Genomic DNA, 57,671 nt, shown 5'->3' with positions numbered 1-57,671 from the left:
ATATGGAAAGTCTTCTTTTTGTATTAGAATTGGCTAGGGAATTCAATCTAGATAAAATTTATTGGCCTTCTTCTATTGCTGTATTTGGACCCAATACTCCAAAGATCAATACACCTCAATATTGTGTAAAAGAACCCAATACTGTCTATGGTATTTCAAAGCAGGCCGGAGAAAGATGGTGCGAATATTACTTCCAAAAATATGGAGTAGACGTTAGAAGCTTGAGATATCCTGGACTCATTGGATACAAGGCACTACCCGGAGGAGGCACGACTGACTACGCAGTGGATATATACCACAAAGCCTTAAATGGAGAGAAATTTACATGCTTTTTAAGGGAAGACTCCATGCTGCCGATGATGTACATGCCTGATGCCATCAAAGCCACCATAGACCTCATGGAAGCACCAATTGAAAATGTCAAAATACGGTCAAGCTACAATTTGGCAGGGATGAGCTTTTCGCCAAAGGATATCTATGAAAGTATATTGGAGCACCACCCTGATTTCAAAATCAACTATGAGCCTGATTTCCGTCAGCAGATTGCTGATGGCTGGCCAGATAGCATCGATGACCATTTTGCCAGAGATCACTGGGGCTGGAAACCAACCTACGGTCTGAAAGAAATGACAAAAGATATTTTAGAGAACTTACCGAAATTTTTTCCAATCAAACTCTAACCTCAGAATCAGAAAAGAATAAAATTGCCTCCAAAATATTATGCGCATCAGCCTTCTGCATAATATTAGCTCGATGCCTTTCAACAGTTCGCTTTGATAAGCCAAGGTTTTGCGCGATCTCTTTAAGTGGTAGACCTTTGGATGAAAGGTCTAAAACCTGCCTTTCCCTTTTTGTAAGCTTTTCATAATCATTTGAAAAGCCATTGTTGTTATGTTCCTGGTAGTTCTCGTTTGTTAAAAGATAAAGGTCCTTGAAAGACTCTTTTTGAGGCTTTGATACCGGATGAATTTCAGCAATAAATCTGGAAGATCTATTAGAAACACTAATGGTTCGAATATGGAATAACTCATTGTTTTGACGCAATCTCACATTTAAGAATTCGACCGACTTTACTAACTGGTGTTCAAACCGTTGCATATTTAAAGAATTCGACTCGTCTGATTCGAAATCAAAAAGTTTAAAGAATTCTTTTCCGATAATACTTTTCTCATTTAGTAAGCTGGCACTTTTAAAAAAAGCATGATTTGCACGCTCTACAACACCTCTTTTTACAAACATTTTGGGATTACTCGAATTATCAAAAAATAGTTTATAATCTTTAGAATTATAAAAACTAAAAAACTTTTTTTTATCTTGAGAATTCTTGAGCTTATTTATTGCACTACTTAAATCCAAGGGTAGAAATAAGATATTTTCCACTCCCGCCTCGAGAGCAATATAAATTTCTTCCTTGCCACAGGTTTTTCCTAGAACCAGAAAAAAAGAAACATTATTTTCTAAAAATACAGGTTTAAGCTTACGATGGAATTTAAGCCACTCCCGCTTACAGCTATGATCGTCAAAAAAAATAAAATCAAATTTTTCAAAATACTCATAGGAAGGTAAGGCTTCATCCAAAATTATTTTATCTAAAATAAATTTGGACGAAATCTCATCAAGAACCTGAATCAAATTTGATTCTAGAATCGGGTTTTTACCAATAAGTAGAGCCCTCAACACCATTCAATAATTATTTATTGATCACCAGTAGCAAAAGTCCAAGTAGGGCTATTTGCTACATTCCTTCCTTCATACTTTGCAACCACATACCAGAAGTAGGTAGTATTTGGTTTCAAACCTGTGACATTGGCCTCATTAGTAGGCAAGTTCTCACCCACCAAATCCTGTACAGTACTATTTGATTCAAAAATGAATACTGAATAAGCCAATGGAATACCTGGATTCTCCTGATCCACATTCCAAGAGAAAGTAAAACTCAGATCTTGATTGACAGCTCCATTTCCTGGAACTGGATCAGAGAGTATTACACTTCCTACATTATTTTCATCCTCTAAAAGAAAAAAGGTGACCGCAGTATTCTCTTCCTCATAAACAGCGACGTTAATCGTTCCATTTAGAAAATCTTTTTTTCTGGCAGTAATGACAACATCACCATCCTTAATCTTTTCTAATTGAAAGGTCCCACCTTCGTCAGTCAATACGGCATTGCTAGATGGAGTAGTCGTAATAAGCACTCCTTGCAATGGCTCGTAAGTATCACCATCCACGACTATCCCAGATATGGATCCGAAACGCTCAATGTCAAAAGTTTCTTCTTCACATGCTGTAGTAAAGATCAGAAAGACAACGAGCAAAAAGCCCCCTATTTTTTTATTTTGCATTATTTCCTATATAAAATCGTAATCCTAAATTCACTCCCCATATCAAATCATTAAAGCTTCCTGACTCAATGCCATCATATTGATCATTTAGCATTTGGTTTAGAAAAAGCTTACCAGTGAGTGCTGTGCCCCCTGATAACATATACTCCAATCCTCCACCATATTTTACATATGGTAAGTAGGTATTTTGAGAAAAACCTACCTGATCAGTGAAATCAAAAAAGGAGCCCGCTCCTACAGATACAAAAGGCGATAGCTTACCAGTCGAATTAGCCATATACAAAAGGCTTAAATCACCGTGGTAATCAACCGATCTAAACAATTCAGGCACCTCTATTTGATGAAAACCAAAGCCTCCCTCCATATAAAGTGAATTAGATAACTTGAATGCTAAAGAACCCGTAAAACCTGGTCTGAATGCCGTTCTAGAGTAATCTCCTACGTAAGTTTGGAAATTTCCACTTAGGGATAAAAATATATTGGATCGGTCCACCCCTTGGTGTAGTCTTCCTATATAATCAGTTTTTTGATTCTCCTCTTTTTCTAACTGATAAGCCTGCATGACTTGGGCAGTGGTATCATTTTCTGATTTAAAATTCCACAAACCGTCCACAACTCCCTCTAAAATCATACTATGAACGGCCTTTTCTACAGCCTCTGTAATAGCCATTTCAGTGGGTTCGTTGTAAGTATATCCGGTTTCAGCCTCTAAGAGTCTTTTAAATTTAACATACCGGAAAAACCCAGCTGAAACTTCTTGGGAAAGGATAGATTTAGTTGTGTAAACAGTCTTCAAAATCTTTCCATTATTGGTGGAGACAGCTCTTAGATAAATACTAACCCGATCCTCTCGGTATTGAGATGATGCATCTGCTCCAAAATATCGAACACCCGCACCTCCGGTGAAAATATTCGTTTCATAAGAAATAATTCCTCCTTCTAATAGTACTCCTGCAAAAAGGAGTGGCGGCAGAAGAATGTTTGTAGTACCTTCATATTGTTCCCTACTGGAACGAATAATTTTACGCTCATTCAAAAGATTTGAAATATTCTCCCGCTCGATTGGAACAAACCAACCAGATTCTTCCAAAGCCCGAATTAAGATATTGGTAGCTCCCTGGGTGACTGCCGTTGACCAGTTTGCACCCACGTTTGACTCCTTATATTGTCCTGTTTGATCTCGAAACTTGTAGACTGCTACAAAAATAGGCTCAGCAGGCTCAGGCAAACCAAGCAATTCCGATTTGAAAGGTGTCTCAGGACCTAAACGAGCATCTCTATCATTAAAAGGTTGATAAAAAGATGGAGCACAGCCGTATCCGAAACATAGAACTAACAATAAAACTACAAAAATAAACCTTTTGTAGCCGTGAATAGATTTGAGTTGCATTTAACTTTTTTGGTTAAAAAAATGGAACCTCAATTACTGAGGTGGCTCCTGTTACATTATCAATAATGGTGACAATGAGTCCTGAACCTGAATTTGAAATATCGATTTGATAGTCTCCTAAATTATAAGTCCCTGACTCTAATGACTCTTCTCCAAATTGCCTATCAATAATCTCTCTGGAAAGTCTACTTAAAATTTGTCGGTTTAAACTTTCTGAGAAATCGTTTAAAGGGTCCTGTCCAAAACCAAACCGATCCTCCCTACTAGCGGGATCTTCAAAAGTATCCTGAGCTTGAGCTGAGCTCAACAACCACTGATAATTAAATGTATTTCCTCCAAATGCAGGGTTTTGGGGAGTATAGACTAATCGTTGGGCGAATAAATCTGATAACCCAACCAAAGAAAATACAAAAGCGAATAATATGACTTTTTTCATTTGGTAGTGTATTTAAAATATTCCTGTTCCTTTTCTTTCTTCTCCATCCAATTGCCTAACTAACTCTTCGTATTGAATCAAATACTGCTGAGTGATCCCAATCGATTGCTTAGCTAACTCTTCTACAACATCTGCTCTTGGCTGTAGAAAGGATTGAAAAACCGTAATATCATTTATCAGTATTTCTACTGTTGTAGTATTAAGTCTGAATGGCTTTTCGACAATGAAAATCGAATAATTACTGGCCTCTGGAGGAGCAACCCAATCTCGGTAAAAGAAATCATAAAAGTCTCTTCCACTTTTCGTCTTTGTATCATCGATCAAAAGACCATCAATTTCAAGAACTACATCTGTACTCTTTTTCTGCGTCTCCTGCTTTTTTATTGATTCCAAGAGAGTTTGAAGTTCTTGTATGGTGGCCTCCTTCTTAGCAGTATCCAAGGCAATCCTAGTAGTATCTGACTGAGCCCAAGAATAACTCGTCGAAAAACAGAAAATAAAAATAGAAAAACTTAAATTAATCCAAAGCCTTTTCATTTATACGCCTTTATTAAAATTTAAAATAAATAAATCAATTAAAAGCGACTTTTCCAACAATTATTGTCTCATTGGAAAATTAAAGGTAGTAGTGGAAATATTAAGAGTCATACCAGCACCTCCTATCCCAGAAGTTTGAGTTACTGATACTGGAGATTGAAAAGGATCTATGAGTGCAGTTAAACTTGAACCATTACCAATTTGAGTTGCTTCAAAAGTTTGATTACCAGAACCAATGAATCCATTACCAAGTAGAGCAACATCAATCTGGTTATTGTTCCCCAGTTGATTGAGGATTGCAATTCGTGCCCCTATACCATCATTCTCAATGTACGCATTGATGTTATTATTATTTCCTGCCTGATTTGTATTTAAAGTTATATTTTGGCCAATGGTCCAAAGACCGGCGTCATTTGAATTGCCCAATTGTGTTAATATCGCACGGTTTTGGCCACCAGATTGTTCAATATAACCGATATTATTATTTCCATTTTGACTCAACATGACCAAGTTTTGACCTTGCTGAAAAACAGATGAATTATTCCGATTACCCACTTGTATCACAGAAGCACTATTACTTTGCAACATGACTTCAGGTGAAATGATCTGATTTGAAACCAATTCTTCCTCCCGTTCACCTTGACTTTCTTGCGAGAATGCAGAAAGCGAAACAGACAAAAAGATAATTACCGCGATAAAAAAACAATTGGGCTTATTCATAAAATTTTAAATTAGTTCTGTGTTGTTAACGAAGAATTGCCAAATCCGGTTTGAGTAGAAATGGCAGTATTTCCAATACCTGTTTGCTCAATAACCGAAGAATTCAATAGACCTCTTTGAATAATGATCCCTGAATTGAAGTCCCCGGTCTGAAAAAGATCTGCTAAATTTTCTTCTCCACGCTGAAATGCCTCTCCATTGTTATCATTACCTAAAGCGTCTTGAAAAGATTCGTTATCAAAACCTCTTTGAGTCGTTAAATGAGTATTTCTAAGACCATCCTGAATAAGTGATACAAAATTATTATCACCTCGTTGAATGATACCTACATCTGCACGGAAATTAGAGCCTGCAAAGTTTCTTCTGCCATATTGCAAAACATCAATTTCATTTCCCTCACCAATTTGACGAGTACCTAAAGAATTTCTATTTCCGTCTTGTAATGAAGTTAGGAGATTGTCATCCCCTAATTGAAGGGTTCTAGCAATATTCCGGTTACCTATTTGAGTTTGAAATGCTTCATTGGAGAAATCACTTGGAGTCAAGTTTGAAGACTGAATAGAATTTGGTGCAATCACTTGACCTCCATTAAAACTATCCTGAACGATTCGTGCACGGTTGCGATTACCATCTTGATCTTGTGAAGCTAGATTAAACCCTGCACCAAACTGACCAATCCGAGCGGTATTTCTATTACCTAACGAAAGCTGATCTGCGACATTCATTCCAAACCCAAGCTGACGAACTGCAGCAAGGTTCTGATTACCTTCTTGAACCTGGAAGGCCGCGTTGGAAAACCCTTGCTGACGAAGTCTCGCTGTATTTTCGTTCCCTAACTGAACTACGTCAGAAACATTCTCTACTCCAGTTTGATTTTGAGTAGACCTGTTCCTATCTCCTTCTTGATCAGAGGTAGCTACATTGCCAAAGCCCTGTGCAAACAGAACAGAGCTAAAAAGGGAAAAGACAACTACTAAGGTAAATTTTTTCATAAGGAAAAAACTTGGCTAGGAAAACCTAGCCAAGTATTTAAAAGATCTAAGATTAATTTTGAACTACAACTGAAACGTTTCCATTTCCAGCTTGAATTTGCTCAGAGAAGTTAAAGCTACCTGTCTGAGTTAGCTGAGTGAAATTGTTGTTACCGTCAATGAATACAAAGGCATCATTGAAAGACCCATCCTGAAGAAGGATAGATTCATTATCATTACCAATTTGATCCATAAAGAAGAAGTTACCATCCCCTAGCTGATTAATATCCACTGCAAGGTTTCTGTTACCTACTTGGATGAAATCAGCGATATTACCATCACCTCTCTGGTATGTTTTACCCTGATTTTCATTTCCATCCTGACCGATGAAAGCAATATTGTTACTTGCTCCTAGTTGATCAACTTCAGCCATGTTATCATTTCCTAATTGTTGGATAACTAACAAATGTGCACTAGATGATTGACTTCCGTCAGCATTGTTTCTATTCCCCACCTGAAGAACAAATCCCTCATTACCTCCATTGAAGGTTCTTAGTCTAGCATAGTTCTCTTTTCCGTCTTGAATGATCTCATGATAGCTTGCGGCAGTCCCACCTGGAAAACCTTGTCTTTGCTGGATCAGTGCCTCATTATCATTGCCTATTTGATTCATAAAGGCTTCAGCATTATTGGACTGAGTTCCTCCTCCACCAAATCCTCCCTGCTGTACTGTACCCATATTTCTGTTACCGTCCTGAAGGAGGGTAGAAATATTATCATTACCTAGCTGATCAACAGTAGCTGTGTTGTTATTCCCTGTTTGATCAGTTGTTGAGCTGTTTCCAACGCCAGTTTGAGCAAAGGAAACAGAAGCTGTAAAAGCTAATGCACCGAAGAATAAAATTGATTTTTTCATGATTTGAAATAGTTAATTGTTAGAAATAGATTAATTAAAGTTATAGTCTTATTGTTCAGATTATGAAGTGCTGAGAAAATTTGAACAGTTTTATGCTTTTCAGAATATATTTTTTGTATTTCATTTCAAAAGTAGCGTTTAAAAGTAGTTGTGTCAATGGGTAATTTCCGCCAGTTTATAAAATAAGTTAATGGGTAATTTTACTCAAAAATTCAGTTTATAATGTTCAAAAAAAATTTTAATCAATTACAATCAACCCCTTTTCATGTACAAAAATCTGATTATCCGAAATGATAAATACGCCTAAGTTCTCGTGTTATAAAGGCTGAAATAAGGGTCCATATGAGATTAAAAAGTCATCAAGAGTCCCATCAATCTATTCTAGGATGGGTTGTGTCATGACAACTCCTGAAAATAATTTTAAAGAAGCTGCTCGAAACTCGACTGATTTCCAGCCTATCACAGTCAAAAATTAAAGGGAATAAAAAAAGAGGCCGAAGCCTCTTTCCTAAATTTTCCCTGAAATCAAATCAGGATCAAACCCTAAAGTAATACTATCATCCGGATATAAAATGATGGGTCTTTTGATCATACTGGAATTATCTATGAGAATGGGAATGGCGAATTCTTTCTTTTCCAAGCTTTTCTTCTGACCCTCGTCCATTTTACGATAAGTCAATCCCTTTCTATTTATCACAGCATCCAATCCTGCCTTCTCAATGAAGCTTGTAAGGAGTTCCTCAGAAGGCTTTTGCTTTTTGTAATCGATGAATTCATATTCAACTCCCTTGCTTTCCAGGAAGTCAAAGGTCTTCTTCATCGTGTTACAATTCTTGATTCCATATACTTTCAAACTCATAGTCATTTACTGGTTTTTGTGAATTTCAATCATACTCTCTCGATGGGCTTTTAGAATCTTATCTATCAGCTGATCCGTCAGAGCTGTTGACAAGAATAAACTTTCAAATTGAGAAGGTGCAAGATAAACACCACGCTGTAACATGGCTTGAAAGTATTTTCCAAACAAACCTGTATCTGCCTTTTTGGCGGATTCAAAATCTGTAACGGGCTGATCCGTGAAAAACAAGGAATACATACTTCCTACGTGATTCACAGTATAATCATAGCCTAGTTCCAGGTTAATCTTCTTGATCCCTTCACTGACTTTTCTACCAATATTCAGCAATTGACCATAAGTCTCCGGGTGAATCTGGAGATATTTCAGCATGGCCAAGCCTGCTGCCATAGCTATTGGATTTCCCGAGAGGGTTCCTGCTTGATATACCGGACCAGAAGGTGACACAAAGTCCATGATCTCCTTTCGGCCTCCATAAGCTCCTACAGGCATACCGCCGCCGATTATTTTTCCAAGCGTGGTCATATCCGGAGTGACTCCATAAAGCTCCTGTGCACCGCCTGGCGCTAACCTGAAGCCAGTCATCACTTCGTCGAAGATTAAGACAATACCTTCTCGGTTACAAATCTCACGTAACCCTTCCAAATACCCAGGCATTGGAATAGCTAGCCCCATGTTTCCGGGCACGGGCTCGAGAATCAATGCTGCAATTTCACCTTTATTCAATCGCACTAACTCTTCAATTGATTCCAAGTCGTTATAAGGTGCTAAAAGCGTATCCTTGGCTGTACCAGCAGTCACACCTGGCGAATCCGGCTGCCCCATAGTCATCGCACCTGATCCTGCTGCAATTAAAAATGAGTCACCATGACCATGGTAATGACCGATCATTTTGATGATTTTATCCTTTCCTGTATAGCCTCTGGCCACCCGAATTGCTGACATCGTAGCCTCGGTACCGGAGTTTACCATCCTGACCTTTTCTACAGAGGGCACCATGGAAATGATTAATTCAGCAATTTCAATCTCCCGAGCTGTTGGAGCCCCAAAGGAAGTGCCTGACTCCATAGCCTCAATTACCGATTCCCGAATAATGGGATGATTGTGCCCTAAAATCATGGGACCCCAGCTATTGATCATTTCGATGTAGGCATTATCATTTTCATCGTAAATGAAAGCACCTGAGGCCTTTTTGATGAAAATCGGATCTCCGCCTACTGCACGGAATGCGCGTACAGGGGAGTTTACTCCACCGGGAATAAAATTTTGGGCTTTCGCAAAAAGCCGCTTACTTTCTGAAATATTCATTAATAATTTAAAGGTTTCAATTCACCTGCTGATAGAGAAAATACAGGCACATATCGATTGGAATTACTGTTTTGGAAGTTGAATCCCCATGTCAACTTTCCCGGAGCAAAAACCCGCTGATCCAAACTGGCACGGAAATCATAATCTAAATCAGGACGGGCATTCATCGCCACCCAGTATACTAACTCAAAACCGAGGATAGCGTTTAGGCTAGGAAGCGTAGAGTGCGTTTGATAGTATTCGTTCCGGAATAGTTTCATTGTCTCGGATTCGTAATTGGGGGTGTTATTAGCGATAAAATAGTAATTCTCATGAGGAAGCATTTCATAATTAGCGAAATTGAAGCTAAGCCATGAGTCCAAGACTAAAATTGGAATTTCTGTCGCTACTGATTCTGAAAAAGATAAAATCGGGCTTGCAATATTCGGATCATCGGAAAGAATAATAACCTGATCTACATCCGCCTCTACACTGTCGAGCGTGGGTCTGATACCTAAATCTGTCAAAAAAGAAGCGGCATTTCTGGGGTTCAGTTCTTTAAAATCAACCAATTGAAATCCATCTGATTCAATACGTTCTTTTAATTCGTTGGCACTTCGTAGGTCTTTAGAGCTTCCTCCATAGCCGATTGCAATTCGACTTCCCCAACTTTGACCTTTGATCGCTCTAAAAACTCCATCGGATATATTCTCAGCAGAAGGCCGGAAAAGGAAACTATAATTCTTATCCTCAAATCGATCCCCCAAGTTGGAAAGTGGGTGAATAAAAGGAATCTGTGTGGATTCGGCGAAGGCACTAACTAAATCTGCTTCTTCTGGGTAAATCGGACCAATAATCACATCGGCAGATTTCACTTTTTCATCCGAAAGAATAGACCGGAGATTATCAACTGACCGCTTTGAATTGAATGTACTGATACTGACACGCATTCCCTCTGACTTCAATTGATCGATACCCAATAGAATACCCTCATATAATTCAAAAACAAAACTTTCCGGATCCGGAGCTTGTGTACCTGAAGAAAAAGGTAAAATCACCACAAAGTCTAAATTGTCATTTTTAACGGTATTCCCGGTTGACCAATTTTCTCCCTGACCTCGAAGCTCGTAGTAGAGCGATTTTTCATCTGCTGAAAGAACAGTTTTCTTATTCAGTACAGTGCTGGTTGCGGCAGTGTAAGCCGGAAAATCCTGATACTCCTTTAAATTTCTCACCAAAAAATCAGGACTCTGCTTGACCAAGTACTCATAAGCTAGATCATTAGCCTGTTCTTCATAGGATTGGGGTAATGCTTGAAGCAAGTCCAATCCTTCCGTAATATTCTTATTAAATAAAAAAGCTTCTGCCAGTAGCATTATTGTTTCATTCTGATTGTCCCAAGTTCTATCAGCCAAAGGCCTCAAAATCCCAATGGCAGTTTCTGCTTGGTTGGCTTTCAAAGCTGATTCTCCGGCATGGTAAGAAGCATACAAAGCCAATTTTCCATATTTCGACTCATCAGTGAAAGCCCGAAAGCTATTCATCGCATCCCAATAAGAACCTGAAGCCAATTGTCTTTTGGCTTGTAAATAACCCTCAGGTACGTTTTGGGCATTTACGGTAAATACTAAAAAAAGAAGGGCTGAAAAAAGAAGTGATTTTTGCATTCCGATCAGTTAGATAAGCTTATGGACAAATTTAAATCATTATTTCCAAACCCAAAGTTTAGGCCGAAAACCCATTCCAAAAGAAAACCCGAAGGAAACACTCCGGGTTTTTAAGATTTTTAAGAAAGCTATCGACTAAAACATCAACAAATGAATTCCAACCAGTATTTTGTTTTAAGCATTCTTCAAGCTTCTCTCCCCCAACTTCCAAACGTATAATTAGGAAATTCAAGGTAAAGGGACATATTTCAATCAATTGCCTTTCAATCTATTCCCACTCAATAGTTGCCGGTGGTTTGGAGGAAATATCATAAACCACTCGGTTTACACCTTTCACGCGATTGATGATTTCATTTGACATTTTACCAAGAAACTCATAAGGTAAATGAATCCAATCAGCCGTCATTCCATCTACGGATCCTACCGCTCTCAAAGCTACAACCCGCTCATAGGTACGCTCATCACCCATGACTCCTACCGACTGAATGGGAAGCAAAATGGCTCCTGCCTGCCATACTTGGTCATAAAGTCCGTGATTTTTCAATCCTTGGATAAAAATATGATCTACTTCCTGTAGTGTCTGTACTTTCTCTGGTGTAATATCTCCCAAAATCCGAATTGCCAAACCCGGACCCGGGAATGGATGACGACCAATAATGGTCTCAGGAATCTCCAATGCACGTCCTACTTCACGTACCTCGTCTTTGAACAAAGTATTTAAAGGCTCGACCACTGAAAGCTTCATAAAATCAGGCAAGCCTCCTACGTTATGGTGGGATTTGATGGTGGCTGAAGGACCTTTTACAGAAACTGATTCAATCACATCGGGATAAATAGTCCCTTGACCCAGCCATTTTACGCCATCTATTTTATGCGCCTCATCATCAAATACTTCGATAAAGACTCGCCCTATTGCCTTTCTTTTAGCTTCAGGATCTGAGATTCCAGCCAAGGCATCATAGAATCGCTGCTTGGAATCTACTCCAATTACATTCAGCCCCATGTCCTTGTAGGAATGAAGTACTTCCTCAAATTCATTTTTGCGAAGCAACCCATTATCCACGAAAACGCAGGTCAACTGATCTCCAATGGCACGGTGAATCAAAGTAGCAGCTACCGAAGAATCCACTCCACCTGAAAGTCCCATGACTACCTTATCCGAACCGATTTTTTCTTTCAGCTCAGCTACGGTCGCATCGATAAAGACGTCGGATGTCCAATCCTGAGCACAGCCACAAATCGTGACTACAAAGTTTCTGAGAAGATTTTTACCCTCGGTAGAATGGGTAACCTCTGGATGGAATTGGATTCCGTAAGTCTTTTCTCCCTCGACTTTGAAGGCGGCAACTTCCACCGAGGAAGTACTCGCAATCACCTCAAAACCTTCGGGTAATTGTTTGATGGTATCACCATGGGACATCCAAACTTGGGATCCATGGGTCATTTCTTTTAGTAGGTCATGATGCAGATCGATGTGATCCAAATTAGCACGACCATACTCTCTGATCGTAGACGGCAAAACCTCTCCCCCATACTTCTGAGCAAGAAGCTGTGAACCATAGCAAACGCCCAAAATTGGAAGCTTTCCGCGAAGACTATCCAAGTCAAGGTCAGGAGCCCCTTCATCCCGGACACTACAGGGTGATCCAGAAAGGATTACACCTTTGATGTCGGGGGTGATTTCAGGAAGGTTATTGAAAGGATGGATTTCGCAATAAACGTTCAGTTCTCTGACTCTTCGAGCGATGAGTTGGGTGTACTGAGAACCGAAATCAAGGATGAGGATTTGTTCTGCCATGCGCAAAGGTAAGCAGGCTAGACGGCTTACTAAAATGTGACAAAGAAAATTTGGAAAACACCCATTAAAATTTTTCTTTTTAAATTTTAACAAATGTTTAGTTAAAGAATATCAAGAATTTTCTGTTACTGATTTTTACTTCGGATGTTTGGTTTGTTAAATCTCAAATCCAAATCTCATGAAAGCAAATCGACTTTTTCTAATTCTATTCCTTTTCATTGGAGTCCAGGTATTTTCATTTGGACAAGTCCAACCTAAACTCCAATACAGTATCGGTGCCGGAGGCTCCCATGACGGCAATAATATGCTCTATGGACTGAATTTCAGTAATGAGCTTAACTATCGATTAGGTAAAAGAACCTCCCTCAATGCAGGATTACTTTTTTATCAATCGATAGGTAGTTTGGAAAATAATAACTTGACGCCGGGTCAAAAAAACAGAAACCATTCGTCCGGCTTTTTCATTACTCCCTCTTTCAAATACACATTTTTTCAGCGACCCTCCGGATTCAACCTTTCTTTGGCAGTTGGTCCAACGCTTCAATTAGGCGGGGAAGGGTATATAGCCAATATCAATTTTTTTAACCCTGAAGATGGACCCAACTTAGCCAGCTTTACAGATAGCTATCAGCGAATTGGAATTTTTGCGGAATTGGAAGCCGAATGGAAGACCAAAAATCCAAATGTGAGGAATGCAGTCAGTCTTGCTGCAACCGGATTTGATGATTACCTCAGATGGTATGTCCATGCCTCCTACAAAATCAGCTTTGGGATAGGAAAAAAGTAATGCTTACTTCGAAAAAACAAAAGCCTCTTTTGGATTTTCCACTAAAAGCTGATTCCAGTCCTTATCCGTAAATCCTTTTTCTGTGAGGATCGGAATCAGCTTTTCAAAAATATTAGTGAAAGGCTGGAAATCTCCCCCACCCGGTTTGGCTGGATCAAACCACCCCGCATCATGGGAAATCAGAATATTTCCTAGAATTCTATTTTCCTTGGCAAAAAGAAGTCGCTCCACGTAGGGATCAATTGCCCAACCGATTCCATCCAGACTGATCCAAACTCCCATTTCGGCTGCTTTTTCATAGTTTGCAAAATCCGGTTCATTTTGCGCATGAACCCACACAAACTCGGATGGTTTTACCTCCATTTCCTTAAGAATCTTCAATTCTTGGGAGGCAGTCTTCCAAGTACCAGTATGAGAGGCAATGGTCAATCCTGTTTTTTGATGGGTAATCCCTGCTGCTTTGACTAGCTTCTGATCAATGGGCGAAAGGGTATTCGCTTCGTTCACTGAAATCTTGATAAAACCCGGTTTGATCCCCGTTCCTTCAATTCCATTTTCAAATTCGGCTATCCATCGCTCAGCAAGTTGCTCAGCTGTTTCTGTTTGGACAAAGTCGGGAAGGTATTTCCCTCTCACAGCTCCATAAAATCCGGTATTGGTCAGAATCTGAATTCCAGACTTTTCGCTGAGGGCTTTCAGCAGCAAGGGATCCTTGGCCAAATAGCTAGGAGTACAATCCAAAATCGTCCGAACTCCATGTTTGTTCACCTCCATTAGGTAAGGAAGGACCTTGACAATCACTGAATCTCGGTTCCACCTATCGGGACTGATAGAATCTGCACCGATAAAATCCACCAGCATGTGCTCATGAATCAGCGTCAAACCCATGGAGTCAATAGGCATCGGTCCTGCGACAGTATTTATGTAATTATCAAAATTATTTGAAGGATGATTTTGACAGGAAATGAAAAGAATAGGTAAGAAGATGAAAATCAAAAACTTGGACATAAGGAGGCGATATGATTCTTCGCTCAAGATATTGGTAGGAAGTCAATTTTACAATCTTCCAATTTTTCAATACTGACTTAATTTCCCTACTCCACCTCTTCCTCTCCAAAAAGGGTCTGTAACTCTACGGCATCAATTCCTTTCTCCTCTTGAAGAAACTTCCCAAAAGAGGCGGTACTACCATGCGTCAAATAGACCTTTTCTGCTTCAGTGCTTTCAATGGCCTGAATCAACCCTTCCCAATCAGCATGGTCAGATAGCACAAAGCCTCTATCTGCAGCTCTCCTTCTTCTGGTACCTCGAATAGCCATCCAACCCGAACAAATCCCTGTCCGATAAGGTGAAAATTTCCGCATCCAGGGAGTTCCCATAGCAGAAGGCGGAGCAATTATCAGACTTCCTTTGAATTCAGTCTTGGGAATGTCTTGGGTAACCTTCGGTACATCAGGAATATCAACTCCGCTATTGAGCAAGGCTTGGTTTGTGTTCCAGACAGCTCCATGAGTAAAGACCTTGCCGATAGACAAATCCAAGTTTTTTAGGATCCGCTGGGCTTTACCCAGAGAATAAGCAAAAAGTACAGAATTTCGACCTTCTGAAGCATTGTCCTTCCACCAAGTGTTGATTTGGTTAAATATTTCCAATTGGGATTCCCATTTGTAAATCGGTAATCCGAAAGTGCATTCGGACACAAATTCATGGCACTTAACCGACTCAAAGGCCTTAGAAAGTCCATCGTCCTCCACTTTGTAATCACCGCTGACCACAGCTATACGGCCTTTGTGTTCTAATCTGATTTGGGCTGAACCAGGAATATGTCCAGCTGGATGAAGGGAAATCCTCACACCATGTATGACTAATTCCTGACCATAATCCACAGTTTCCAGACTGATTTCCTGCCCGAGGCGAAGCTTCATCACCTCGGCAGAATCGTGATGAGCAAGGTAATGTTTCATCCCCCATCGAGAATGATCCGAATGAGCATGGGTGATCACGGCCTTGTCAACGGGACGCCAAGGATCAATAAACACCCCCGCGGGAGGGCAGAAAAGTCCGTAATCAGTGAGTTCGAGAAGTTGCAGAGCTATCTGGTTTTTACTTACAAACAGGCTAGCGTTTCAAAGGTTACTTTAATTCATAAAAATAAAAAGTTTGGACATCACGCTCAACCTCGTCCTTTTCCTCTCCCAGTTTGTCATTGACTGAATAAAGTAGGTCCTTTTTTGCCTGAAGCTTTATGGGCCACTCACCTTCCCAAATCTTTTCTTTCCCTTTAAAAATCTGATAAACAGGTGTTTTATATTTTTTCTCAATACTCATGTATTTTTCATCCCCAACGACTCTCCGATCTAATGCATCAACTTCTTCATCAGGTGTTGCTTTCAGGTACCAAGTCAGGAGAAAGTCATTGGAATAGATAAAATCTTTATACCGAGAACCTCGTAATTCTTCGAAAAAAATACCAAAATTCTCTTGTTCTGGTGCAGGCTGAATGGGCTTAAAATCAGATCCTGGATCCAAGAATAGCGAATCTTTAAGGACTAGCTCAGGATAGCTATAGGTATAAATCATCGGGGTTAGCATAAACTGCAAATCGATTCGATCACCATGAATTTTTGCAACAGGATCATAACCTATATAATCTCCCGGTTTTTGAATGTAATTAAGAGAAGTAGGGACCTTTGAACTAAATAACACGTCTCCTTGAAAATTACTCACTTTTAAGAAATCATACTCGTCCATTTTGATTCGGTTTTCCATCCTGATTTTATCTAGGTCAGATTCTAAATAACCAAACCTAAACTGATACCCCCCCTCCACCAAGAAGCCCTGTGTATCTCCCATCATCCGAGTCATAATTTGAATGCGAGAAGGGTTTGATTCTATTAAATCAAACTGAAGATCATACAAATAATTGCCAGTGTATGTTTCTACAAAGATTTGTTCATTCCTCACAAATCTGCAGGCAGTAAAATAGCTAGACTTATAACTATCCGGACCATCTCCTGATCGATTGGCAGTGCGAATGATTGCTCCAGATGAGTCGGTTAAAATCAATTCGTCCGATTGAAAATCAAAAAACAAAAAATATTGACCATCAAAGCTATAGTCCAGTAAGGTAGGAACCACCAAACGGTCAATTTGCATGCTGTCTACCAAGGTAAGGGTTGGTGTTTTTTCCAATTGGTCATCAGCTTCAGGACCGGATTGTTTGCAAGAACTTAAGCAAATCGATATGAATGCAATAAAAATGAAGTTTTTCATCGAATCTTAGTTTGCTTTAAACTAAAATATATTTCGAAAACTAAAAAATAAGCTATCTTAAAAAATCCTAAAATTTAAATCTCTTCCACTTCCCGATCGGGTTTTGCATAGCTAAGTCGTGCAAGTTTTTTTCCAATGTGATATTCATCCAACCCTGAGACAGTCACCGTTTCCAACACATTCAAATCCAAGGAGCCATCAGTCCGAAGACCTTTTTCTTCAACATAAATATGATCAATACTTCCAATGACCAATACTGTTTGATTTACCTTGAGAGTTTGAGTTTCCACCAAGGAGCAACCTAGCTTCAAAGGACTATTTTTAACATAAGGAGCGAAGAATTTATTGAGAAATTCAGCCTCTAACCCTGTTTTTTCAAACTCTGAACCATCCCAGCGGGCAGAAGTCCAATGAGCCTCTTTGTAAAAAGAAGGAGTCACTTGATTCATAGTAAAGTACCCTGCTTCTAAAATGTTTTCAAGCGTATCCCTCTGCACAGTATGGGGTCTAAAAAGAATCCCAACCAAAGGCGGACTTGCGCCAATGTGAAAAACCTGAGAAAAAGGAGCCAAGTTGGATATCCCCTCAGAGCTTTTAGTACCTATGAGATTCAGACTTTTATATCCAGAAAGACAATTAATCAGATTCCTCCGAAAGAAAGAATCTGATTCTAATATTTCATCTTTAGTAAAGTGCTTGATCATTTGGCAATAGCTTCCTCAATGGTATCACAATATTTGATATCCAATTGATCAATAATGTTGTCTGGGTAATTTTGCAGGATTTGAGCTTTGGCGATTTGAACCATTTTCTCAAACCATTTTTCATCAGGAAGAATTTTACGGTGTGTTTTCACCCCATATTCCAGCATTTCCTTTTTCCAATAGATGAAATACCATTCCATGGTAGGTTGATGAAAAGCTCTCAGCGACCGCTTATCAAAGATGAATTTCTCATAATTCCCTGCTTTGACTATTTCACCGATCTGATGAAAAGCTTCCTTGAAGTCTTCGATTGGAATGTAGTCGGCAAGAAGTTCACAAATAACAATTTTTAATTCTGGACTGATCAGCACGCGAACATATTTTTGTTCAAAGGCCAGTTCAAAATCCTGCGTCTCGGAGGTATGCAAGGTGTCGTTCATGGCAATAGATCGGGATTAGTAAACAGATTTTTTTCGCGCTTCTTCAGTGCGGTTAACTTCATCTTTAAATTGCTCCAGGCGTACCTCAAGATTTGAGGCATACTCTAGGGTAGTCCGCATCATCTCTTGCTGAGAGCGGATTTGCTCTTTCAATCTTGAAAGCTCCTGATTGACTTCTGAAAGCTTGGATTCGTATTCTTTTTGTAGCCTTTCTTTTTCTAATTGGGCTTTCCTCAACTCTTCCTTAAAAAGTAGGAATGATTCAGGTGGTGTCTTCATATTCACAGCTCGTTCATCTCGGGACCGTACCCGTATTAATGACAAATTCAGGGATGAAAATGTTTAAAATCACTTCAAATTAGACATTCCTCCATCTAAATGAAGAATCTGACCCGTCATCCAAGATGCATCATCAGATAGCAAGTATTCAGCCGCCTTGGCTATGTCTGCTGGTGTTCCAAATCTACCAATCGGATGACGCTTATTGCTTGCTTCTCGCTTATCATCACTTGATAGCAAAGCAGAAGCTAACGGAGTATCTGTCAAAGACGGTGCGATAGCATTTACTCTAATTTTATTAGGCGCCCACTCTGCTGCTAGTGAACGGGTTAGTCCTTCGATGGCACCTTTCGCAGCGGCTATACTCGCGTGGAAGCCCATTCCTGTCTGCACAGCAACTGTACTGAATAAAACAACTGATGAACTTTCAGATTTCTTTAGGCTTTTCATACATGCTTGAAGCACTCGTACAGCACCCAGAAAGTTGATATCAAGTTCCTGTTGGAATTCTGAAATGGAAATCCGGTGAAAAGGCTTCAAATTGATTGTGCCCGGAGCATATACAAGTCCATCAATAACCTCAGGAAGACCGGGAATATCTGAAAAGTCTTCAGTCGTATCCAAGGCTGTGGTGCCTTCCCCACTTTTTGAATACAAAAATAAATTTGCTCCTTTCGCCTTCAAGGCTTCTGCGAGTTCTTTTCCGATTCCTGAGTTTCCTCCTATTAGGACGATATTTTTTCCGTTCATACTGTTGTTTAGTTTCTATTTTAAAAATCTTTTTTCTTAAGATTTGTTTTGAGTAAATCACAAAAAAAAACCGGACAATAGCCCGGTTTCTAAGTTGGTTTAGCTATTTATTACTTTTCGAGACTGATATATTTCAGAAACTCGTTTCTTGTTTGTTCGTCTGTGTCAAATTTGCCACTGTAGAATGAAGTGACTGTAGAACTGTTGGTATCATTGATACCTCTTGAACTTACGCACATGTGATATGCATCCATGATTACCGCCACATCATCAGTTCCCAATGCCTCTTTGAGATCGTTTCCTATCTGCATGGTCAACCTTTCCTGAACCTGAGGTCTTTTTGAATAGTATTGTACAATCCTATTGATCTTAGAAAGCCCGATCACATTTCCATTTGAAATGTAAGCTACATGAGCTCGACCATAAATCGGTACGAAGTGGTGTTCGCAGTGTGAGAAGAAGGTAATGTCCTTCTCGACAAGCATTTGATTGTATTGAAATTTATTTTCAAAAAGCTTTGCAACTGGCTTATTTTTGGGATTAAGTCCTGCAAAAACTTCCTTGACATACATCTTAGCCACTCGATGGGGTGTCCCCTTGAGACTGTCGTCAGTAAGATCAAGTCCAAGAATATTCATGATTTCTTTGAAATGCTTTTCGATCAGTTCGACTTTTAAATCGTCGTCCATTTCAAAGGCATCTTCACGAAGTGGAGTCTCGACTGAAGAAGCCAAATGCTCCTCACCAAGTTCTTCATAAGATGCACGGGCAATATCAATTCCCATCGAAGTCAACATAGTTTCTTTCTGTTTCATAGAGTCGAATGCTTAATTCGAATTTCCGATCAATTTTCTCCCTCAAAATATTCCAAATAACCACTGCAATGTTTTCTGCAGTTGGGTTGAGATTTTTGAATTCATCGGTATCCAAGTTTAGGTTTTTATGATCAAATTTATTTAATACATGCTCTTTGATAAGATCACTCAACACCTTCATGTCATACACGTAACCTGTATCGGGATCGATATCTCCGCGTAGACTTACGTGCAGGTCATAGTTATGACCGTGAAAATTGGGATTATTACACTTTCCAAAGATGTCAGCATTTTTTTCATCTGACCAATTCGGATTGTGAAGCCGGTGAGCGGCGTTGAAGTGTTCTTTACGAATTACTGTTACTTTCATGCAATTTGGAAACAGCAGTTTTTTAAATTTTGTTTAATATTTCTATTGTTTCTTTAAACAAATTATTTAAGTCGTTGAATTTCTGCTATTTAAATTTTAAGTGTTGCTTTATGCTATTTCTATTTTTTTGGTGAAACGTACTAACGCCACGAATAAAACGTTTGCTTTTCTGAAAATAGTTCATGCTACGATTAATCTTTTTTGACCTTGATCAAAAGATTATTTGGAACTTATGCTTGAATTTGATGATTATCAAAATAACCTGAAGCAAAACCTAAGCCTATGCACCTATTCCACATTGCCTTATTCTCTTTACTGCTCAATTTCCACCCAGAAAAAGAAATCCCAAGCGAAGATTTATCTTCAACCTACAGCTCTCCAATAGAAAGTCTATATGAGGAAATAGCCTCGAACTCCCCAAACCTGCCCCAGCAAGAAGTATTTGAATATGCATTCAAGGGCTGGGAACAATTGGAGTCCAATATTTCTAATCAACTCATCACTATCATTGATTTTAGTCTTCCTTCTACCGAAAAAAGACTCTGGGTCATCGATCCACTCAATAAACTCGTACTCGTAAATTCGGTAGTTTCCCATGGCAGAAATTCCGGAGAGCTTTATGCTACAAACTTTTCCAATAAACCCTCTTCATACAAAAGCAGCTTGGGATTCTATAAAACGGCAGAGACTTATCACGGCAAGCATGGCCTTTCCCTTCGATTGGATGGCTTGGAGAAAGGTTTCAATGACTTAGCCAGACCAAGAGCGATTGTAATTCACGGTGCCGACTATGCTAGGGAAGAGTTTATTTCAGCAGCGGGTCGTCTTGGAAGGAGTTTAGGTTGCCCAGCCTTACCTAGCGAGCTATCCAAAGAGGTCATAGAGCTAATCAAGGAAGGTTCACTGCTCTTTATTTATGGAGAAGATCAAAACTATTTAAGCAATTCAAAGCTTATTTCTGCTTCATTTTCTAAGCAAGGTTAATACCTCTTCATCCCTCCCATAGATATCTGGCCGATAATTTGGCTTTCCTGTAGCATCAGCCCAAAAGGTCAAATAGATCAGATAAACGGGTATTTTTTCCTTCAGATTGACCGTCTGTTCCTGCTGACTGTTCATCGCATCCCAAATTTTCTGATCATTCCATTCTTTTTGATCCTGAAGAAGAAGCTGTGCAAGCTCTCTTGGCTTTTCTAGTCGAATGCATCCGTGACTCAATGCTCTCTCTTCTCGTCCAAATAGCGACTTGGCAGGAGTATCATGAATGTAAACGCTATGTTTATTTGGAAACATAAATTTGACCAAACCAAGTGAGTTTTGGGGCCCGGGTTTTTGCCTTACCAGATAGGGAATGGCACGCTTTTTCCAATCAATTATACTTGGATCCACGACTTCTCGATTGTAAGTCAAAACTTCCATATTCTTTTGAGTAAGGTAATTTGGGTTTTTCCTTACCGAGGGAATGATCTCATTTCTTACAATCGACTCAGGAATATTCCAATAAGGGCTAAAGACCAGATAACTCATTTTCGCCTCAAAAACCGGCGATTGATGATAGGATTTGCCTACGATAACTTTGGATTGAAAAATAGTATCCTCCTTATCCAAAAGGACCAACTTATAATCTGCAATATTCACTAAGATAGCCTTACTCCCATTCTTTTTACCATCAAGCCATCGAAGCCTTTCCAAATTCACAGCTACCTTATCCATCATATCTTTTGGGGATTGACTTAGAGAAGCTAAGGTGTTTTTCCCTATGATACCATCACTAGTCATTCCATGAAAGGATTGATAAGCCTGGACGGATTTCATCAAAAGAGAATCATATATCCGCTCCGTCAAATCATTTCCTCCGGCATAACCCCAGAACTGAAGTCGTTCACGGATCTCAGGAATCAGGGAATGGCTATCGCCTACTTTGATTGATTTATTGACACTGAGTGAAGACCAGTCCAAGCTATCTACTTTAGAAAGCTCGGATAGATTACGAAGAATCTCCCGCCCACGCAGATAAATTCTAAACTCTGGGTAATATTGAAAAATATTTGATCTTACCCGTTGGGTTTGTTCGATTTGATTGAGGAAAGCTATCGGGTCAAAGGACTCTTTTGTTTGGATAATTTCCCATCCCCATTGAAGCTCCGAAGGATCTACCTTGCCTACATGCAGGTGTTTTGCCAACTGAATTAATCCATCACTTAGAAGCAACTCCAAGTCTACCAGATCTGTCCAATCACTTTTCTCATCTATCTTTTTGTTGGATTCGTAATTTTCAATAAGTGTATTGATCAAGTCCCAATGGTAATCCGAAGGCTGTAAACCATCAAATTGAGCCTGTTCTAATTCATACCGCCCTTCGTAAGCCAACTCCCCTATCCTAGCTTCTTTGCTCCAGACAAATTGAAAGTCTCTCGAAGAATAAAACTTAAAGAGTTCTCCAAAATTCTGAATGCTCCGCCCTCTTACTTCTAAACCAACACTGGCATCCGTATTTTCTAAGCGTTGCCGAAGCAAATCAGTCTCTTGGCCATAGCTGATGAACCCTAAAAGAAAAAAGTAACAAAGCAGGCTGAATCTCATTGTGGTTATTCAATCTTAAAATCCTGGTACTTTCGGCCCAAAGTCCATGATTCCTTAAGCATGGATAGGAAATCTCCCATTCGATGAAGAGGAATCAAATTGGGACCATCGCTAAGCGCTTTGGCCGGCTCAGGATGTGTCTCAATAAAAAACCCATCTATGCCGGTAGAAGCGGCTGCTCTTGCCAAAAAAGGTGCAAACTCCCGCTGTCCACCACTAGTTCCTCCCTGACCCCCTGGCTGCTGTACTGAATGAGTAATGTCAAACACTACCGGTGCAAACTGCCTCATGATTGGCAAGCCGCGCATATCTACCACTAAATTGTGGTACCCCAAAGAAAAGCCGCGCTCGGTAAGACAGACATTTTCATTTCCAGCAGATCTCACTTTTTTGACTGCAAACTGCATGTCTTCAGGTGCCATAAACTGTCCTCTTTTGATCTTCACAGCCTTTCCGGTCTCAGCTGCAGCTATCAGCAAATCGGTTTGTCTACATAAAAATGCCGGAATCTGAAGCACATCTACTACCTCGGCAACTTCCTTAGCCTGATAGCTTTCATGGATATCAGTCACCAAAGGAATATTCAAAGCTTGACCTACACGCTGAAGGACCTCCAAGGATTTATCCATTCCGATACTCCGAAAAGATCCCGAAGAAGTCCGATTAGCCTTGTCAAAAGATGCTTTGAAAACGTAGGAAAAACCGTTCTCTTCAGCCCATTCTTTAACTTTTGTACCGATTTCCAGGCAGATATCGTAGCTTTCTACCGCGCAAGGACCCGCAAAAAGTACAGGCTTTTCTCCTCCCAAAATCACAGAGTCTGTGATTTTCATTTGACTATCAGTTCTCTTCATTTTCTATTTCGTTGTATGAATCAATTATTGAGCTCAGCTTTCCCTTAGCAAAGAGAAGCAGGTCGCCCACTTCTCGGAAGACTCCCCTGCCGCCTGCATAGCGACTGACCCAATCCACCTGAGCGCTCACGTAAGGCAAGGCATCAGAAGGACTACAAGAAAGGCCAACTTTTTTCAAAATTGGCAAATCGATCAAATCATCCCCGATGTAGGCCACTTCATGATGAGAAAGTTCAAGTGTCTCAAGAAGCTCATTCAGCTTTTTACCCTTGTCTTTTATTCCATGATAGTGGAAATCAAAGCGAAGCTCCTCACAGCGATTTTCAACCACTTTGGACTTCCGTCCTGTAATTGCTCCAATCAAAATCCGATTTTTACGGAGATGCTTGACTATCAAACCATCTTTTACCTGAAACTTTTTGAATTCCAGCCCATTATCATCATAAATGATTCCACCGTCAGTCAATACACCATCAATATCGGTGATTAAAAGCTTGATGTTTTTGGCTTTCTCCAAAATCTCCGCAGGAATATGGCTGAAGTAGTCTTGGATTATTTTTTCTGCTTCCATTGGATCGAATATAAGTCAAGTCTACGCTGTTCCAAATTCCGAACACTTCCTGCTTTCCGCTGCTTGGTCAATAAATCCAAATCTACATCCGCTACAATGGTCGTTTCTGCATTCTCTGATGCCTGAGCTACGATGGAATCATGCGGGAAAGAAAAATCTGATGGGCTGTAAATTGCAGCCTGAGAGTATTGAATATCCATATTTTCAACCTTCGGAAGGTTACCGACAGATCCGGTAATAGCCACGTAGCACTCATTTTCGATGGCCCGAGATCTAGCACAAGTATTTACCCGAAGGAAGGCATTTTTGGTATCCGTCCAGAATGGTACAAATAGGATGTCCATCTCTTGCTCCGCCAGAATTCTTCCCAACTCGGGGAATTCCACATCGTAACAAATCAATATTCCTATTCGTCCTGCATCGGTATCGAAAACGTGAATTCCATTTCCTCCCTGAAGTCCCCAATAAGCCGCTTCATCAGGTGTGATATGCAATTTGTATTGCTTGGCCTGCGTACCATCTCTTCGGCAGAGATAGCTTACGTTTCGAAGTTTTTTACCATCATACTCAGGCATCGAACCCGCAATGATATTGACATTATAAGAAACGGCTAGATCGCTCATACGGCCGACAATTTCGTCCGTGTAATCTGCTAGGTTTCGAATCGCCTCAGATGCATCCATATCGTTGAATTCGGCAAGAAGTGGAGCATTGAAAAATTCAGGAAGCAGGCAAAAATCAGATTTATAACCTGAAACGGTATCCACAAAAAACTCCACCTGCTGCATCAGATCATCCACGTTTGAAAATCGGCGCATTTTCCACTGTACCAATCCCAAGCGTACGATGGACTTCTTATTACCGATAAGCTTCTCATCCTTTTCGTAATAAATATTGATCCACTCCAGCAAGGTAGCATAGGCTCTAGAGTCCTTATCCTCAGGAAGGTATTTGGTAATTACTTTTCTTACGTGAAACTCATTTGCAAGCTGAAATGAAAGTACCGGATCAAAAATCTCCTTATTTTTCACCAACTCGATATACTTCCTTGGAGTCATCTCCTCGGCATGTTTGGAATAGCCCGGAATACGACCACCGGCAATTATCGACCGCAGATTCAAATTCTCACATAGCTCCTTCCTTGCATCATACAAACGCCTTCCTAGTCGCATTCCTCGGTATTCGGAATGTACAAAAACATCCGTCCCATAGAGGGTATCTCCATCATGATCATGGGTATCAAACTTCCCGAACCCTGTAATCTGATCGTAGGTGTGATTATCTCCAAACCTTCCGTAATCGACAATGATACTTAAAGCCGCAGCAACTACTTTTCCATTATCTTCGATACAAATCTGACCTTCTGGAAAAACCTTAAGTTGATTTTTCAACTCTTCCCTTGTCCAGGCCATTCCTTTGTTTCGGTAGATGGATACCATTATTTCTCGGATATCATCAAAATCCGAAAGCTTGATATTCCGAAGTTTCAATCGATGTTCGAGCTCTTCTCGTTGTTTACTCATAGTTCAAAATTAAGGATTTTCGATCAAAAATTTTAAATCACAATCCTAACCGGGTACTTTTCAGAATTTTATTTTGATTTTTAAGAATGAATGTAAATTCTGACTTTAGGGTCGATAATTATTGATATTTTGCTTACAAAATTCGACTAATATTTCGAAATCTATGCAATCAGACTCATCAACTGTTTCTAATTCTAATTCGAGCAACTTCGATTTGCTGGAGTGGATAGATCAAATCATGAACCTGAGTCTTTTCAACTTGGGTGATTCTAAATTAACGATTGGGCTCGTCCTAACGCTTATTTTTTCCTTTCTCGTTCTTTTTATAGGATCTGAATGGATCAGAAGACTACTGGTCAACAGGATTTTGAAAAAATACAGTATCACTGAAGGCACACGACTTTCGATTGGAACGATAGTCAAGTATGTTTTAATCCTTGCCGGTGTTTTTTCGATTCTTCAGACGAATGGGATTGATTTAAGTGCTTTTGGGGTGTTGGCAGGAGCAATTGGTGTTGGTATCGGTTTTGGTCTTCAAAACATCACAAACAACTTCATCAGTGGGCTCATCATTCTTTTTGAGCAGCCTATCAAAGTGGGAGACCGAATCGAAGTGGGAGATGTCAATGGAGATGTCATCAAAATTTCAGCTCGATCGACCATGGTAGTTACCAATGATAATATCACCATCGTTGTACCAAACAGTCAATTTATTGATAATCAAGTGATCAACTGGTCTCACTCTGACCGAATGGTCCGTTTTAATTTTCCAGTGGGTGTAGCTTATCGTGAAGATCCGGAAAAAGTAAGAAGAATTTTGCTCGAGGTAGCCAAAGACAATAAGGGAGTTTTAGAAAGCCCTGAATCAGATGTCCTTTTTGAAGAATATGGAGACAACAGCATCAATTTCAACCTCAGAGTATGGACCTCAGAGTATGTCAATCGACCAAAAGTGCTGAAAAGCCAGCTTTTATATGAAATTTTCAAACGGTTCAAAGAGCAAGGAGTCGAAATCCCATTTCCACAGCGCGATCTACACTTACGATCAGGATTTGAAAATTTAAAAAATTAGGGTAATTTTCGCCCATTGGAAGAAATGGACCGAGCAGGCCTGATAATGAGAAAGCTAGGCTTTATAGTTGTATTTTTGATAGGCTGGAGTTATCAAGCCAGTGCGCAAAGCTTTTACCGTTATCGGTTTGAGGAGCCATGGTCGATTTCTGCCAGCATAGGTCCTACCCAGTATTTTGGAGAGCTTTATTCCTTCTGGAAATACAATGAAGGAGTTCAGCCAGACTGGAATGCAAATATTGCCTTTCATAGAACTATAGGAACAAATCTCAGGGCCAAAGGAGAATTCTCCTACATCAAAATGTCCGGTCAAGATCCTCCCTCAGATCCGAGGGCTTTTCGTACCCCTAGAAACCTTCATTTCCGGGCTCGAAACTGGGAAGTTTCAGGAGTAATCCAATATTTTTGGCACCCCGTCAAAGTTCCGAATATCCACCGTCCACTTTGGAACCCATACATTTTCGTAGGTATAGGTATGTCCACCAACAATCCTCAGGCTCAACTAGATGGAGAATGGGTAGATTTGAGGCCACTGGCCTTAGAAAACAACCCCTATGATCGCTTCATCACCGTCTTTCCCATGGGGCTAGGCTTCAAGTACAAGCTAAATGTGTACATGGATCTGACTTTCGAAGGGAATTACCGCTTCACTTTGACCGACTACATGGATGATATCTCTGCCTATAATGTGTCGGAGTTTTATTTGGACTTAGTGGATGATTATGTATCGGGTAGAAATCCAGACCGACTTCGATTAGCTATCCGAAATCCCGATTTTTTGGATGATAATGGAATGCCGGATGTGGACAAAATTCTAAGAAACAATGGCCGTGTTCGCAGGGGATCTGGTCTCACCCACAGATTCGATGGATACATGACTGTGAATGTTGGCCTGGAGATTCATTGGTCCAGAGATATTTTCGACAACTGGATTTTCAGAAACCGAATCAATGAGAAGCGCTTCAGATTCTGGTAATCTTTATCCTTTCCTCACTACCCTAGGTTTTTATCCAAAACTTTTATTGGTATCCAAAATCTTTTTTCTGAATTGGTAGAGATTTACCTAAATTCACTCTTGCTGTACACTATTCTCTGACTAAAGTCGAGAATTAATCATTTCAAGTTTTGACCTTTCAAATTTGGGACTTTCTGGCTGGGCTGGGAATCTTCCTTCTGGGCATGCATCAGATGGAGGCTGGTCTTAATGAGTTTAGCGGTAAGACTTTTCGTCGCTTACTCCAAAAATTTACCGATACTCCTATCAAGGGGATTATCAGCGGCACCCTAGTGACTGCACTTTTACAAAGTAGCTCTTTGGTTACTTTGATGGTTTTAGCTTTCCTAGGTGCCGGAATAATTAGATTTAGCCATGCAGCAGGAGTCATTTTAGGCGCAAATCTAGGCACCACTGTAACCGCTTGGCTGGTTTATAGCCTTGGTTTCAAAGTAGATATCGCTTCCTTCTCTTTACCCCTGATCGGCGTTGGCGCTTTACTTTTCATTTTAGCATCCCGATACTTTATTCTGAAAAATCTAGGTTCCTTTTTATTGGGTTTTGGACTTTTATTCTTTGGTATTGATTTGATGAAAGGGTCGATTGAATCCTTGGCAGAAAACTTTGATTTTAGCCTGTATGCGGACTGGGGTTTAGTTGTTTTTGCTTTGATTGGACTTATCCTTACTGCCATCATTCAGTCAAGTTCGGCGACTTTAGTAATCCTACTTAGTGCGATCAGCTCAGGGATTTTAGGACTAGATCAAGCTGCAGCAGCTACCGTTGGGGCCAATATCGGTACCACAGTCACCGTCAGCTTGGGAGCCCTCGGAGGTACTCCGGATAAAAAAAGGCTGGCCTCACTTCATTTTCTTTTTAATGTAGTTACCGGACTGATTGTCTTGTTTTTTATACCGTTGATTATTCAATGGATAAGCAGCCTACCTATTGGACAAGACCCGCTATTGGATCTAGCCCTCTTCAATACCATCTTGAATGCATTCGGAGTTCTGCTTTTCCTTCCATTTATCAAACCTATCACCAAATGGCTTAAAGGCCGTTTCCTCACAAAAGAAAAACCCCACACCCTTTACATTCAGAATGTTGACGTAGCTGTTCCTGAGGCGGCAATTCAAGCATTGGAAAAGGAAATTGAGGAACTTTTTGTGAAGACAAAAAAATTCATTTCTCTTACTATCATGGAGGAGGGTATTCCATCCCCCAAACAAGGAATATTCGAAAAAATACTGAGCAGACCCGTTGAATACCTAGGGTTATATCAAAGCTTAAAGCTCGTAGAGGATGAAATTACTGCCTATCATCTCAAACTTCTAAAGACGAGTATTACTGAGGAGGAGGCAAAAAAACTCACATCACTGATGCTTTCCGTGCGATTACTGATCTTCTCAGCTAAGGATTTTAAGGATATACATCACAATATCAAAGAGTTAAGAAACTCCTCTAGAAATCTTCCGAAGGATTTCTTGGAAGAATTAAAAGTAAAATTCGAAGAGCGAATTCTTGAAATTGATCAACTGGCCAAAGTTGAACAACCTGAGATTCAAGTTCCATCTTGGATGCGTGAATCGGAGCTAGACTCCAGTCAATTGGTTGAAAAATTATTTCAGGAAGCAAAAAGTCATAAAACCGACATCCCTTTTTCAACTTTTACGAATGTTGCTAGGGAATTTTCTAGAGGACTGTATAATTTGGGTGCCGCTGTATTGCATTGGCGACACCCAATCAATGAAGTTTTTGACCCCTCTGAAGATGCTAAAAGTCAAGCTTTAACACTCAAGACACCTAAATCTCCTTGAAAGAGGACAGTCTCTGTCACCCCAATCTGATAAGCTGGACTTAGCTTATGATCTCCTGAAACAAGAGCTACCAAATGAAGCCCCTCTTCTTCGCAGAAGGCAACGATTCCTTTTTCTACCTCTTCGGCGCTGTAGGTATGTTGGTGAAATACTATTTCCTCGTTACCAGCTTGGAACAGTTTCATTCCATCCTGGATTTTTTCTGAAGTATGGAAATTTCCTGGAGTATTGACAAAAAGCTGGTGAACAGATGCCTTGAAAGCTTTTACAAAAGGCTTGATTTTCGCGAAAGCCTTTGGGGTATCTTGCTGGAAGGTAGAAGCAAAGGCGATTTTCCGAAGATTATTTCCATCCAAAGCCACCTTGACAGCCAATACCGGCATATCTGCCATTCTTAGAATCTTTTGGAGATTAGAACCTATGAATTTCCCTTCAGTATACCCTTTTCCATAGGCCCCCATCACGATCATATCAGCCTCGGAGCGATTAGCTTCACGGAGGATTTGCTCATGCGGCACCCCAATTTTCACTACCTGTTCGATTGGAGCCTTGGCAGGTGCTATTTGCTGAATGTATTCGGGCAATATCTCCTCAGCCTCGGTCTTTTGTTCGATTAGGTCTGTATATTTCAATTTTGCTTCCTCAGAGAGTTTTTCAAAGTCTACCTCGGAAGGAATGACCGTCACACAGACAATCGTTGCTCCAGACTTAACACTTATTTTTTGTGCAGTTTTCAGAGCCTCTAGCGAATAGGTAGAAAAATCGAAGGGAACGACAATCGTTTTCATAGCTTTTGGATTTTGATTCTTTTCAAATTTCCAAAAAATAAGTGGCCTTGCCTTTGATGGATATCAAGCAAAAAAATGATAAATGTCAGCTAATCAGTTTTTTAAACATCAACTTCCATCATCAGATCACATCGGCAATATTTACCGTCTCTTACAGGCACCTCTTTGAAACCCAGTTTCTGGTAGATTCTTAACGCAGCTTGGAGTTTGGTATGAGTGTACAATACCACTTTATTCGCCCCCATTTCTTTGGCCTTTTTCAAAGCCTGCTGTCCTAAGAACATGCCCACTCCTTTACCCTGAGCTGATTTCTTGACTCCCATTTTGATCAATTCGAAGGTATGTTTATCGACTTTGGATAGACCTACAGTCCCTAGAATTTGATCATTCATTTTGGCAAAATAAATAGCCCCACCTTTTTCTATGATGGTTTCCTGAGGTGATTGAAGCTGAGCAATATCAAAAGGCTCTAGCGAGAATAGCTCCTCGACCCATTCTCGATTGATGGCTTCAAATTCAGGCTGTAATTCAGCTTGGAAAGGGATGATTTCAAGGTTTTGCATTAAAAAGAAAGTTTGAGAACCTAAATTTCAGGAATTTCTCCTAGATTGAAGTGATTTTAATCAATTTGATCATGAAAAAATACTGCCTTTTATTATTCTCAATTTTTGCTTTTTACTCCCTGAGCCATGCCCAAACGCCTGAAGAAAAAATCAAGCAACTAGGACTCTCTATTCCTGAGATCAGTCAGCCTATGGCCAACTACGTGAAATGGAGACAAGTCGGCAATGTGTTGTATCTCGCGGGCAATGGCCCGAATGTCTTTGGAAAAGTCGGAAGTGATCTTACGCCTGAAGAGGGATACCAAGCAGCAAGGGAAACCGGCCTGGAAATCATAGCTGTCCTTAAAGCCGCTACAGGAGACTTGAGTCGCATCAAGCAATTTGTTAAAGTATTGGGAATGGTCAACTCTGCTCCTGATTTCACGGGACATCCTGCTGTGATTAATGGCTTTTCAGACTTGATGGTGGAAGTATTTGGAGAAAAGGGAAAACATGCCCGATCCGCTGTGGGAGTAGCGGCCTTGCCTAATAATATTGCGGTAGAAATTGAGGTAATTGTGGAATTGGAAGATCAATGACCTGGCTTAATTTTGCTTTAATTTTCTCTTTACTATTCTCTAATTATCAAGAAGATAAGACTCTTGATTCGGAATATGTTTTTGTAGACGGCTTAGCTTTTCATCAGTATGGGATCAAGAGTATTTTCGAAAAATATGGTCCAACCAAAAGGACTGACACGAACTACGAATATGGCTTTCATTCCAATGAAGAACAGGGAAAAACCTATTATCAACTGATCTATCCTCAAATCACTTGGATTGGGAGTGCAGAAGAAGGTTATATCTCAGAATTGGTCCTGTTCGATTCAGCAGGTGAAATAAAGTGGACTTATTACCAGGAAACGGAATTCAGTGGAAAAAGCACTCAGAGTGAAGTTGAGCGTTTTTTTGGAAAGCAAGCCGAGCCCATAAAATTTCATGGACGGGATGAAGCTGATTTATTCAGCCTTGGGGGTAGGTTTACTGATGCCGATGATGGCTTTTTCTTTCTGTTTAAGGAAGAAAAGCTGATTGAGTTTCATTATTGGAGTCCGTGTTGATTTATCTCCCACAAATCTCCTTATAAGCACAATATTTACATTTTTCCTCGTCCTCGGTTTGAGAGAAAGGAATTTCAGGATTTAGGATCTCCCCTAGCATAGTTGATAGGCCTGACACAAATTCTTCTTCCACTTCCCGGTAATCATAAATTTCCTGTCCATTCATCTGCAGGAATGGGTTGAATTCAGGATTGTAAATTTCCCGAATATTAAAAATTCCCGGCTTTAGAGCCTTTCGATTTTCTGGATGCTCAAATTGATAGAAATAAGCATACAAAAGGGTCTGCATCGCTGCCTTATTTCGCTTCTTCTCATCTCGATCAAATAGAGAGCCGATAGAAAGCACTTTTTTATCGTCCTTCCCGGTCTTGTAGTCAATCAATCGCACGACTCCATCCTTCTCATCAACCCGGTCTATGACTCCCTGAAGAGCGAAATAAACTATACCCTCTTTCGTTTCCACTGGAATACTGGCAGGAACATTTTTCTCCACACCCAAAATCGTGAATTCCCCATTCTCCTGATCGTATTCCAAAATAGCTTCCAGATATTTGACAAAAATCTCCCGCGCTATCTGCAACTGTCCGGAGTAATCCATCTGCTTCCCTTCTTCCAGTTGATAGAAATTACGAATCGCCTGATCCACAGCAGTCTGTACTTGAGGCATCAAGCGCTTGATTTCATGTGAATCAATTTTCCGAGCTTTTTCGCTTTCACCCAGTCCATAGATTATCTCCACAGCATTATGCAAAATAGTTCCAAAAGTAGAGGGATCGATCTCTGTGACTACTTCCTCCCGCTCTTTCAAACCCGCCACATAGCGGAAATAAAATTTAAGCCTGCAATCCAAATACATATTGAGTGCAGAAGCGGAAAGTGGTCGGTTTTTTTCCTCTGGATTATTTTTGGCTAGAAAAGCCTCCATATCCTTCAGTACTTCAGGGCTTTTTGCTATTTCAATGACTTTTGAAGGAGTCAAGCCGACCGGTACCATGGAAATCTCTGGAGCAGCTACACCCAACTCTGCCTGCATCTGCTGAAGAAAGCGGCTCATCTCCCCTGCTTTACCTTGATCCGCCGCCGTCGTGTAGATCAAATGGACCTCTTCTGCTCGATGCAAAAGTCGATAAAAGGTATAGGCGTAAATAGCGTCATTTTGCTCCTGAACAGGAAGTCCAAATGCTCTGCGGAGATTAAAGGGGATCAAGGAATTGATGCCACCTCCGGGAGGAAAACTCCCTTCATTCAGATCGCAAATTATGACTCTTCGAAAGTCCAGGTTCCTGGACTCCAGTACTCCCATCATTTGCAGGCCCTGAAGTGGCTCACCCTCAAAAGGAAGCTTGAGTTCTCTGAAAATCTGCCGAAAGAGCTTGAGTACAAAATCAATTTTTAAAGCCTTAGAATGATTGCCTTGGAAAATCTCCTTGATTCGGTTCAATTGCTTGAAAGCCTGAAAAAGATAAGACCGCTGAACCTCATCCTCCTGTAGCATCAATGCCAAGTGAGTGATCAATTCCGTCAAGTAATCAAAAATCTCTGAAGGGTCTACTTGCTTGAAAACTAGCGCAGCTAATTTAGATTGGCCGACCAAAAGATTAGCAGGAATTTCTAGAAGATTTTCGCCCTTGATTTTGTCTAGCAATCCCTGAAAATGAGTTGGGTCTTCCTGCAATAAATAGGGAAATGACAATAAATCCGTCACTGGCTTGTGATAAAAACTCACCCCATCCTCCCGAAATTTCACATAGCGCTGCAAATCCAAGACCGCATCCAAAAAGGCATAAACAGGCGCATTCCTGACCGGATAGCCCATGGTCACATTCAACTTATCAATCTGCGGAGGCAAATAATGCAGTACCGGAAAAAGAAGCTGTTCATCCGGCAAAATAATTACCGTCTCTTCCAAGGCTTCTTCCGAAGGAATCTCTTCCAAAAGCTTCCCAACCAAATTGGCCTGGTTGGTTTTCAATGGGATGGAATGAACATGAATATTTTCTCGCTGATGCCGAATTCGATCAGGTATTTCCTCCGGAAAAGTCTTTCCAAAAATGGAATCCCGATGATAATCTCTGAAAAACAAACCCGCTTCCTGCAGTTTATCATTCAGGTAATATTGGTCTAGATCCCAGAAAATCTCCGCACCAAAATCCTTGACGAAATGCCCAATCAATCGTTCCTCTGCCAAGGTGAAGGCATTGAAACCCACAAAGACATATTGCTTTTCCGGTCTTGGGATCGTATCCAGATTCTCTGCTACTTTACGATATAATTGGCCTGAATAGGCTAATCCAGCCGTTTTAAGTCTATGCTGAAAGTCCTCATACAAGCGGCCCAAAATCTGCCAAAATCGAAGAAACTTCTGTTTTTCCTGATCATTTTGCTTGGCAAATGCTAACCAAAACTGAGAGATCAAGTCACGTTGCTCTGGGGTGAGGAAACTTAAATCGGACTCAAAAGCCTTTATTTCGGCGAGGTTTTGATACAAAACTTTTGCAGGAGCAAGAAATTGGTCCAGATCATTGAAGTCTTTTAAAATCAACTCTCCCCAAAAATAAAAGCGATCAAAATCCTCGGGTTCCTCTTGAATTTGCCTGTAAAGCTCATACAACTCAAAGATCAAAGTCAAATCATCCGCGGGCGTATTTCCAGCCAAACCATAAAATACCTGCTCGATCGTTTTGACTTCCGGCATCCAAAGGGGCTGATTAATCAGCTCACCCAAATAACGGGTAAAAAACAGACCTGCTCTTCTATTTGGCAAGACCACCACCAATTCTTCCATGCGATGGTGCGATTCCAAAAGTTTTTGAGCAGTTTCTTTCAAAAATGGGATCATACTTCAATAATTTCTGTGGGTTCTAAATAGCATAAAAATCCTTTGACAGGTTTCTGACTCAGCTGATGAACCAAATCCATGTATTCTTTGACTTGCTTTGGATGAGAGGAATACTTTTCACCTGTTTTAAAATCTACTACAATGACTTCCTGATCGCCGATCAAGACCCGGTCCGGTCGCTTTTGATTTCCTCCAGGTAAAAGAATTCCCTGCTCTGCCAAAGTCAGATAATCCCCTCCAAACCAGCTTTGGAACTCGGGTATTTCAAATAGTTTTTTCAATTGATCCGTGACATCATTGGCTGTTTCTTGATCGATTCTTCCCTCAAAAGTATATTGTTGAAGGAGTCTAATGGCCTCTTCTTGGGTTTGGGAAGCAGCCAAGAGTTCATGGACAATGACCCCTAATTTTCGCTGCACTCGAGCTTGCAGGCCATTTTCCGAAAAGTCCCAAGCGATGGTTTTCGTTTTAAGCTTGGATCGCCAGTCCTGAGTTTCCCATCGCAATTGCTTCTGAACAAAACCAGGCTGGGTTTCGCCTTTCTTGAGAGCAGCCCATTCCCCTGCTTCAAAAACCAATTTTTCCTCATCCCAACGCTGATTTGAACCAAATTCTGAAATCTGAAAATTGGAAGAAAACAGCTTGAATAAAACATTTCCGGTGGATTTTTGGGAAACCCCACTGGATTTACTATTTGTGAAATTCGAATACCCCCAAACCACCTCCTCTGCCCTTGTGAAGCCCACATAGAGCATATTCAAAGAATCCAGATAAGCCAGCTTGACTTCATCTTCGTAGGCTTTGGAAAAATAGGAATCCTTCAAAGTGCTTCCATGAGTCAAAGGAACAATGGTTTTTAGCCCATTCTCGGCTTCAAATGGAGACCAAATCACGGGAGCTTGAAGCCCCGAGGAGACAATCTTCCAATCCAAGAAAGGCAAAATCACCACCTTGAATTGCAGTCCTTTGGATTTATGAATAGTCAAAATCCGCATGGCATCATGATCTTCTGGGATTTTGACGGTACGTTTCCTTTTGTTCAGTTCCCACCAATCCAGAAATCCGACTAAATCAGCGCGATTGTTTTTTACAAAATCAAAAACAGCCTCTTTGAAACCAGAGATATAGGCCAAATCAGCCCGAAGCTCCATCAAGCCTAGGAAGGCAATGCTTTCCTCAATCAATTCCAACAAAGGCAACTGAAGAAATTCATTGGTTCGCGCCTTCAATTCTTCATCCTTGGATTTTAGCTCAGGTACTTGTTTGAACTTATGGAAGAGTTCATGAGAAAAAGGAATCTCATGTAGCAAAGCATAATAGTACCAGGCAGTTTTGAGTGCAACGCGGTCAGGCGGATTGCTGAGATATTGCCATAAAGCGAGTAAACATTTGACTGCGGAAGACTTATCCAAAAAGAGGGATTCCTCAGAAAGCACATCAAAGCGATAGGAAGAATCAGGATTGTCTCGGTCATAAGCCATTAGGTAATCAGCGATTTCTACCCCTTGTGCATTTTTCCGAACCAAGAAGGCGATATCTTTTAACTGATAGCCTTTGTCCTGCAGGTCTTTGACGAGTTGTGGCAACTTTTCCAAAACTCCATCTTCTTCTTCCTCCTCATCTTCTTCAACTTGATACCCTGACCGCGCCGGCTTTTGGGTAAACTCAATTCGTATTTTACCTTGAAAATCCAATTCGAGTTTCTTTTCAGGAATTTCTTGCTTGGCTTCATTGAAGGCACTACTGAGCAAGGCTTCCGAATCAATACTAAATTCTTTTTCAATACCAGCTTCCATTAGAGATGGGAGCGCTTGAAACAAGGCATTGTTAAACTGAATAATGCCAGGTAAGCTTCGGTAATTGGTATCAAGGTTTTTCTCTTGAATGTAAGAGCCGGGAATTTGCTTTTGAACTTCAGACAGCAGCAACTCCAGCTTCCCTCCTCTCCAGCGATAGATAGATTGCTTGACATCCCCCACCAGCAAATTGGTATTACCTGAGGCAAGTGAGTTTTCAAGTAAAGGCTTAAAGCTTGACCACTGAAAATCAGAGGTATCCTGAAACTCATCAATCAGGAAGTTACGGTATTGATTGCCTATTTTTTCATAAATGAATGGCGCATCATTGTCTTTGGTAATCTCCTGCAAAAAGTCATTCACATCCGAAATCAGAAGGATGCTTTCCTCATCCTTCAGCTCACGCAATTCCAAAATCAGGTCTCTAAAAACGCCAAAGGCATTGAGATTTCGGTGTAAGGCTTCGAATGTGTTCCATTGCTTTAATTTTTCTGGCCAAGAAAAAAGAATATTATCCAAGCCTGCTTGAATTGCTGACTCAATGGCGGCAGCATTTTTATCTCCTTTTTTATACCAGTTTTGAGGATCTGGCAAGTCCCTTAGCATTGGTCCAGTCAAATCAGGTATCGGATTGTTCAGATCGCCCAGTCTGGAAAAGCGCAGTGCAAAACTTTTACTACCTCCTTTAAAATCCGTCCATTCCAAGCCATGAGCAACCCGGATCTCCTCGGCTTTCTGCTTCATAGACTCAGCTTCGGCTTTCAATTTGGCCCTCTCAGACCGAATATATTGACGGAATTCTCCCAGAAAGCCTTCTTGGGCTACACTCTGTTGAAAAAGCAATCTGTAGGTCTTGAAACCCTCCTTGAAAATTTCAGAACCCAAACTTTTGATCCCTGATCGGATATCCCATGACTTCTCATTTTCAATCTGCTCCTTGGCATAGTCTACCAGCCAAGTTCTCAAGTTTTTATCCTGACTAACCTTCTCTACGATTCGGTCCACCAATCGCTCCAAAACGGCATCTGTATCCATTTCGAGATCAAATTTGGCTTGAAGGTCCATTTCCCTTGCAAAAGACCGAATCACCCGCTGGAAAAATGAATCAATGGTGCTGACAGCAAAATAGCCATATCCGTGAAGGATATGAAGGAGTGTTTGCTTGGCTCTGGATTGAAGTTCCTCGGGACTCAAACCTAAAGACTCCATCAGGACCTTTTCTAATTCTGAGCCAGAAATTTCCTTTCGACTTAACTGACCCAAAACCTTTAAAATTCGCTCCTTCATCTCCTGCGTGGCCTTATTGGTAAAGGTTACAGCCAAAATCTGCTTAAAAGCAGTTGGTGGATTTTGGAGGGAAAGTTTGAGGTATTCCAAGGTCAGCGTATAGGTTTTGCCCGATCCCGCCGAGGATTTGTAGATGATAAAAGGTTTGGATTGCTCAGCCATATCTCAAAAGTCAGAAAGCGAAGATAAAAAAGCTCTTCACTATTTAGGCAGTGATCGGCATTCTTTGACGTGAATTGTCAAGGATGAAGTTTTTCAGGTTTTGACCAATCCTCCTATTTGATTGGCAAAGCCACTAATTTTTTTACAATTTTAGGAAGAGACAATTAAACACATGAAAAACCTATTATTCGCATTTCTAATTACCTTTTTTCTGCTGCCAAACCTACAAGCAAAAGACGGTTACCAGCTTTGGCTTTCTTACGAAAAAATCGAAGAAAGTAAGCTCCGAGAGGAAGTCAATCAGCTTTTTTCGGGAATATATTTTTTTACTAAAAATCCCACTTATGATATTATTAAAGAGGAGTTTACTCGAAGTGCTGAGGGATTTTTAGACCAAAAAGCCAATTTCCTTTCAACAAGGGACGGGGATTTCAAACTCCTTGTAGGTACTCGATCTGAACTATCTCAGTATCTCGGGCTTTCTCAGCAGGCTGAAATCAAAAATCTAGGCGAGGAGGGATACTGGCGTGGACCCCTGGAAATCAACGGAAAGAAGACCTACATCATCACCGGCAACTCGCCATTTGGGGTTTTGTATGGAAGTTTTGACTTTTTGAAAAGTATCCAAATCGGCGAGTTCGATTCAAATGCGGAAAATTCGGATCAACCCAAGGTTCAATTGCGGATGCTGAATCATTGGGACAATTTGGATCGCACGGTGGAACGAGGCTATGCAGGGTTTTCGATTTGGGATTGGCATAAGCTTCCGGGCTATATCGACCCGAGGTATATTGACTATGCTAGAGCCAATGCAAGTCTTGGAATCAATGCGGTTTCCCTGACCAATGTCAATGCAAATGCTTGGATTCTACGGGAAGATTTTATCGAAAAAGTGAAGGTTCTTGCAGACCTTTTCCGACCCTATGGCATAAAGGTTTATCTCACTGCCCGTTTTTCAGCTCCTATCGAAATGGGAAATCTGGATACAGCCGATCCGCTAGATTCGGATGTCCGGGGATTCTGGAAGGAAAGAGTCCAGATGATTTACCAGCATATCCCTGATTTTGGTGGATTTCTGGTCAAGGCTAATTCAGAGGGTCAACCCGGTCCTCACGAGTATGGTAGAAATCATGCAGAGGGTGCAAATATGCTAGCGGAAGCTTTGGCTCCATTCGGCGGGAATGTGATTTGGAGAGCATTCGTGTATTCGCATGAAATCGACGAAGACCGACACAAGCAGGCAAATCTCGAATTTGAACCTTTGGATGGAAAGTTTTTGGAAAATGTAATTATCCAGGTCAAAAACGGAGCCATCGATTTTCAACCCAGAGAGCCTTTTCATCCGCTATTCGGAGCAGTGGATGAGACCAATCTGGGTATGGAATTTCAAATCACTCAAGAATACCTAGGGCAGGCTACTCAATTAGTGTATTTGGGTCCTATGTGGGAGGAGATTTTGAATACTAAAACCTATCGACCTAGTCCATCTTCCACTGTTGCAAGCATCATTGACGGTTCGGACTCCGGCCAAGAACTGACATTAATGGCGGGAGTCTCTAATATCGGGACAGACAGAAACTGGACCGGACACTTATTCGGTCAGGCTAATTGGTATGCCTTTGGCAAAATGGCCTGGAACCCCTATCAAGATGCGGAAAGCATAGCTTCAGAATGGATCAAACTAACCTTTGGCCAGGAAAAGACATTGCTCTCTTCTATCCAAAATATCATGATGAAATCACATGAAGCAGCAGTCAATTATATGACTCCACTAGGATTGCATCACCTAATGGGTAGAAGCCACCATTATGGTCCTGGGCCTTGGGTAGAAGGAGGAAGAGCGGATTGGACTTCTCTTTATTACCATAAAGCTGATAACCAAGGAATCGGTTTTGATCGGACTTTTTCCGGAAGCAATGCCCTTGGCCAATATGCCCCTGAAATAGTCAAGGAATGGTCTGATCCAAATCAAATTCCAGAGAAATACCTGCTTTGGTTTCATCACATCCCTTGGGACTTTCAAATGAAATCGGGAAAAACACTCTGGGAAGAACTGGCCCTTCACTACGACTCGGGTGTAAAAACCGCTCTTGAAATGAAGGAAAATTGGCAAAAACTTGAGGGTCAATTGGATGAAGAGCGATTTCATCACGTCAATCAATTGCTTTCTGTTCAAATAGAAGAGGCTCGATGGTGGCGAAATGCCTGCCTTTTGTACTTCCAGACTTTTTCTGGAAAACCATTTCCCGACGAGATTGAAAAACCGCAAGGTGATCTCGAATATTACAAGAGCTTAAGGTTCCCTTTTGCTCCTGGCATCAAGCCAAATTGGTAAAATTCTCGAAATATTTACAATGAAAATCAATAAGGTCTAATTAAGCTTTCGTCAAGCAGGAATATTCTATAATTTAGCAATTCTTATTTCAAATACCCTTTCAAACCTTGGTAGTGAGATTTGTCCTAGTTTGGATTTTCGTCTTGGCAACTCCCTTAGCACTGTTCGCTAAACGGGACACTTTTGATAGCTTGTTAGATCGGTCTATTACATCCCGATACATCAGACTAGACAGTGCATGGTACTTTCTAAATCAGGCAGAGAAGATTAGAAATGAGTATTTCCCAAAGGACCCCATACTTCTAGGAAAGCTTGAAAACCAATCCGGCACCCTTTATTATGTTAATGGTGATTATCCAAGTTCTTTAAGGCATTTTTCTAATGCAATTGCAATACTAAAAGACCAAAACAGTAAAAAAGATTACGTCTATGCTCTCAATGGAAGAGCGCTCATTTATCTAAGTCAGCACGAGTATGAAAATTCAATCAAGGTCTTGGATGAATGCATTAAAATCAATCAAGAACTTCAAGACAGTGTTGGGCTAGGAAAGAATTATTTTAACAAAGGAATTTCTGAATCTGAGTTGGGGAATTACGAGGAGGCCATGATATCACTCAAAACAGGCCTGAATTTTTTGAGTAATTATCCCGATGAGCCGCTTGTGCCCATGATAATCAATAGACAGGCTAAGGTCTATTTTGAAATGGGGGACTTTTCAAAGTCTGAACAGACCTATCAGCAAGTTTTGAATGAATATCCCAAAACCTCAAACTGGGAATTGACTTTTACCTATGCGGGTCTGGCCGAAATCGAATGCGAAAGAAAGAATTACACAAGTGCAATCGAATACGGAAAACTAGCCCTCAACTATGCTGAGCGGGTCGATGCGCTTTGGGATAAGGAGCGGGCTTCGGCAATTCTTTCGACAGCTTACGAGAAGGCAGGATCCTACCAGCAAGCATTGGTGTTCAGCAGAATCAACAAGTCTTATTCTGATAGCCTTTACAATCAAAACAAAAATTCGGAGATCAGTTTTCTGCAATTACAGCTGAGCGATGCAGAAAATGAGGTACTTAAGCAAGAGCAGGAAAGTGCCCAAAACGAATTACGTCTCAATAGAAAATACTTGATTCTTTTGTTGATCGCATTGGCAGTGACGATTTCCGGGTTAATCTTGTACTCGAGACTTTTGGTGAAGAAAAATAAGTTTGCTGATCAGCTCAAAGTCAAACAAGAAGAGATCGAGGCCAAAAACGAAAAGCTCACCTCTATAAACGAAGAAAAAAACAAGCTCTTTTCTATCCTTTCGCATGATTTAAAAGGACCTGTTACTTCCATCAAGCAACTCTTAGAATTGAGTAAGGCAGGATTTTTCAAAGGGGAAGAAGAACGAAAGAGTGTACAAGACCTACTTACAAATCAAGTCAATCAGACTCATCAACTTCTAGAGGAATTGCTAGATTGGTCACATGCTCAACTTGACGGTATTATCACCAAGCCAATCGAAGTAAACTTAGAAGAAACCATTCAAAAGCAATTAAATCACCTCTCTTATCAAGCGATGGCAAAGAGCCTCAGCTTTAAATTTGATCCGCCAACTTCTCCAGTTTTTGCTATAGCAGATCCTCAGCAACTCAAAATTATCCTTCAAAATTGCTTGCAGAATGCCATTAAGTTTTCAAAACCTGAGGGACAAATTTCAATTCAGCTTTCAGAGGAAAAAAACAATGTCCTTCTCTCCGTCAAAGATCAAGGCGTAGGGATATCTCCCGAAAAGTTGGATGAAATCAACAACAAGATGGTCAGAGTGCAATCTTCTCCAGGAACGCATAAGGAGAAAGGAACAGGCCTTGGACTACTGCTTGTGAGAGAGTTTATTGAGAAAAACGAAGGTTCATTGGAAATAAAAAGCGAACTTGATGAAGGCACCGAGATCCTAATCAGTCTTCCCAAAAGCAAATCCACCTAATCCCTATGAGAAAGTTTATTCCATCCCTTGTCCTTAATTTTTTTGTACTCTCATCTATAGCCCAGACCCTTACGACAAGAGAAATGGACCGGATCAATTGGATGGAGTTTGCAGAGTTTGTCCCAGAAAAGATTCAGACAGTATTACTTCCTACCGGAACTCTAGAACCACACGGAGTCATCAATAATGGTGCAGACAATACCGCTCCTTTTGCTATGGCTAAGGATATTGCTGATGAGCTCAATGCGTTGATTGCCCCTACATTGAACTATGGGATGACAGGCAGCATGGCCAATTACCCTGGAGCCTTCGAGATTTCTGAGAAAGCCTATTCGCTTTTTATCCGAGACATTTTAAAAGGACTGGCCAGAAATGGTTTTAAAAACATCATCATTCTGAATGGTCATGGAGGAGGGCAAACTGCCGTTTTGCAAAAGGTAGCAGGTGAAGTAGCCAATGAACTACAAATCAGAACTTTAGTAGTCAACTGGTGGAGCTATGCTTCGGATGTGACATTGGAAGTATTCAAAGAGGACGGAGGCCATGCGGGGCTTAATGAAACAGCTTATATCCAAGCTATCGATCCCACCCTTGTTCATCAGGAGCGCTACAACTCCAATCAAGCTACTGCCTACCCAAAAGACAAGTCCTGGTCTGCGGTGCCTTTCCCATCCTCAATCGGCCTCTATCAAGAAGGTCAGGGGTACCCAAATTTTAACCAAGAACAAGCAAAGGAATACTTTCAAAAAGTCAATGAAAAAATCCTTGCTCTGATCGAAGAAACCATTGCAAAATGGGACTTGGCTGGGTTATAATAATTCTGAATTATGAAAAAGGCATTAATTCTCGGCGCAAATGGCAACATCGGACAAATCATTGCTAAGGAATTGGCTGACAAGGGAGTAGGGATTAAATTGTTTAGTAGAAACCCAAAGAAAGTCAACCCCAATGACGAATTAATCAGCGGCAACCTTCTTCATGCCGATGATGTCCTACAGGCGGCTGAAGGCGTTGATGTGGTTTTTTTAGTAGCAGGTATTCAATACGACAAAAAGGTCTGGGAAAAAGAATGGCCTATCATCATGGAAAACACGCTGGAAGCCTGTAAAGCACAGCAAGCCAAATTGGTTTTTTTTGACAATATGTATGCCTGTGATCCGACAAAAATCGGGAACCTGACTGAAAGAACCGCCCTGAACCCCGAAAGCACCAAAGGCAAGGTCAGATTGCATATTTTGAAAATGCTCTGGCGAGAGGTTGAAGAAAAAAGTCTGGAAGCAATTGTTGCGAGGGCTCCTGATTTTTATGGACCCAATGCCAAAAACAGCCTTTTGCATGAGCTGGTCATCAGCAGGATGAAATCAGGCAAAAATCCTCAATGGCTGTTCAATGCTGAAAGTAAGCATTCCTTTATCTACATTCCTGATGCCGGCAAAGCAACCGTAGAATTGGCATTAAGCCCAAACACTTGGAATCAGACCTGGAATCTACCTACTGATCAAGCTTTCAACTCTGTAAAGAAAATTACCCATATCTTAAATACCCATCTCAAGAAAGATTTCAAACTTCAGGTCCTTCCATCTTGGGCAATTTCGCTTTTAGGTCTGTTCATTCAGCCTTTGAGAGAAGTAAAAGAACTGAGCTATCAGCTCGAAGAAGACTATTGCTTCGATAGCAGCAAATTTGAAAAAGCCTTTGGCTGGAAAGCCACTCCCATGGAAGATGGGCTTAAAAAATGTCTTGAAGCCTAGCCCAAAATTTGCCAAACCCTTTTTCGCAATTGAGGGACTACTTCAGATTCAAACCAAGGGTTGTTTCGCATCCATAAACGATTTCGAGGAGAAGGATGGACTAAAGGAAAAAGGTCTGGGCTGTACGCTTCAAAGCTTTTGACGGTCTCAGTCAGTGTCTTTTTTCGGCTTGCACCCAAATAATACTTTTGAGCATAAGCGCCTATCAGAAGTGTAAGCTGAATATTAGGCATCCAGTCTAGAAGCGATGCATGCCACTGAGGAGCGCATTCGGGCCGAGGTGGTAAATCACCTCCCTTTCCCCTACCCGGATAGCAAAATCCCATCGGCATGATACCCACAATTTCCGGATCGTAAAAAACCTCCTTTTCCATTCCCAACCAATTTCTCAAATTATCGCCACTGGGGTCATTCCAAGGAATGCCTGTTGCATGCACTCGTGTGCCCGGTGCTTGACCTATGATTAGGATTTTACTTTTTGGATGGATTGAAAAGACCGGATTGGCTCCTAGCGGCAGGTATTTTTCGCAGATTTTACAATCCTTAATCTGATGAATATGATTTTCGAATTCGTGTTTCTCAGATAACATGTTTAAGTAGTTAAAAATCATATTAACCAGCGTCAGAAGAATGATAAATTATTGATTTCAAAATAAGATAATATCGCAGATTATCTTTTCTGGAAAAGAATTTTTAAATTTCATCATACTGGATGTCAATACTTTGGAACAAACATCTGATTCTGAAGTTTTACATTTTCCTGAATACCAACAACCAATCAAATCATGAAATCGAGCATGCCATACCCGTCACACAAAGGGCTGCCCCAATGGGTCGGTGGATTCATGCGACCTGCCTACCGCAGGCAGGGATTCCATGTGACCGCTTAAAGACAAATTAAAACACATGAAAAGCCCGATTATATTATTTGGAATGATCGTCATAATAGCTACGGGGTGTTTCACTCAAAAAGACTATGTGACCGAATATGACTACAATTATCAAGCATCTTTCAAAAGGTATAAGACTTTTGCTTTTGTAGAGCCGACAGAAGAAGATACGAGTCTGATCCGACCAGTTTTGAATGCAACCATTGGAGCACGTCTAGGGTCTCAGGGCTTCAGAGAAAAGCCCGAAAAACCTGATATGTTGGTTTCCTACAAGATTTTCATGGATTCGATCCGCTATCGTGGATACGTACAACCGGAGTTTGATTATTGGCTTAAAAGCAGAGGTGCGGAAGTAGTCGAGGAGGATGAAGATGAAGAAGAGAAAGAAAGAGAAAAAGACGAAACGTACAATCAAATCAAGTACAAGGAAAACAATGGGATGCTAGTCATCTACGTGATCGACACCAAACGGGGAAATACTATCTGGCAAGGGTACACGGCAGCAAATTTTGATGATGCTTCTCCTACTTTTCAAGCTGACATCACCCGAGCAGCCTATCGTGTCATGAATGAGTTTAAAGTTGTCAATAGATTGATGGAATAAGAACTAGGTTTACTCTCTAATTAATTTTACTTCTTTAATTAATAATCTGATAATTAACGTTTTAATAAATCTTCAAGGAAGTGTATTGATTCTTTTTTCAGTCTTAAAAACCCCAAAAAAGACGTCATTAAACTCAATTTTTACAGTGTTTATGCTCTTGCATTTTTCGTTTAAGTTTTTATGATAAAAACACAAAATCTTAGCTTTTTGATTGAGAAATTAGTAGACAAGCCCGCCTTTATATTTTAACTTATTTGCTTGATTTTTAGGTATTTATAATCTATATTCCGCATGTTTATAGCGCATTTCTATTGTTTATTACCCCCATTTTGAATTTTCTTTTTGTTCAACTATAAATTTTATTGCTATGACAAGTTTTAACGATCCGGGGATGGGTTCTTTTGTAGAAAATAGCCCCGAAAATCAGTTCGAAGAAGAGTTCCAGCAAAATCCTTTTCAAGAAGAGGGGCTCGAGATTGACCAGGTGGAATTGGATGCATTGGAGGAGTCAAGTCCTGATGCAAACATTCAAAACATCAACACCATCCAACCAATCGATCGGAGAATTCTGGACTGGAGGCGACCTATAGAAATCGCTAGACACAGGGTATCGGGAAGTTATGAAACAGTTCAATCAGGCTGGCAGCTCATTCTGAGAGTGGATGTCGATGGCACCAGCAATCTCAGAATGGCTAGTTTTGACTTTTTTCAAGTAGGAAGTACGACCAGCTACTGGGGTTCTTTTATCATGAAAAATCCCACAGTGGTGTATGGCTCAACCAAAGTGACTATTTCTGGCTCGTTTACAGGCACCAAATCCATGTGGGCTAACCGGGCAAAAATTGAAATCTCTCGTAATTACATCTTTGCTACCAGGGCCTCAGCCAAGGTGACCATGATGCAAAACTCTACCTCAGGTGCTATTTATACCTGTGCCTTCAAATCTCAATATTTCAGAACCTTGCAGCTTGAGACTGATGTAGAGCAAGGCACAACTCTGTTTGGCAGTTACAATACCGGTACCTACTCAAACCCAGGTCCTACACGGACTCTAAACTTGGTATCTGCTTTCCAGGAAGCCGGAATTCAAATGAATTATACGGGTAGCAACAATGTCATCAATACCAGTGAGGCTGGAAGTGACTCACGCTGGACCGAGAGCGAGATGCACGCCAGCATGGTGAGGCACTTCAGTGTGTACAAAAATTCCCCTCAGTGGGCCGTTTGGTTATTTGCCGCACGAAGAGCTGTCAGCAATACGCTTTTGGGAATTATGTTTGATTATAAGAGTTCAAACAAACCTCATAGACAAGGGGCAGCTGTTTTCCAAGATACCCTGGCAAGCTATTTCAGCGGTAATAATTATACAAGAAACCAACTCTTCACCTATGTCCACGAATTGGGACATGCCTTCAACCTCCTGCATAGTTGGGATAAAAGCAGGCCTGACAGCCTAAGCTGGATGAACTATCCTTGGGGCTATGACAACCGCAACGGAAGTGGACAATTTTGGGCCAATTTCACCTTTGCCTTCGACACTGGAGAGCTAGAACATCTCAGACATGGATACTACAATAGTGTAGTCATGGGTGGAAATGATTGGGCACAAGGCGCAGGTTTAGAGGCTCCCCACCGCCACATAGAGGACCTCACCGCAGATATCCACGATGACAACAGTGGACTCAGACTAGAAATCGTTCCTATTAAAAGCTCTTACGCTTTAGGCGAACCGGTGGTCGTTGAGATTAAACTTCGATCGCGACTCAAAGATGATCAACGGGTAAATGCTCATGTACATCCAAAATATGAGCAAGTCCGCATAGGTATCATGAAGCCTAATGGACAGGTAATGAATTATGAGCCCGTTGGACATAACTGCGTAGCGGTCAAGGATGCCGTGCTGACTGACGAAAAAGACACGCTCTACGCCAGCGCGTATATAGGCTACGGAAGAGATGGATTTTATTTTGATGCACCAGGTATTTACAAGATCAAGGGTGCTTACAGAACGCCAGATGGTTCTGTCATTCAAAGTGAGGATGTGAAAATCAGGGTAAAATCACCTCTCAATGCGCAGGAAGATGCTATTGCTGATAGCTATTTCCATGATGATGTAGGAATGCTTTTCTACTTAATGGGTTCAGATAGTCCAAGCCTTAAAAATGGGAATGATCTTTTGAAAGAAGTATCAGAAAAACATGCCAAAAATTCACTGAGTATTTATGCTGACTTCATCTTGGGTATCAATGAATCTATGACTTATAAAATCGTAGATCCCGAAAGTCAAAAACTACAGGTGAGAAAAAGAGACCTCGGGCAAGCGACAAGTCACTTGGACAAGGTCTTCTCTGAATCTGCAGGAGATAAAGGCATTGATAATATCACGCTGAATTGGGCTTACAGGCAATTGGCTAATGGTATGCTCAAGGAGGGGGATGAAAAAGCCGCTGTGCAGTTGATGAAAAGTATGGAAGCGACTTTCAAAAAGAAGAAACTGAAAGCTTCCGTCATGGAAACAATCAAATCACAGATCAACTCCTTGCTGGCTAATCGCTAGAAATCTTTTCTTCCTAATAATCCGTCCCCTTCTCTTAGATCTTAAATAGAAGGAGGACGGATTTTTCCATTTTTAGGCATCCCGAAAGCCACTTATCAGAATAGTGCGGGTACTTTTCGGATTTACTCACAATTCATCTATTTTTATAAAAACCCAAATTCAATCATTTATGAAAAACCTCATCACATTATTGATCTGTGGTGTGCTCAGCCAGTCAGCTTTGGGGCAGGGAACCCAGCTGCTCCGACAGCCTACGCTTAGCCAATCCGAAATTGTTTTTGTCTATGCAAATGACCTTTGGAAAGTGTCTCGAGCTGGAGGTCAGGCAACCCGACTAACAAGTAATGAGGGAGAAGAGTCTCTTCCGCATTTTTCTCCAGACGGCACACATATCGCCTTTACGGCACAATATGATGGCAATACGGATGTCTACCTGATTCCATCAGAAGGTGGTGAGCCACAACGATTGACCTGGCATCCAGGTGCAGATAATGTCACAGGATGGACTCCTGATGGACAACACGTTTTATTTACCTCTGGCAGAGAAGGACATGCGACAGAGGAATCTAAATTTTTTAAAATTTCAAAAAATGGAGGGATGCCCGAATCATTTGCCATTCCAAGAGCTGTAAATGGAGAACTTTCCCCTGATGCTTCTCACATTGCTTATCAGCAAATTTCATTTTGGGATCCGGAATGGAGAAATCATCGCGGTGGACAAGCCAAACCCATCTGGATAGTCGATATGAAAGACTATTCTCTTCAGATGACCCCGCAATTGGACAATGAGCGGCATACTGATCCTGTTTGGCTCGGAAATAAAGTTTATTACATTTCAGAGCGGGATTTTCTGGCCAATCTTTGGTCCTTCGATCCTGAAACCAGTCAGGAAAAACAAAAAACCTTCTTGAAGGATTTTGATATCAAAAGCATTGATGCCGGGCCAGATGCAATCATTATCGAGCAAGGAGGGTATCTACACTTATTTGACCCTGGGAATGGCTCTTTGACGCAGGTAGAGATCGAGGTTAAGGGCGATTTTCATTGGGCTAGAGAGCGATGGGTGGATGTTTCTGCCAGTCAACTTCAGAATCCCTACCTCTCTCCTACCGGGCAGCGCGCATTATTTGAATTTCGCGGTGAGATCATCACCGTACCAAAAGAAAATGGATCCAGCAGAAATATCACCAATACCTCGAGTTCTGCCGAACGAGCCCCAGCTTGGTCACCTGATGGCCAAAAGATTGCCTACTTCTCTGATCAATCCGGAGAATATCAATTAATCATTGCCGATCAAACAGGCAGTACCATTGAGAAGACTATCAAAATTCCAGATCCAAGCTTTTTCTTCGAGCCGGAATGGGCTCCGGATGGAAGACATCTCGCATTCACAGATACGGACTATAATATTTGGCTTGTTGAAATTGAAAGTGGAAATGCACGAATAGTTGAAACAGACCGATTTGCACATCCTAATCGCTCCATGAATCCAGTTTGGTCTCCTGACGGGAAATGGATAGCCTATTCCAGACTGATGGATAATCAGTTCAAATCGATTTTTGTCCTCAATGTAGACACCAACGAAAAGATCCAAATCAGCGATCAATTAGCCGACGCCATTTCCCCAGTCTGGGACGAAAGTGGAAAATATCTATACTTCTTAGCCTCCACCAATTTTGGACTGAATACAGGCTGGCTGGATATGAGCAGCTACGATAGGCCTGTGACAAGGCATCTGTATTTTGCCATTCTGGATGCAAATGAAAAATCTCCACTTCTTCCAAAAAGTGACGAAGAAAAAGCCAAAGAGGCTAATGGGGAAAAGAAAGAAGAGAATGGAGCAGTCACGGTAAAAGTTGACCCTGAGAATATTGAAAGAAGAATTGTAGCCGTGGATATTCCTGATCGAAATTATACTGGCCTTGCCTCTGGACCTGAAGGAACGGTTTTCTACATGGAAGCAATTCCCAATCAAGGGACAATCCTCCGAAAATATGACCTTAAAAAGCAAAAATCGGAAGAATTTTTACCTCGAGTAAATCAAGTGGTAATTTCTAAAGACAGAAAGTCCATGCTTTATCAATCAGGCTCAACATGGGGAATCATCGAAACTTCCGGATCAAACAAGAAAGTAGGAGATGGAGCGCTTAAAGCAATTTCCTCCATGAAAGTCAAAGTCAACCCACAGGAAGAGTGGCAGCAGATTTACAGAGAAGGCTGGCGCTATCAGCGAGACTTCCTTTATGTTGACAATGTGCATGGTGCGCCTTGGGACGATATTTACGAATGGTATAAGCCATGGGTGGATCATGTGAGACATCGTACAGACATGAATTACATCATCGATATTATTGGTGGTGAAGTAGCGGTAGGCCATTCCTATACCCGAGGTGGTGATTTTCCTGATATCGACCGTGTACCCATTGGACTCTTGGGAGCTGATTTTGAAATGGTAAATGGACATTACCGTATCAGCAAGATTTATAACGGGGAAAGCTGGAATCCAAACCTGACCGCACCATTAGCTCATCCAGGCAATGAAGCGAAAGTCGGGGAATACCTGGTAGGCATCAACGGAAAAGAAATCCAAGCCAATACCAACTTGTATGAATACTTGGAAGGAACTGCCAATCAATACACTACTATTCACCTCAACTCAAAGCCAGGCTTGGACGGAGCAAGAATGATCGCTACCAAACCCGTAGCCAATGAATCCCAATTACGAATGATGGATTGGGTAGAGGGTAATAGAAGAAAAGTCGATGAACTATCGAATGGAAAGCTCGCCTACGTCTATCTTCCAAACACCGGTCAACCAGGATATACCTATTTCAATCGGTACTACTTCTCCCAGCAGGACAAAAAAGGCGCCGTAATCGATGAGCGAAATAATGGAGGTGGGTCTGCCGCTGACTACATGGTAGACATCATGGCCCGAGAACTTCATGGCTACTTTAATTCAAGAGCGAATGACCATCGCCCCTTCACCACACCTATGTCTGGTATCTGGGGACCAAAAGTCATGCTGATCAACGAACGTGCTGGATCAGGAGGAGATTTACTTCCATATCTTTTCAATAAGATGGAAATAGGCCCACTCATCGGAACTAAAACCTGGGGAGGCTTAGTAGGTACTTGGGATACGCCTCCTTTCATAGATGGTGGACGGATGGTCGCTCCAAGAGGCGGTTTCTACGATATCAATGGTGAATGGGCTGTGGAAGGAGTTGGAATTTCCCCTGATATTGCGGTAGAGCAGATGCCGAAAGACGTGATCAATGGAAGGGATCCTCAATTGGAACGAGCAGTCACTGAGGCATTGAAGCTACTCGAAACTGAAGGGATAGAACTCAAACCAGAACCAGCACCTCCTATTCGATATTTCAGACCAAAAGGAAATTAATTGCTAGCTAACTTCTAATCAATTACTCCTTTCACCATCAATACCCAACAGCTGAATCTGAGTTATGGAATCAGTTCTGGGTATTTCTTTTTTTAAAAAAAATGTGACTAAGAATTTAAACCTTTTCAAGTGAGGGTTTTAACATTTACTGATTTAAAACATTTTTGATTAGGACTAATAAATTGAATTTTAGAACTTCAATCAATTAAACTTTTGTAATTATGATAGATCAATTATTAAAAATGGCTGATGGGCCATTGAAAGAATTTCTGGCAAATTCAAATGTAGATGCAGGTCCAGGCGATGCCTCTGCAATCGAGGAGGTTCTTGGTTCTCTTTTGCAAAAGAAGGCCCAATCTGGAGATCTCTCCGCTGTGAAGGAAATGTTTTCAGGTGCTGATACCCCGGCTGACAGTCCGGCCATTCAGGGACTTTCGGGGGATTTTGCTTCAGGACTGATGGAGAAACTGGGACTAAATAGTCAGCAGGCGATGAGCCTTGCGGCAGCGGCACTTCCTATGCTGATGAACTTTTTCAATCAACGTGTAAATGACGCTCCACAAGACAACAATGACATTATGAATTCGGTAGCAAAAGCCTTACAAGGTGGTCCGGGTGCCGGAGGAGCAGATATCCTAGGTTCACTATTAGGTGGTGGAGGAAAAGGAGGCATGGATCTCGGCGGGCTCATGAATATGGGTAAAGGTCTTTTTAAATAATTTCATCAACATAAACTCCCAAAAAATGAAAAAACTAACAATGATGGCGTTCATTGGAATCTTTGTATTCCTTGCTAGCAATGCTCAGGCACAGGGTCTTAAAATCCCAAAAATGGATTTAAGCTCTCAAGTTTTAGGAATTCTGGACAATACCAAAGGTCTGGGCTTGAATGCTGACCAAGAATCAAAACTTAAGAAAGACAATAAGAGTTTTGTAGACGATTTGATGAAAATAAGTGGAAGCAATGCTTCTGACGAGGATAAAAAGGCAAGTTTTCTGGGTTTAAAAAACAAAAGAACCAAGTTCCTGATGGACCTCATGGGGAGTGATTTATTTAAAAAATATTCAGGTCAAATACTGAAAGGAATTAACCCGCTCAAATCGAAATTGGGGCTAGCTGCTCTAGCCTTCTAGCGCTAATTGCTTAACTTCACAGCCTCGGTCATCCGAGGCTTTTTTATTACATATGAAAAATCTATTTCCCTTTCTGTTTGGATGTATTCTCCTAGTCTCTTGCCAGGTTCAGGATCCAAAAGTCAACTTTTGGTTGACAGATCCGAAGTCTGGAATTCTTTTCGAGAAAAATCCCGAAATGCTTAAATCTGGACAAGAACCTCAAACCATAACTATTGACATCGAGTCACGCTTCCAGTCTATGGATGGCTTTGGATTCACCTTGAGTCAAGGCTCTGCTCAGCACATCCTTCAGATGAGCGATTCGGCACGCAATTCACTCCTTCTTGAGCTTTTTGGCAATGAGGAAAACAGCATCCGAATCAATTACCTTAGGCTTTCTGTTGCTGCCTCTGACTTGAATGAATTCCCCTTTTCTTACAATGATCTGGAAGATTCACTGGCAATAGACCCCGAACTGGAAAATTTTAGCCTAAGCTACGACACCCTGGATGTAATTCCAGTATTGAAGATGATTTTGGAAATCAACCCCAAAATCAAATTAATGGCCTCCCCTTGGTCTCCACCTAAGTGGATGAAAGACAACAAGGATACAAGAGGAGGATCCCTTTTGGAAGAATTCGAGCCTGCCTATGCAAAATACTTGGTTAAATATATCCAGGCTATGAAAGCTGAAGGCATCAACATAGACGCCCTGACCATACAAAACGAGCCCTTGCATCCTGGAAACAACCCTTCACTTCTGATGCTTCCGGAGCAGCAAGCCCGCTTCATCGGGAGGTACCTGGGACCGGCTTTCTCGGAATCAGGTATCGAGACCAAAATTGTGGTTTATGACCACAATGCGGATCGACCCGACTACCCGATTTCAGTCATGAGTGACAGTTTGGCTAATCCATTTATTGACGGTTCGGCATTTCATCTGTATGGAGGAGAAATTGAAGCACTTTCAGAAGTTCATCGAGCCTTTCCCAACAAAAACATCTACTTCACAGAGCAATGGGTAGGTGCACCCGGTAATTTGGAAGGAGATATTCCATGGCATGTAAAAAATCTACTGATCGGAGCGCCTAGGAATTGGGCAAAAACGGTTTTGGAATGGAATCTAAGCTCAAATCCAAGTCTGACTCCTCATACTGACCGTGGAGGATGTGACCGTTGCTTGGGTGCGGTGACAATAGATGGAGATCAAGTTATGCGAAATCCAGCCTATTATGTCATCGCTCATGCCAGCAAATTTGTAGATGAGGGCTCGGTCAGAATCGAATCCAATTCAATCGAAGGTTTGCCTAATGTCGCCTATCAAACACCTTCAGGGAAAAAGGTCCTGATTGTGCTAAATGACAGTTCGGCTCCTGTAGCTTTCCAAGTTCAGGAAGGCAAGACTCAATTCAGCACCAATCTAAATCCTGGAGCAACTGGAACCTGGATTTGGTAAGTGAACATTTTTCAAAATACCGGTAGGGCGCTTACTTCCTATTCAAAATCCGCATGAGTTCTCGAGCCGTTGTTTCACCCTTTTGACGAATCAGTCTTCGAGGTGTATTATCTCCTACTTCAAAAGTCATCGCCTCAGCGCCATGAACAAAGAAGAAGTAGGAACTCGAAGTGACTCCTCGTTCCATACCTTCCGATGGTCGAATATTGGGGTCATAACCCGGGATTTTTCGAGATGATCGCTTTATTAATTTGGGAATGAGACCAGGATGATTCCCATCCAAATCCTCATTGATTGTGTAAAAAATATCTTCCCAAGTAGCATGAAAATCTGCTGCAAACACGAATTCACCCCCTGTTTCGCGCACTTTGGACTCCATAAATTCGGCCAAAGCTTTCGGCTCTGGCTGGTTGAAATTGATCCAATCACGATTAGTATCTACCCCTCCTACATTATGCCGCCAATGACCCCTGGCCACTCCATCAGGGTTCATCAAAGGCATGACATACAGGTTATATTTACTTCGGAATTTTTTAGCCTGAGGACTATCCTCACAAAGTGTCTCGACAAAGCTTTTTAAGGCAAGGAAACCTGGAATTTCGGGTGGATGCTGTAAGGAAATAGCCATGAGCATTTTTTGATCATCAGCTTCCCCTATTTTCAAAATCTCCAGTGGTCTACCTTCTTTGCTTTGCCCAATTTCAATTTTTTCAACAAAATCATTTTCAAGGATTTTCCCTTTCCACCTCTCCACATAGGCTGTCCCTGCAAAATCCTGTGCCGCTATCCAAAGCGTATCCGGACCTACCCAAACCTTCGCTTCAGCAAATTCAATCTGCCTTCTTCCATCCTCCAATGTTTTGTAGTGCGGGTGAAAAGCCGCAGAATCCAACTTCTTATAATAAAGCCCTCGCTTGTTGATTTTGGGATAATAGCGGTGAAAGCCATTTTGAGGATAAGTCAGCCGAATCCATAGTTGCTTTTCCTCTTCTGACCACATTTTGAATGCATACCATGGACTCGGGTTGATGGGCTGATTCTCTGGTAAAATCATCACCTCGATCAAGGTGTCGTTGACCCTCTTGGCATCATTCAGTCTTCCACCTTCCATTTTATTAGAAATGAAAAAACCATCACCCAGATCAAAATCCCGATAGACTTGGGTTTCGATCGGTTTATCCTTGGTGGAAACCACATTAATAGGGCCTTGGCCTGACCACTGCTGTGTAGGTTTGCAAGCCACGAAAAAGATAAAAAATACAATTGGGGCTAAATACTTCATTCCTGAATTTACAAAAAAAGATTTAGCCCCATGATAGTATTAGACTTTAGGAACCTGCCAGCCGTTGTGATAATGGGCTTTCATCAAATCATTTGCCTCACTATCACTAAATTGGTTTTTACCTGCGTCCCAATAAACTTTCTTACCTGTTTTGTAGGCGATATTTCCCATCTGAGCATTGATAGCTGCTACCGAGCCGGTCTGAATGGCACATTTCAACATACCCGGATCATTTGCCATCACAGAATCAACAAAATTGACTGCATGCAAATCCAGTGCACTACCTTCAGGTCGTGTATGGGGAACCTCTTCCACTTTTGGCTTTCGTTCACCATCTACATTTTCTGTTTCGGGGATTACTTTCCAGCCTCCACGATTGACCACAAGGGTAGCATTATTTCCGATAAATGCGATTCCTTCAGTCGTGCCATAATTTCCTCCATCGATGCCTGTTGCATGCTCCCAAAGCATGTTGAATCCATCGTATTCATAGACAGTTTGCAGTGTATCTGGAGTCTCAGAAGCGTCGTCAGGATAGGCAAATTTCCCTCCTGAAGCCATGACTGATTTAGGAGCGCTTACTCCCATCGCATAAAGTGCAATATCAATCTCATGAACTCCCCAATCGGTCATCAAGCCACCTGCATAATCCCAAAACCAACGGAAGTTGAAATGAAAACGATTAGGGTTGAACTCTCTTTTCGGTGCAGGACCCAACCACATATCGTAATCTACCCCTGCAGGTGCCGGGCCATTGGGGAGCACAGGGACGGGCTTCATCCAACCTTGATATGCCCAACATTTGACTAGTCGAATCTGTCCCAACTTCCCGGATTTGACATAATTGATAGCTTGGTCATATTGACTTCCAGATCGTTGCCATTGCCCCACTTGTACGACTTTTCCATATCGCTCTTGGGCCTTCACCATGATTTGACACTCCTCGATGGTATTGGCTATGGGTTTCTCAACATACACGTGCTTGCCTGCAGATACCGCATCGACCATATTCAAACAATGCCAATGGTCAGGCGTACCGATGATCACCACATCAATATCCGGATCTTCCAGCATTTTCCGGTAGTCTTTATACTGCTTTGGACGAGTACCTCGCTGCTTAAAAACATCCTCAGTTCGTTGGTCCAAAACAGATTGATCTACATCTGCTAAAGCAACACAATTGACGTTAGCCATTTTGAGATGTGCGTTCATATTGGACCAGCCCATACCTTTGCAGCCGATGACTCCATAATTGAGTTGATCTGAAGGCTTGATTTTTCGGGTAAAAGCACCAAAATCTGCCGCAGTTAATACTGATGGCATGCTGAGTCCAGCTCCTAGGAGCATGGTATTTTGTAGAAATTTTCTTCGAGAGAACATTTTTGTCAAGGGTTTATGTTAATAGGTTTTAATCAGTTTTTAAGTATTCGGTAAAGAGGCACAAGGTCCTTGATACCAGATTCTTGATACTTACAGCGGTCGTACCCAAATATTTCTAAACCTCACCGGATTGCTATGATCCTGAAGCTTAATTGGAAGAGCCTCAGCATGGGCTTTGTAATTTGGGATGCCGATGTATTCAGTAGGTCCGCGAAGGATCACATGATTTTGTACCAAAACACCATTGATCAAAACGGTCACAGTGGCTGGAGAGGTAAGCATTCCATTTTTATCAAAACGTGGAGCTTTGAAAATGATATCATAATAATTCCATTCTCCTGGGGCACGAAGTGGATTGACTAGTGGAGGAAACTGCTTATAGATACTTCCAGCCTGTCCATTGGTGTAGGTCTTGCTTTCGTAGCTATCCAAAATCTGTACTTCATAGAGTCCCATTAAGAAAAACCCAGAGTTTCCGCGACCTTGTCCCTCACCTTTGATCTCTGTTGGAGCTGACCATTCGATGTGATATTGTGCATCTCCAAAGGCCATTTTTGACTGGATATCCCCTTTCCCTGGAGTCACGACTAGTTCACCATTTTCTATAATCCACTCAGCGGGACTAGACCCATCTCTGGCAGA

The 57,671-nt window shown here is 41.2% G+C and carries 51 protein-coding genes (2 of these 51 cut by a window edge); 18 read left to right on the top strand and 33 right to left on the bottom strand.

Going from position 1 to position 57,671, the window contains the following annotated elements:
* Window positions 1–680, top strand: the 3' portion of a protein-coding gene (locus G457_RS0102960; protein WP_026945152.1) for an NAD-dependent epimerase/dehydratase family protein. 277 nt of this gene lie to the left of the window's left edge; only the last 680 of its 957 coding nucleotides appear in the window; its start codon lies beyond the left edge, outside the window; the stop codon is at window positions 678–680.
* On the opposite strand, the gene G457_RS22155 is transcribed toward G457_RS0102960, so the two are convergent.
* The 12 genes from G457_RS22155 to guaA all read right to left on the bottom strand — a co-directional run bounded on the left by G457_RS22155 (window position 670) and on the right by guaA (window position 12,920).
* Window positions 670–1,683: a helix-turn-helix domain-containing protein gene (locus G457_RS22155; protein WP_026945151.1), complete on the bottom strand. Its 1,014-nt coding sequence runs from the start codon at window positions 1,681–1,683 to the stop codon at window positions 670–672. The genes G457_RS0102960 and G457_RS22155 overlap by 11 nt on opposite strands.
* A gap of 11 nt (window positions 1,684–1,694) precedes the next feature.
* The gene (locus tag G457_RS0102950; RefSeq protein WP_026945150.1) at window positions 1,695–2,342 is read right to left on the bottom strand and encodes a carboxypeptidase-like regulatory domain-containing protein; all 648 of its coding nucleotides are present in this window, start codon (window positions 2,340–2,342) and stop codon (window positions 1,695–1,697) included.
* Window positions 2,332–3,732: a CsgG/HfaB family protein gene (locus G457_RS0102945; RefSeq protein WP_051260677.1), complete on the bottom strand. Its 1,401-nt coding sequence runs from the start codon at window positions 3,730–3,732 to the stop codon at window positions 2,332–2,334. The genes G457_RS0102950 and G457_RS0102945 overlap by 11 nt, the downstream gene beginning before the upstream one ends.
* A 13-nt stretch (window positions 3,733–3,745) precedes the next feature.
* Window positions 3,746–4,168, bottom strand: a complete 423-nt coding sequence (locus G457_RS0102940; protein ID WP_026945148.1) for a curli production assembly/transport component CsgF — start codon at window positions 4,166–4,168, stop codon at window positions 3,746–3,748.
* A gap of 12 nt (window positions 4,169–4,180) precedes the next feature.
* Window positions 4,181–4,705 (bottom strand): CsgE family curli-type amyloid fiber assembly protein, encoded by a 525-nt coding sequence (locus tag G457_RS0102935; protein WP_026945147.1) that lies wholly within the window; start codon window positions 4,703–4,705, stop codon window positions 4,181–4,183.
* A gap of 60 nt (window positions 4,706–4,765) precedes the next feature.
* Window positions 4,766–5,425, bottom strand: coding sequence for a hypothetical protein (locus tag G457_RS0102930; RefSeq protein WP_026945146.1), 660 nt, complete (start codon window positions 5,423–5,425; stop codon window positions 4,766–4,768).
* A gap of 11 nt (window positions 5,426–5,436) precedes the next feature.
* The gene (locus G457_RS0102925; RefSeq protein WP_026945145.1) at window positions 5,437–6,417 is read right to left on the bottom strand and encodes a hypothetical protein; all 981 of its coding nucleotides are present in this window, start codon (window positions 6,415–6,417) and stop codon (window positions 5,437–5,439) included.
* Window positions 6,418–6,469: 52 nt separating this feature from the next.
* Complete coding sequence (locus tag G457_RS0102920; protein ID WP_026945144.1) at window positions 6,470–7,312, bottom strand: hypothetical protein; 843 nt, start codon at window positions 7,310–7,312, stop codon at window positions 6,470–6,472.
* Between the two features lie 508 nt (window positions 7,313–7,820).
* Complete coding sequence (locus G457_RS0102915) at window positions 7,821–8,171, bottom strand: Spx/MgsR family RNA polymerase-binding regulatory protein (RefSeq protein WP_035483047.1); 351 nt, start codon at window positions 8,169–8,171, stop codon at window positions 7,821–7,823.
* Between the two features lie 6 nt (window positions 8,172–8,177).
* On the bottom strand, window positions 8,178–9,476 hold the full coding sequence (gene hemL, locus G457_RS0102910) for a glutamate-1-semialdehyde 2,1-aminomutase (RefSeq protein ID WP_026945142.1): 1,299 nt from the start codon (window positions 9,474–9,476) through the stop codon (window positions 8,178–8,180).
* Window positions 9,476–11,122: a type 1 periplasmic-binding domain-containing protein gene (locus tag G457_RS0102905; RefSeq protein WP_026945141.1), complete on the bottom strand. Its 1,647-nt coding sequence runs from the start codon at window positions 11,120–11,122 to the stop codon at window positions 9,476–9,478. The genes hemL and G457_RS0102905 overlap by 1 nt, the downstream gene beginning before the upstream one ends.
* 268 nt (window positions 11,123–11,390) lie before the next feature.
* Window positions 11,391–12,920: a glutamine-hydrolyzing GMP synthase gene (gene guaA, locus G457_RS0102900; RefSeq protein ID WP_026945140.1), complete on the bottom strand. Its 1,530-nt coding sequence runs from the start codon at window positions 12,918–12,920 to the stop codon at window positions 11,391–11,393.
* Between the two features lie 178 nt (window positions 12,921–13,098).
* On the opposite strand from guaA, the gene G457_RS0102895 reads away from it, so the two are divergent.
* On the top strand, window positions 13,099–13,707 hold the full coding sequence (locus G457_RS0102895; protein ID WP_026945139.1) for a hypothetical protein: 609 nt from the start codon (window positions 13,099–13,101) through the stop codon (window positions 13,705–13,707).
* 3 nt (window positions 13,708–13,710) lie between these two features.
* Here G457_RS0102895 and G457_RS0102890 read toward each other — a convergent pair whose 3' ends face one another.
* From G457_RS0102890 to G457_RS0102850, 9 genes are all read right to left on the bottom strand, one after another.
* Window positions 13,711–14,715 carry a phosphotriesterase family protein gene (locus G457_RS0102890; protein WP_026945138.1) on the bottom strand — a complete coding sequence of 335 codons (1,005 nt, stop codon included), beginning with the start codon at window positions 14,713–14,715 and terminating at the stop codon, window positions 13,711–13,713.
* Between the two features lie 86 nt (window positions 14,716–14,801).
* Window positions 14,802–15,797, bottom strand: coding sequence for a ligase-associated DNA damage response exonuclease (locus G457_RS0102885; protein ID WP_026945137.1), 996 nt, complete (start codon window positions 15,795–15,797; stop codon window positions 14,802–14,804).
* A 43-nt stretch (window positions 15,798–15,840) separates the two neighbouring features.
* On the bottom strand, window positions 15,841–16,980 hold the full coding sequence (locus G457_RS0102880; RefSeq protein ID WP_026945136.1) for a hypothetical protein: 1,140 nt from the start codon (window positions 16,978–16,980) through the stop codon (window positions 15,841–15,843).
* A 74-nt stretch (window positions 16,981–17,054) separates the two neighbouring features.
* Window positions 17,055–17,684, bottom strand: coding sequence for a flavin reductase family protein (locus G457_RS0102875; protein WP_051260676.1), 630 nt, complete (start codon window positions 17,682–17,684; stop codon window positions 17,055–17,057).
* The gene (locus G457_RS0102870; RefSeq protein ID WP_026945134.1) at window positions 17,681–18,124 is read right to left on the bottom strand and encodes a hypothetical protein; all 444 of its coding nucleotides are present in this window, start codon (window positions 18,122–18,124) and stop codon (window positions 17,681–17,683) included. The genes G457_RS0102875 and G457_RS0102870 overlap by 4 nt, the downstream gene beginning before the upstream one ends.
* Before the next feature lie 15 nt (window positions 18,125–18,139).
* Window positions 18,140–18,403, bottom strand: coding sequence for a hypothetical protein (locus G457_RS0102865; protein WP_026945133.1), 264 nt, complete (start codon window positions 18,401–18,403; stop codon window positions 18,140–18,142).
* A gap of 69 nt (window positions 18,404–18,472) precedes the next feature.
* The gene (locus G457_RS0102860) at window positions 18,473–19,153 is read right to left on the bottom strand and encodes an SDR family NAD(P)-dependent oxidoreductase (protein WP_026945132.1); all 681 of its coding nucleotides are present in this window, start codon (window positions 19,151–19,153) and stop codon (window positions 18,473–18,475) included.
* 110 nt (window positions 19,154–19,263) lie between these two features.
* Window positions 19,264–19,968: a GTP cyclohydrolase I FolE gene (folE, locus tag G457_RS0102855; protein WP_026945131.1), complete on the bottom strand. Its 705-nt coding sequence runs from the start codon at window positions 19,966–19,968 to the stop codon at window positions 19,264–19,266.
* Window positions 19,928–20,338: a 6-pyruvoyl trahydropterin synthase family protein gene (locus tag G457_RS0102850; protein WP_024281987.1), complete on the bottom strand. Its 411-nt coding sequence runs from the start codon at window positions 20,336–20,338 to the stop codon at window positions 19,928–19,930. Before G457_RS0102850 ends, folE begins: the two co-directional genes overlap by 41 nt.
* A gap of 282 nt (window positions 20,339–20,620) precedes the next feature.
* Here G457_RS0102850 and G457_RS0102845 point away from each other — a divergent pair, with 282 nt between their 5' ends.
* Window positions 20,621–21,322, top strand: a complete 702-nt coding sequence (locus G457_RS0102845) for a murein L,D-transpeptidase catalytic domain family protein (RefSeq protein WP_026945130.1) — start codon at window positions 20,621–20,623, stop codon at window positions 21,320–21,322.
* Here the strand turns inward: G457_RS0102845 and G457_RS0102840 are convergent.
* The 4 genes from G457_RS0102840 to G457_RS0102825 are packed head-to-tail and all read right to left on the bottom strand — an operon-like array spanning window position 21,302 to window position 25,869.
* Entirely contained in the window at window positions 21,302–22,921 is a 1,620-nt protein-coding gene (locus G457_RS0102840) for a L,D-transpeptidase family protein (RefSeq protein ID WP_026945129.1), read from the bottom strand. The genes G457_RS0102845 and G457_RS0102840 overlap by 21 nt on opposite strands.
* A 5-nt stretch (window positions 22,922–22,926) precedes the next feature.
* Window positions 22,927–23,754: a 3-deoxy-8-phosphooctulonate synthase gene (gene kdsA, locus G457_RS0102835; protein WP_248602813.1), complete on the bottom strand. Its 828-nt coding sequence runs from the start codon at window positions 23,752–23,754 to the stop codon at window positions 22,927–22,929.
* 7 nt (window positions 23,755–23,761) lie between these two features.
* Window positions 23,762–24,346, bottom strand: coding sequence for a KdsC family phosphatase (locus G457_RS0102830; RefSeq protein ID WP_026945127.1), 585 nt, complete (start codon window positions 24,344–24,346; stop codon window positions 23,762–23,764).
* Window positions 24,328–25,869 carry a bifunctional GNAT family N-acetyltransferase/carbon-nitrogen hydrolase family protein gene (locus G457_RS0102825; RefSeq protein ID WP_026945126.1) on the bottom strand — a complete coding sequence of 514 codons (1,542 nt, stop codon included), beginning with the start codon at window positions 25,867–25,869 and terminating at the stop codon, window positions 24,328–24,330. The genes G457_RS0102830 and G457_RS0102825 overlap by 19 nt, the downstream gene beginning before the upstream one ends.
* Window positions 25,870–26,032: 163 nt before the next feature.
* Between G457_RS0102825 and G457_RS0102820 the strand changes: the two genes are divergently transcribed.
* The 3 genes from G457_RS0102820 (at window position 26,033) to G457_RS20935 (ending at window position 29,751) form a co-directional block, all read left to right on the top strand.
* A complete protein-coding gene (locus tag G457_RS0102820; protein WP_026945125.1) occupies window positions 26,033–26,941 on the top strand; it encodes a mechanosensitive ion channel family protein in 909 nt (302 codons plus the stop codon).
* A gap of 45 nt (window positions 26,942–26,986) precedes the next feature.
* Window positions 26,987–27,916, top strand: coding sequence for a hypothetical protein (locus tag G457_RS0102815; RefSeq protein ID WP_026945124.1), 930 nt, complete (start codon window positions 26,987–26,989; stop codon window positions 27,914–27,916).
* Window positions 27,917–28,065: 149 nt separating this feature from the next.
* Window positions 28,066–29,751: a Na/Pi cotransporter family protein gene (locus G457_RS20935; RefSeq protein WP_051260675.1), complete on the top strand. Its 1,686-nt coding sequence runs from the start codon at window positions 28,066–28,068 to the stop codon at window positions 29,749–29,751.
* Here the strand turns inward: G457_RS20935 and G457_RS0102805 are convergent.
* Together G457_RS0102805 and G457_RS0102800 are read right to left on the bottom strand one after the other, a co-directional pair.
* On the bottom strand, window positions 29,715–30,539 hold the full coding sequence (locus tag G457_RS0102805) for a universal stress protein (RefSeq protein WP_026945123.1): 825 nt from the start codon (window positions 30,537–30,539) through the stop codon (window positions 29,715–29,717). The two genes, G457_RS20935 and G457_RS0102805, sit on opposite strands and share 37 nt — an antisense overlap.
* Window positions 30,540–30,640: 101 nt before the next feature.
* Window positions 30,641–31,102, bottom strand: coding sequence for a GNAT family N-acetyltransferase (locus G457_RS0102800; protein WP_026945122.1), 462 nt, complete (start codon window positions 31,100–31,102; stop codon window positions 30,641–30,643).
* 71 nt (window positions 31,103–31,173) lie between these two features.
* Between G457_RS0102800 and G457_RS0102795 the strand changes: the two genes are divergently transcribed.
* Together G457_RS0102795 and G457_RS0102790 are read left to right on the top strand one after the other, a co-directional pair.
* Window positions 31,174–31,680, top strand: a complete 507-nt coding sequence (locus G457_RS0102795) for a RidA family protein (RefSeq protein ID WP_035483040.1) — start codon at window positions 31,174–31,176, stop codon at window positions 31,678–31,680.
* A complete protein-coding gene (locus tag G457_RS0102790) occupies window positions 31,677–32,201 on the top strand; it encodes a hypothetical protein (protein WP_026945120.1) in 525 nt (174 codons plus the stop codon). Before G457_RS0102795 ends, G457_RS0102790 begins: the two co-directional genes overlap by 4 nt.
* Before the next feature lies 1 nt (window position 32,202).
* On the opposite strand, the gene G457_RS0102785 is transcribed toward G457_RS0102790, so the two are convergent.
* Both G457_RS0102785 and G457_RS0102780 read right to left on the bottom strand, forming a co-directional pair.
* Window positions 32,203–35,040, bottom strand: coding sequence for a PD-(D/E)XK nuclease family protein (locus tag G457_RS0102785; protein WP_026945119.1), 2,838 nt, complete (start codon window positions 35,038–35,040; stop codon window positions 32,203–32,205).
* Window positions 35,037–38,285, bottom strand: a complete 3,249-nt coding sequence (locus G457_RS0102780) for a UvrD-helicase domain-containing protein (RefSeq protein ID WP_026945118.1) — start codon at window positions 38,283–38,285, stop codon at window positions 35,037–35,039. Before G457_RS0102780 ends, G457_RS0102785 begins: the two co-directional genes overlap by 4 nt.
* A 172-nt stretch (window positions 38,286–38,457) precedes the next feature.
* On the opposite strand from G457_RS0102780, the gene G457_RS0102775 reads away from it, so the two are divergent.
* The 4 genes from G457_RS0102775 (at window position 38,458) to G457_RS0102760 (ending at window position 44,341) form a co-directional block, all read left to right on the top strand.
* Window positions 38,458–40,620 carry an alpha-glucuronidase family glycosyl hydrolase gene (locus tag G457_RS0102775; protein WP_026945117.1) on the top strand — a complete coding sequence of 721 codons (2,163 nt, stop codon included), beginning with the start codon at window positions 38,458–38,460 and terminating at the stop codon, window positions 40,618–40,620.
* A gap of 113 nt (window positions 40,621–40,733) precedes the next feature.
* Window positions 40,734–42,590: a tetratricopeptide repeat-containing sensor histidine kinase gene (locus tag G457_RS0102770; RefSeq protein WP_155847070.1), complete on the top strand. Its 1,857-nt coding sequence runs from the start codon at window positions 40,734–40,736 to the stop codon at window positions 42,588–42,590.
* Between the two features lie 5 nt (window positions 42,591–42,595).
* Window positions 42,596–43,405 carry a creatininase family protein gene (locus G457_RS0102765; RefSeq protein WP_026945115.1) on the top strand — a complete coding sequence of 270 codons (810 nt, stop codon included), beginning with the start codon at window positions 42,596–42,598 and terminating at the stop codon, window positions 43,403–43,405.
* A 12-nt stretch (window positions 43,406–43,417) separates the two neighbouring features.
* Window positions 43,418–44,341 (top strand): NAD-dependent epimerase/dehydratase family protein, encoded by a 924-nt coding sequence (locus tag G457_RS0102760; protein ID WP_026945114.1) that lies wholly within the window; start codon window positions 43,418–43,420, stop codon window positions 44,339–44,341.
* Here the strand turns inward: G457_RS0102760 and G457_RS0102755 are convergent.
* Window positions 44,338–44,931: a uracil-DNA glycosylase family protein gene (locus G457_RS0102755; RefSeq protein WP_026945113.1), complete on the bottom strand. Its 594-nt coding sequence runs from the start codon at window positions 44,929–44,931 to the stop codon at window positions 44,338–44,340. The genes G457_RS0102760 and G457_RS0102755 overlap by 4 nt on opposite strands.
* 316 nt (window positions 44,932–45,247) lie before the next feature.
* On the opposite strand from G457_RS0102755, the gene G457_RS0102750 reads away from it, so the two are divergent.
* The 6 genes from G457_RS0102750 to G457_RS0102725 all read left to right on the top strand — a co-directional run bounded on the left by G457_RS0102750 (window position 45,248) and on the right by G457_RS0102725 (window position 54,367).
* On the top strand, window positions 45,248–45,835 hold the full coding sequence (locus G457_RS0102750) for a DUF4136 domain-containing protein (RefSeq protein WP_026945112.1): 588 nt from the start codon (window positions 45,248–45,250) through the stop codon (window positions 45,833–45,835).
* Between the two features lie 367 nt (window positions 45,836–46,202).
* Window positions 46,203–48,392 carry a zinc metalloprotease gene (locus G457_RS0102745; protein ID WP_155847069.1) on the top strand — a complete coding sequence of 730 codons (2,190 nt, stop codon included), beginning with the start codon at window positions 46,203–46,205 and terminating at the stop codon, window positions 48,390–48,392.
* Window positions 48,393–48,561: 169 nt separating this feature from the next.
* On the top strand, window positions 48,562–51,795 hold the full coding sequence (locus tag G457_RS0102740; protein ID WP_026945110.1) for a S41 family peptidase: 3,234 nt from the start codon (window positions 48,562–48,564) through the stop codon (window positions 51,793–51,795).
* Window positions 51,796–52,016: 221 nt separating this feature from the next.
* On the top strand, window positions 52,017–52,514 hold the full coding sequence (locus G457_RS0102735; protein ID WP_026945109.1) for a DUF937 domain-containing protein: 498 nt from the start codon (window positions 52,017–52,019) through the stop codon (window positions 52,512–52,514).
* Between the two features lie 25 nt (window positions 52,515–52,539).
* On the top strand, window positions 52,540–52,929 hold the full coding sequence (locus G457_RS0102730) for a hypothetical protein (RefSeq protein WP_026945108.1): 390 nt from the start codon (window positions 52,540–52,542) through the stop codon (window positions 52,927–52,929).
* Between the two features lie 52 nt (window positions 52,930–52,981).
* A complete protein-coding gene (locus G457_RS0102725) occupies window positions 52,982–54,367 on the top strand; it encodes a glycoside hydrolase family 30 protein (protein WP_051260674.1) in 1,386 nt (461 codons plus the stop codon).
* A gap of 31 nt (window positions 54,368–54,398) precedes the next feature.
* Here G457_RS0102725 and G457_RS0102720 read toward each other — a convergent pair whose 3' ends face one another.
* The 3 genes from G457_RS0102720 to G457_RS0102710 all read right to left on the bottom strand — a co-directional run.
* Window positions 54,399–55,649: a M14 family metallopeptidase gene (locus tag G457_RS0102720; RefSeq protein WP_026945106.1), complete on the bottom strand. Its 1,251-nt coding sequence runs from the start codon at window positions 55,647–55,649 to the stop codon at window positions 54,399–54,401.
* 39 nt (window positions 55,650–55,688) lie between these two features.
* On the bottom strand, window positions 55,689–57,029 hold the full coding sequence (locus tag G457_RS0102715; RefSeq protein ID WP_026945105.1) for a Gfo/Idh/MocA family protein: 1,341 nt from the start codon (window positions 57,027–57,029) through the stop codon (window positions 55,689–55,691).
* A gap of 90 nt (window positions 57,030–57,119) precedes the next feature.
* On the bottom strand, window positions 57,120–57,671 hold the 3' portion of the coding sequence (locus tag G457_RS0102710) for a 3-keto-disaccharide hydrolase (protein ID WP_035482978.1). 216 nt of this gene lie beyond the right edge of the window; only the last 552 of its 768 coding nucleotides appear in the window; the start codon falls outside the window, past its right edge; the stop codon is at window positions 57,120–57,122.

This window comes from Algoriphagus marincola DSM 16067, assembly GCF_000429405.1.
Lineage (GTDB): Bacteria > Bacteroidota > Bacteroidia > Cytophagales > Cyclobacteriaceae > Algoriphagus > Algoriphagus marincola.
The sequence above is the reverse complement of the archived record's forward strand: the minus strand, read 5'-3'. Positions and strand labels throughout refer to the sequence as shown.

Excerpts from the sequence above, each read along its gene's own strand:
- G457_RS22155 (WP_026945151.1), bottom strand. The coding sequence starts at position 1,683 with ATGGTGTTGAGGGCTCTACTTATTGGTAAAAACCCGATTCTAGAATCA.
- G457_RS0102950 (WP_026945150.1), bottom strand. The coding sequence starts at position 2,342 with ATGCAAAATAAAAAAATAGGGGGCTTTTTGCTCGTTGTCTTTCTGATC.
- G457_RS0102945 (WP_051260677.1), bottom strand. The coding sequence starts at position 3,732 with ATGCAACTCAAATCTATTCACGGCTACAAAAGGTTTATTTTTGTAGTT.
- G457_RS0102940 (WP_026945148.1), bottom strand. The coding sequence starts at position 4,168 with ATGAAAAAAGTCATATTATTCGCTTTTGTATTTTCTTTGGTTGGGTTA.
- G457_RS0102935 (WP_026945147.1), bottom strand. The coding sequence starts at position 4,705 with ATGAAAAGGCTTTGGATTAATTTAAGTTTTTCTATTTTTATTTTCTGT.
- G457_RS0102930 (WP_026945146.1), bottom strand. The coding sequence starts at position 5,425 with ATGAATAAGCCCAATTGTTTTTTTATCGCGGTAATTATCTTTTTGTCT.
- G457_RS0102925 (WP_026945145.1), bottom strand. The coding sequence starts at position 6,417 with ATGAAAAAATTTACCTTAGTAGTTGTCTTTTCCCTTTTTAGCTCTGTT.
- G457_RS0102920 (WP_026945144.1), bottom strand. The coding sequence starts at position 7,312 with ATGAAAAAATCAATTTTATTCTTCGGTGCATTAGCTTTTACAGCTTCT.
- G457_RS0102915 (WP_035483047.1), bottom strand. The coding sequence starts at position 8,171 with ATGAGTTTGAAAGTATATGGAATCAAGAATTGTAACACGATGAAGAAG.
- hemL (WP_026945142.1), bottom strand. The coding sequence starts at position 9,476 with ATGAATATTTCAGAAAGTAAGCGGCTTTTTGCGAAAGCCCAAAATTTT.
- G457_RS0102905 (WP_026945141.1), bottom strand. The coding sequence starts at position 11,122 with ATGCAAAAATCACTTCTTTTTTCAGCCCTTCTTTTTTTAGTATTTACC.
- guaA (WP_026945140.1), bottom strand. The coding sequence starts at position 12,920 with ATGGCAGAACAAATCCTCATCCTTGATTTCGGTTCTCAGTACACCCAA.
- G457_RS0102895 (WP_026945139.1), top strand. The coding sequence starts at position 13,099 with ATGAAAGCAAATCGACTTTTTCTAATTCTATTCCTTTTCATTGGAGTC.
- G457_RS0102890 (WP_026945138.1), bottom strand. The coding sequence starts at position 14,715 with ATGTCCAAGTTTTTGATTTTCATCTTCTTACCTATTCTTTTCATTTCC.
- G457_RS0102880 (WP_026945136.1), bottom strand. The coding sequence starts at position 16,980 with ATGAAAAACTTCATTTTTATTGCATTCATATCGATTTGCTTAAGTTCT.
- G457_RS0102875 (WP_051260676.1), bottom strand. The coding sequence starts at position 17,684 with ATGATCAAGCACTTTACTAAAGATGAAATATTAGAATCAGATTCTTTC.
- G457_RS0102870 (WP_026945134.1), bottom strand. The coding sequence starts at position 18,124 with ATGAACGACACCTTGCATACCTCCGAGACGCAGGATTTTGAACTGGCC.
- G457_RS0102865 (WP_026945133.1), bottom strand. The coding sequence starts at position 18,403 with ATGAAGACACCACCTGAATCATTCCTACTTTTTAAGGAAGAGTTGAGG.
- G457_RS0102860 (WP_026945132.1), bottom strand. The coding sequence starts at position 19,153 with ATGAACGGAAAAAATATCGTCCTAATAGGAGGAAACTCAGGAATCGGA.
- folE (WP_026945131.1), bottom strand. The coding sequence starts at position 19,968 with ATGAAACAGAAAGAAACTATGTTGACTTCGATGGGAATTGATATTGCC.
- G457_RS0102850 (WP_024281987.1), bottom strand. The coding sequence starts at position 20,338 with ATGAAAGTAACAGTAATTCGTAAAGAACACTTCAACGCCGCTCACCGG.
- G457_RS0102845 (WP_026945130.1), top strand. The coding sequence starts at position 20,621 with ATGCACCTATTCCACATTGCCTTATTCTCTTTACTGCTCAATTTCCAC.
- G457_RS0102840 (WP_026945129.1), bottom strand. The coding sequence starts at position 22,921 with ATGAGATTCAGCCTGCTTTGTTACTTTTTTCTTTTAGGGTTCATCAGC.
- kdsA (WP_248602813.1), bottom strand. The coding sequence starts at position 23,754 with ATGAAAATCACAGACTCTGTGATTTTGGGAGGAGAAAAGCCTGTACTT.
- G457_RS0102830 (WP_026945127.1), bottom strand. The coding sequence starts at position 24,346 with ATGGAAGCAGAAAAAATAATCCAAGACTACTTCAGCCATATTCCTGCG.
- G457_RS0102825 (WP_026945126.1), bottom strand. The coding sequence starts at position 25,869 with ATGAGTAAACAACGAGAAGAGCTCGAACATCGATTGAAACTTCGGAAT.
- G457_RS0102820 (WP_026945125.1), top strand. The coding sequence starts at position 26,033 with ATGCAATCAGACTCATCAACTGTTTCTAATTCTAATTCGAGCAACTTC.
- G457_RS0102815 (WP_026945124.1), top strand. The coding sequence starts at position 26,987 with ATGAGAAAGCTAGGCTTTATAGTTGTATTTTTGATAGGCTGGAGTTAT.
- G457_RS0102805 (WP_026945123.1), bottom strand. The coding sequence starts at position 30,539 with ATGAAAACGATTGTCGTTCCCTTCGATTTTTCTACCTATTCGCTAGAG.
- G457_RS0102800 (WP_026945122.1), bottom strand. The coding sequence starts at position 31,102 with ATGCAAAACCTTGAAATCATCCCTTTCCAAGCTGAATTACAGCCTGAA.
- G457_RS0102795 (WP_035483040.1), top strand. The coding sequence starts at position 31,174 with ATGAAAAAATACTGCCTTTTATTATTCTCAATTTTTGCTTTTTACTCC.
- G457_RS0102790 (WP_026945120.1), top strand. The coding sequence starts at position 31,677 with ATGACCTGGCTTAATTTTGCTTTAATTTTCTCTTTACTATTCTCTAAT.
- G457_RS0102785 (WP_026945119.1), bottom strand. The coding sequence starts at position 35,040 with ATGATCCCATTTTTGAAAGAAACTGCTCAAAAACTTTTGGAATCGCAC.
- G457_RS0102780 (WP_026945118.1), bottom strand. The coding sequence starts at position 38,285 with ATGGCTGAGCAATCCAAACCTTTTATCATCTACAAATCCTCGGCGGGA.
- G457_RS0102775 (WP_026945117.1), top strand. The coding sequence starts at position 38,458 with ATGAAAAACCTATTATTCGCATTTCTAATTACCTTTTTTCTGCTGCCA.
- G457_RS0102765 (WP_026945115.1), top strand. The coding sequence starts at position 42,596 with ATGAGAAAGTTTATTCCATCCCTTGTCCTTAATTTTTTTGTACTCTCA.
- G457_RS0102760 (WP_026945114.1), top strand. The coding sequence starts at position 43,418 with ATGAAAAAGGCATTAATTCTCGGCGCAAATGGCAACATCGGACAAATC.
- G457_RS0102755 (WP_026945113.1), bottom strand. The coding sequence starts at position 44,931 with ATGTTATCTGAGAAACACGAATTCGAAAATCATATTCATCAGATTAAG.
- G457_RS0102750 (WP_026945112.1), top strand. The coding sequence starts at position 45,248 with ATGAAAAGCCCGATTATATTATTTGGAATGATCGTCATAATAGCTACG.
- G457_RS0102745 (WP_155847069.1), top strand. The coding sequence starts at position 46,203 with ATGACAAGTTTTAACGATCCGGGGATGGGTTCTTTTGTAGAAAATAGC.
- G457_RS0102740 (WP_026945110.1), top strand. The coding sequence starts at position 48,562 with ATGAAAAACCTCATCACATTATTGATCTGTGGTGTGCTCAGCCAGTCA.
- G457_RS0102735 (WP_026945109.1), top strand. The coding sequence starts at position 52,017 with ATGATAGATCAATTATTAAAAATGGCTGATGGGCCATTGAAAGAATTT.
- G457_RS0102730 (WP_026945108.1), top strand. The coding sequence starts at position 52,540 with ATGAAAAAACTAACAATGATGGCGTTCATTGGAATCTTTGTATTCCTT.
- G457_RS0102725 (WP_051260674.1), top strand. The coding sequence starts at position 52,982 with ATGAAAAATCTATTTCCCTTTCTGTTTGGATGTATTCTCCTAGTCTCT.
- G457_RS0102720 (WP_026945106.1), bottom strand. The coding sequence starts at position 55,649 with ATGAAGTATTTAGCCCCAATTGTATTTTTTATCTTTTTCGTGGCTTGC.
- G457_RS0102715 (WP_026945105.1), bottom strand. The coding sequence starts at position 57,029 with ATGTTCTCTCGAAGAAAATTTCTACAAAATACCATGCTCCTAGGAGCT.